The organism is Streptomyces sp. PTL18 (assembly GCF_059510295.1).
Map to the genome: position 1 here is coordinate 1 of NZ_JCAJZO010000018.1, position 57418 is coordinate 57418.

A 57418-nucleotide genomic window follows, 5' to 3' on the forward strand; every position below is an offset into this window, starting at 1 on the left:
GAGATCGCATCGACCAGCCGGATCCCGCGCCCCGATTCGCCGTCGGGTCCGGCTTCCCTGAGCACAGCGGGCGCCGGGTTGTGGTCGGTTACCGAGACACGCACCACGTCGACGGCCACCGTGATGCGGAGCACGACTTCGCCCTCACCGTGGACCACGGCGTTGGTGACCAGCTCCGAAACGGCCAGTACGACGCGCTCCGCCACCGGCTCCGAAACACGGCACCGCCGCAGGAACGCCCTGGCTATGCGCCGCATCTCCCCGACCTTCGCGAGGTCGGGGAGAAGGGCCGCCTGACAGGCATGGGATGCCGCCGGTACCTCTGCCCTCTCCCATGCGCCGGGCTCGTCTTCCTGAACTGGCCTGACGCATGACGCGCCTGCTGTAGCCGCACAGCTACGGATGCCCCCGCCGGGCGGGGCCGCCTCTTGGAGCCTGGTCATGTGGGCTATGGCACCGTGCTGCGACGCCGTCGACCAGGGGAATCCAGAGGGGGAAAATTATGTCAAGGGGGAAACCAGAGGGGGGAATTGAGGCCATGATTGGATTCCCCCACCAATAGAGGTCACACTCATGCCAGACCCGTTCGCCGACCTGCTCCTCCGGCTTCGGCAGGAGGCGGGCCGGACACAGGAGGAGCAGGCGGAGGCGATCAACGCTGTCTCCGGCCGGGACACCATGACCCGCCGAGAGATCAGCCGTTATGAGAACTTCGAGAACATTCCTACCAACCACACAATCGGCCACATCGCGGCGGCCTGCGGTGTCCCCTTCGAGGAACTACAGCGAGAGGCCAAGGCCGCCCGCGCTCGGAAGAGAAAGGGGCATGCCGATGCAGGGGAGGACCAAGACGCCGTGAAGCGTCGCACGCTCCTGGGTAGCGCCACTATCGGCGTGAGCGTGGCCGCCGAGCCCTGGGGGCGCCTCGCCTTCGCCCTCAGCAAGGGGACCAAGATCGATTCGCCCGCTGCCTCTGCGCTCATCGACCGAGCCGCTGAACTGCACGTCCAGGAACTCAACCTCAGCGCGCGGCGGCTACAAAAAACGGTCGAGTCGCATCTTGACGCGATCACTACGGCCCTGCCTCGTGCAGGCGAACACGAAGGCGCTCTCACCATCGCCGCCGGGGAAACCGCCGCTCTGGCCGGTTGGGTGGCCTGGGACCTGGGGGAGCACGATAAAGCCAACGCCTACTACAAAGTCACGTCGCAGTGCGCGGCGGCTGCCGGGCATCCTCCACTCCGAGCCCTGGCCCTGACCTACAGCAGCTACGGCGCTTTGACGCCAAAGGCGAAGATGGAGTTCCTCTCCCAAGCCGCCAACGACGTGCGAGGCCACGGTAACGCTACTGCTGCCGCCTGGGTTCTCGGTAGGCACGCGGAAGAAGCTGCGGCGGCCGGCGACGAGGTGGGGGCGCTCCAGGCGTTAGACCGAGCGCGCTTCGCCTACGATTTCGCGGACCACACCAGCGAGCAGGCATGGGTCAGGTTCGTGACCCCATACCGCATGGACTCGTTGGCCCTGTCCGTGTACGGCCAGCTGAGGCGCCCCGAGCTCACGTCCACAGCTGATACCGCGGTCGACCGCCTCGGAGACGGGCTACCGGACGGAGGCGTCGTAGTCCTCGGTGATCTGGCGTCGGCCCTACTGCGTGGGGGTGACGTCGACCAAGGCGTCTACGTGGCCCGCCAGTTCGCTGCGGCGGCACAGGCCAAGCCCAACACCATGGGCAAGGAGCGGGCGGCGGCTATTGCAGCGTTGCTCCCTGACAGCGAGCACGAACTTGCCGTTCATTTCCGGCGGTTCGCATCCTGATCCACCTCGGGTGGCACGCGGCAAGCCCAGGGCACCAACGTCACCGACGCCCGGCCCGTGGCTCCTCAGTCGGATTCCGTCTCCTCGAAGACCCAGGACAGGTACGCCTCCGACCCGCCGGTTACGGGCAGTGTGATCCATTGGGGGACGTCGTACGAGTGCTTCTCGTGCACCCACGCTTCTAGCGCGGGAAGGCGGTCCGTCGTAGTCATATACGAGATGCGCCACTCCCGCGCCGCCTCGACCTTCCCCTTCCACCAGTAGAAGGCGGTGATTGGCGCATCGATGTGAACTCCCGCTGCCAGCTTGCTCTCGACCGCACCTCGGGCCAGCATCGTCGCCTGCCCCTCGTCGTCGCTGGTTGTCTGAGCAATCACAATATCGTGGGCCATGCAACTACCTCTCCAGCTCGGGTACCGCGACCCTACCCAGCCGTCCAGGGCACACCGAGAGCCGGTCGCCACCTCTCAAGGCGAGTGAGGGCTCGACCACGACCTGTACCAGTCAAGTGACGGCGGGCCATGCGGGGTGGCGCGTCGCTTCGGCACCGCGGTGGCAGGTTCTCATCAACGAGGTTGTGCGGCTGCATTATGCAGGCGCCGGGACCGTGCGCTTCACAAGCCCGCGACAGGAGGACTTGCTGGCTGTCGGCGGGCATTCGCTCACGGCAGACGAGAAATAGGACCACAGGACTGGATACCTCCGTCCGGACCATGTCAACGTACAACGTCCCGGAAAACACCAGGCCAGGATGTGCAGATGCTCCACTGCGGCCCAGGTTGCGAAATGCCTTGGAATCCTGCACCCGTGTGACTGCCTTGCTGGCAGGGCTCCTACTTGGGGAGGTCCGCCTGTCTGACCCCGCTATTCGATCCGCTCGCTTCACTGCACCCGCTCTTTATACCCGCGGCACGTCTGAACGCCTGGTACAGCCAGGCAGCCGGCGACTACGGGACCCTTTCCGTCGGGCTGTACGTCTGCCTTTGCGTGGCTGGCCTGTTCGGCGAGGACCTGTTGCAACCCGGCTATCGCAGCGTCAGTGCCGCCCTCGCATACTGTGCGGCACCTCTTGGCGCCGCAACACGGCAAGTGGCACTCGCCATCAGGACGAGCGACTCGCTGCCCGGAATCTCGACCGCCTCACCGATGACGGTCTGCTGGTGCTCGCCACGGACGGCGCGCACCTGGTTGCGCGTCGGCTGGCCCTGGCTGCGGCGGGCCTAAGCAGATGCCGCCTTCGTGATGCGGTGCGCAACATAGACGACGATCGCCGGTTAGCAAAACCGGCGATCGTGAGGTTCCTTGAGGACGTTCGCATGCGCGGCTGTGCTTGGCGGCGGAGCTGCAGCGAACTCAGCAGCCCGTGAAACGGAATGGCACTGGTCTGGTGCCAGCCAGATGATCCGGCGCCCTGCTGGTGCAGGTCCCCTTGAAGGAGAGTGAGTACCCCCTGTCCGTTCCGATCAAGAAGCTTCCGCCCAACTCCAAGGGGCAGGTGCGCTACCGGTTCGTAGTCGACGTGGGTGTCGACCCTGCCACCGGGAGGCGGAAGCAGCTGACGCGTACGTTCGCCACTCTCAAGGAGGCAAAGGCTGAGTACGCGCGCATTACCAACCGCCGCGAGGAAGGGACATTCGTACCTCCCAACCAGATAACTGTTAATGAGTGGCTTGATCAGTGGCTGGCCATGAAAGCAGAGGATCTGGAAGAGACCACTGTCTACAACTATCGGGTCACCCTCGACCGGGTTCGGGGGAGGCTGGGGCGCATCCGGCTTCAGGAACTCACCGAGGAAGATGTAGAAGAGTGGATGCACTGGGCGTTGAAGCACGGGCGTGTACGTGGTGGTAAAGCAGGTACACCGCTGGGAGTGACCAGCGTGGAAATGAGTCTCGCCCGATTGAAGGACGCCCTGAATCGAGCCGTTACGCGTCGGCTAGTAACCATGAATGTAGCCCAACATGTGACCATCCCACGTAGGGCACGTAAAGAAGAGCGAAAGAAGAAGCAGGAGGTGAAGCCGTGGAACGTGCAGGAGATTCAGGCGTTCATTCACGGTGTCCGGACAGAACGGCTTTACGCTGCCCTCTTGCTGTCCCTCATGGGTCTACGTCCGGCTGAAGTCTGCGGACTCCGATGGGAAGACGTGGACTTGGAAGCCGCCGCGATCACCATAGCCAACACGCGGACGATGATGGGAAATCGGTACGTTGTGGAGAAGGACACCAAGTCCCTGGCTGGGGAACGGGATCTTCCTTTGCCGGCACCGGTGCTGGCTGCCCTCAAGTCGTTCAGCGCTCTCCAAGCCAAGGAGAAGCTCGTCCTCGGTGAGGCTTACTCGGATTCCGGATACGTCGTGGTGCACGAGACCGGGGCAGCCTTCACGATCAAGCAGCTCCGCAGACGCGCTTACCGGCTCATGGAGATCCTTGAACTCCGCAGAGTGCGCCTCTACGACGCTCGCTCCTCCTGCCTCACATACCTCGCCAACAAAGGCGTGCCGGATCACATCCTTGCCCGGTGGGCCGGACACACGAACGTCAAGACCACCAAGAAGTGGTACGTGAAGCCGGACGTGGAGGACCTCCGCGGAGCCGCCACAACGTGGGACGGCCTGCACGGTGCTGCGACGGAGGGGCAAGCGTGAATCAGGCGGCCTGCCGATTGAGGGACCTGCCCAGCGGTATGGCAGTCAAATCGAGGTGACCCGGAGGCCGGCTGCTGGTTGTGGGCCAGCGACGGCAACGGGGGAGGGGCGGCCAAGCTGCGGCCAACGTCTCCCCTCCTGCGAGGCAAGGCAGAGCTTGCCCGCCGTGTGGCGTTCGGGCTGTTCGTCGGTGAATCCCGGAAGGTTTTCAGGTGCGTCATGCCGACCTTGGGGACGGCACTACACGCTTTGCTGCAAACCAGACCGTCTGGAAGCCGTGCCGAGGGTGGGAAGCTGGGCGGCGCAGGGATTGGGAGGGTGCGCGAGCCGGGAGGACGCACTGTCCCCACGGTCAGGCGTGCACATCGAAGAACCCGTACGTGGACCCATGAGGGTCTCGGCGGTGCCGGGCGTGCCGCGCCGCGAGGGTCACGAGCCGCCGGGTTCACCTGGCCGTGTGAGATTTCGTGAGACGTGAGAGGGTCTGGGGCGTGAGTGAGACACCCCCGAACACCCTGCAATACCGCTTTGACGGGCCAGAAGACGCTCCGGTCCTGATCTTGGGTCCCTCACTGGGTACCACATGGCACATGTGGGACCGCCAGGTCCCGGAGCTCGCCAAGCAGTGGCGGGTCTTCCGCTTCGACCTGCCCGGCCACGGGGGCGCACCCGCCCATCCTGCGGGCGCCGTCGCCGACCTCACCGTCCGCCTGCTCGCCACCCTCGACGCGCTCGGGGTGCAGCGCTTCGGCTTCGCCGGATGCGCCCTCGGCGGCGCGGTGGGCATCGAACTGGCGCTGCGCCACCCCGAGCGTCTGGCCTCGCTCGCGCTGATCGCCGCCTCGCCCCGCTTCGGTACGGCCGACGAGTTCCGCCAGCGCGGCGTGATCGTGCGGACGAACGGACTGGACCCGATCGCCCGCACGTCTCCGGAGCGCTGGTTCACCTCGGGGTTCGCCGCCGCGCAGCCCGCGATCACCGAGTGGGCCGTGCAGATGGTCCGCACCACCGACCCCGGCTGCTACATCGCGGCCTGCGAGGCGCTGGCCGCCTTCGACGTACGGGCCGAGCTGGGCTGTATCGGCGTACCGACCCTGGTCCTCGTCGGCTCCGAGGACCGGATCACCGGACCTGCCGAGGCACGCACCCTGGTCGCCGGCATCCCGGACGCCCGGCTCGCGGTCGTGCCCGGCGCCTCCCACCTGGTGCCCGTGGAGCAGCCCGCGGCGGTCACCGACCTGCTCGTCCACCACTTCTCGACCGCGTGGCAGCCCGCGTTCGACGCGACCACCGGCCAGATGACGGCCATCACGGCGCCCCCGGCGAAGCCGGTGCCGGCCGCGCCTCCGCCGGTGGCCCCCATAGCCGAGATCGCACCGCCCGCGGCCCCGCCCCAGCCCGCGGCCCGGTCCGATCCGTACGGCACCGGGATGAGGATCCGCCGCGAGGTGCTCGGCGACGCGCACGTCGACCGGGAGCTTGCATCGGCGGACGACTTCTCCGGGGACTTCCAGGAGTTCCTCACCCGCTACACCTGGGGCGAGATCTGGGACCGGCCCGGCCTCGACCGGCGCACCCGCAGCTGTGTGACCCTCACCGCGCTGGTCGCGGGCGGCCACCTGGACGACCTCGCCGCGCACACCCGGGCAGCCCTGCGCAACGGCCTCACTCCCGCCGAGATCGGGGAAGTGCTGCTCCAGGCGGCGGTCTACTGCGGCGTACCGGCCGCCAACCGGGCGTTCAAGGTGGCACAGCAGGTCATCCGGGAGGAAACGACCCCGCAGGGGTGATCGTCTGCCGGGTGGCAGGAGCACCACGCTGCGCGGGGCTCCGGCCGCCCATGTGGAGGGAGGATGGACCCATGAGGCTCACGAAGAAGTCGCACGCCTGCATCCGGCTGGAGAAGGACGGGCGGACGCTCGTCATCGATCCCGGCACGTTCAGCGAGGAGGACGCCGCGGTGGGCGCGGACGCCGTCCTGGTCACGCACGAGCACCTCGACCACTTCAACGAGGACCGGCTGCGGGCCGGCATGGAGGCCAACCCGGGCGCGGAGATCTGGACACTGAAATCGGTCGCCGAGCAGATCCAGGCGGCGTTCCCGGGCCGTGTGCACACCGTCGGCCACGGTGACACCTTCACCGCCGCCGGCTTCGACGTCCAGGTGCACGGCGAACTCCACGCCGTGATCCACCCGGACATCCCGCGCGTCACGAACGTCGGCTATCTGATCGACGGCGGCAAGGTCTTCCACCCCGGCGACGCCCTCACGGTCCCCGACCACCCCGTCGAGACGCTGATGCTCCCGGTGATGGCGCCCTGGAACAAGATCGCCGAGGTGATCGACTACGTCCGGGAGGTCAAGCCGCAGCGCGCGTACGACATCCACGACGCCCTGCTGACGGACCTGGCCCGCCCGATCTACGACAGCCAGATCGGCGCCCTGGGCGGAGCCGAGCACCTGAGGCTGACGCCGGGCGCGTCGGCGCAGGTCTGAGCGCCGGAGGCAGCCCGGGAGACAGGGCGGGGGCCGGTTGTCGTACCCGCCGGGTAGGTTGTGAGGCATGCGCATCGCGACCTGGAACGTGAACTCGATCACCGCCCGCCTCCCCAGGCTCCTGGCCTGGCTGGAGAGCAGCGGCACGGACGTGCTCTGCCTCCAGGAAGCCAAGATCGCCGAGGACCAGTTCCCGTACGACCAGCTGCGCGAGCTGGGCTACGAGGCCGCGGTCCACGCGGACGGCCGGTGGAACGGGGTCGCGGTGCTCTCCCGCGTCGGCCTGGCGGACGTGGTCAAGGGCCTGCCCGGCGACCCCGGCTACGACGGCGTCGAGGAGCCCCGCGCCGTCTCGGCGACGTGCGGTCCGGTCCGCGTCTGGTCGGTCTACGTGCCGAACGGGCGTGAGGTGGACCACCCGCACTACGCGTACAAGCTGCGGTGGTTCGAGGCGCTGAAGTCGGCCGTCGCGGGCGACGCCGCGGGCAGCCGCCCGTTCGCGGTGCTGGGCGACTACAACGTGGCACCGACGGACGACGACGTCTACGACATCACGGCCTTCGAGGGCTCGACCCATGTCACCCCGGCCGAGCGCGCCGCCCTGGCCTCCCTGCGCGAGGCCGGTCTCCAGGACGTGGTGCCGCGCCCGCTGAAGTACGACCACCCCTTCACCTACTGGGACTACCGCCAGCTCTGCTTCCCCAAGAACCGCGGTATGCGGATCGACCTGGTGTACGGCAACAAGGCGTTCGCCAAGGCGGTCAAGGACGCCTACGTGGACCGCGAGGAGCGCAAGGGCAAGGGCGCCTCGGACCACGCGCCCGTCGTGGTGGACCTGGAACCGTAACGGCTGGGATGCGACGGCAGGGCTGCGTCGTCGTCCCGGGCGGTCACTCGCCACGCGTGGACCCGTTCGGGGAAGTCCCGCGCCGCCGTCCGGCCGTCGGGCGGCCACCGCCCGGGACCGACGGTCCGGCCGGTCACGCCGCACCCTGCCCGCGGCGGAGGCGTTCCGGGCTCGTGGTCTGCTGAGCCCGGGACCCACCGAGGCAGGCTCCGTGCCGGTGGCCCGCTACCTGGTCGCCGCCACCGGTGCCGTGCACGGCGAGGACGACACCCCGGGGCCTGCCCCTTGGCTGTCGGCCTTCTCGTGGAACGGAAGCCGGTGGCAGCGCGCGGCCCACGCGAACTTAAATCCGCTCACCGGATGATCGCGTACCGAGGAGACACAGGTGATGACGGAATCGCCCCTCCGGCGACGCCACGGGGCAGCGCCGAATGGGTTGGCCGAACGGCGCGGTCCTGGGCGCAGTCGCCTCTGCGCGCCTGTGGTGTCCCGGAGCGCGCCGGTGTCACGCTGGGCGTATGAACATCTCCTTCCTGGGCAACTGGCGCAAGAAACGCGACCCCGCCTTGGGCGTCGCGGTGTTCTCCGACGGTGACGCCGACGCGTCCGCCGTCACCGGACTGCTGTCCGAATGTGAGCTGCTGCGTTCCCACGCCGAGCGGGCGGGCGTCGAACTCGACGACTCCTGCGCCTCGTTGGAGGCGCTCGACCAGCTCCTGCCGCGCTGGCGCGACGACGAGGAGATCCTGCCCTGGCTCGGTAACGACGCGGGCCTCTACCTGGGCACGGTCATCGTGCGCACGGTCCCTGGCGCGGCGTGGGAGATCTGGCCGAACGGCCACCCCGTGGTCCGGCTGGCCTCCGGCCGTGAGATCGACGTGGTCACCGACGGCCACACCTGGGCCTCCACGGGCGCCCCCGAGCTGTCCCACGTGTACGCCGAAGTGGCCGAGACCTAGCCGCGGACGTCCGCGGCCACCTGGGCGCCCACCGTGGCCAGCAGCGCCCGGGGCGCGGGCTCGGCCTGGAGGCCTGGAAGGAGCAGCAGCCACAGGGCGGTCAGACGGTCCTCGATCAGCAGCCGGTCGTCGAGGGCGTCGGAGAGCGTGTGCAGCCCGAAGAACGCCGCGACCAGAGTGGGCGCGTCGCGGCTGGGCTCCGCCCCGGACGCGAGATCCCCGTCGGCGCGCGCCTGGGTGAGCATCCGTTCGACCGTGGCGATCCAGTCCACGAACGGCGGGGGCATCTCGACGTCGATGGACTTCCGCTCGGACCACAGCCGCGCACCCGCGCGGACGAGGACGTCGTCCCTGAACGCCCGTGCGACCGCGAAGCTCAGCCGGACGAGCTTGTGCAGGGCCGGCTCGGGAACGGCGTCATGGCGCGCGATCACGGCGGGCCAGGCTGCGAAATGGGCCCGCACCACGGCAAGGGCGAGCTGTTCCTTGTTGCCGTAGTGGAAATAGATGGCCCCGCTGGTGCGGCCGGACCGTTCACCGATGTCGTTGATACTGGTGCCCGCGTACCCCCGTTCGAAGAACAGGTGAGCCGCTGCCAGCAGTACCGCTCTCCGCGTTTCTTCTGCCCGATCCTGCACGCGATGTCCCTCGTCCGTCGATGCGGTGGCGAGGAGGAATGTAGCCGTGTCGCAGGAAGGGCAGGAGAGCCGGGCATGCGAAAGCAGCAATGGTCTTATTAGCTTTTTTTCATGGATTCCCGTGTCTGCTGTTCGTCCCTGAGCCGGTCCAGAACCGTCGAACGTGAGACGGTCCACCGGACCTCGGTGGCCGAGGTGCTGCTGACGGACGTCCGCCCCTGCGGGCCGCTCACCTTCTGTGCCGCCGTCGCGTGGACGCGTTCGCATCCCACGTTCCCCCGCGGCCGGGACGACCGGCACAGCCCCTGGATGCTCGTCGAGACACTGCGCCAGCTCGGAATCTGCGTTCCGCTGCGCCACTTCGGCGTGCCCGCCACGGCGCACTTCCTGATCGATGACGTCTCCTTCCGGCTCGACCCGGCCGCGGAACCCACCGCGCCGCACGGCGCCACCGAGGTCACCTGCCGGGCCTCCGTGGGAGACCTCCGCACCGACCGGAGCGGGACCAAGGTGACCGCGCTGCGCATGCGGGCCGAATTCCGCGCCGACGGTCGCACGTTCGGGCACGCGGCGGGCGGGGCCCGCATCCTCGGCGCCCGGCGGTACGCGCAACTCCGCGCGCGGTCCGCGGCGGCGGCCCCGGAGCCGAGCCGGCGCCCCCGGCCGCAACCCGCCGTCCTGGGGCTCGAGTCGAGAGCCGACGTACTGGTCTCGCGGCAGGACGACGGCGTTCTGATGGACCCGGCCGATCCACGCCACCCCTACTACTTCGACCACGGCACCGACCATGTGCCCGGGATGGCCCTGCTGGAGGCGGCGCGACAGGCGATCGCCCTGCGCAGCGGGGGACTTCTTCTCCGGCCGGTTTCCGGCCGTATGACAGCCTTGAAGTTCACCGAACACGCACCGCCCGCGGTCCTTCACTGCTCCCCGTACGGCGGTACCGGATTCTTCCGCATCCGGCAGAACGGCGAGCGTACGGCCGAAGGTGTGCTGCGTTATCGATGAGACGTCACCCACACGTGGGTATTGCGGTGGCAAATCTTCACGACTGCTCCGAATGAGCGTAACGTTCATTATGTTTCTGGTTCCGGATGCGGTCAGGACCACCGCAGACCGCGATGTGTGACCCATGCGTACGTGAACCAGTCATCTCCGCCTGCGATGTCACGCTTTCCTGAAGTGAAGAAAGCCCAGCAGGCGCAACCGGCATCCCCACCGGCGGATCGTGCCGCCTTCCGGCCGTTCCGTCCTGCGCCAGAGAACGGCACGCACATGACGACCCATCGAATTTTCGACTGGACTCCACAGGCAGTCGTCTTCGACTGCGACGGCACCCTGGTGGACTCCGAGCGGCACTGGCAGCAAGCGCGCGACACCGTCCTGCGCGACCACGGAGTCGTACCCGACGCGCAGTTCGCGCACCACAGCAAAGGCCTGCACTACACCGAGTGCGGTGCCCTCATGGCCCGCCTCGCGGGCAGACCGGAGCGAGCAGAGGAGATGACCCGGCAACTCCTTGCGGCGTTCCGTGTTCTCGTCGCCGGGGATCCCGTGCCGATGCCCGGAGCGCGGGCCCTGGTGACGGCCCTGAGCCGGGTGGCACCTCTGGCCGTGGCCAGCAACTGCCCCGCAGACGTGGTGGAGCACTCCCTGGAGGCCGTGGGACTGCGGCACCACTTCCGGCACATCGTCGTGCCCGGCGCGCGCGTACGCCCCAAACCGCACCCCGGCGTCTACGCCGAGGCCGTCCGGCGCCTGGGTGTCGAGGGCGGCCGGGCCCTGGCCGTCGAGGACTCGGTCAACGGGCTGAGGGCCGCCGGTGCGGCGGGCCTGCGGGCCATCGGAGTGGGGCGGCGGCCCGGCGGCGAGGCCGCGGCCCTGGCGGACCTCTGGGTGGACTCGCTGGACGACGCCCGGCTGCTGGCCTGGGTGCGCAGCAGGGGCACCGCGCTGCGCGACGAGGCCGGCACCGCACGTCCTGCCCCGCCCCGGCCGACGGTCCCCAGGCAGGGCGGCCCGGCCCAGTCCGGCACCTGGGCCGCTCCCTGACGACGGGTCCCGCCGTCCGCCCTGACGGCGGGACCCGTCGCATGCCACCGGCGGTGGCGGCGCCCCGGCAACAGGCCGGCGCTACCAGTAGTGCCGTCGCCCGAAGACCGCGTGTCCGAGGGAACCGAGGAGCCACAGCACGGCCCCGATGACGGCCAGGATGATCCCGATCGTCCAGAGAATGGCGATGTTCGCGACGAACCCGATGATGAGGAGAATGATCCCCAGGATGACCATGACGCCTCCCGACGCTGGCTGCCGCCGGGCCGAGACTCCTTGAGCTGTGCCCGATAAATCCTATTTATCGGATTCCCGGCGCGCCATGCCCCAAACCAGACCGCGGGAGCCGACCCGGTGCCACGGCTCAGGCGGGCGAAGAGCCACACGTCCGCCCCACATGTCGAGCCGGGTCTCGACTACGATGTGCCGTTCATCCCCGTGGTGTTGGTGGCCGTGGGGATCCCTCGCGGTCCGTCGACCGCGAGGGGAATGGGGAGCAGCAGCTCAGAGGGCCGGGCCCGGGCGGCGGCAGCCGAAGATCACTGCTCGCGCAGCGGAATCGACACGTAGGACGGGTCGTTCGCGGGCGAGGAGAAGGTCAGCTGTGCGCCGGACGGGTTGTGCTCGATGTACAGCGGGTCCACCGTGTCGATGACCAGAGCGAGGCGGTGCCCGGCCGGGACGTCGTAGGCCGTGGAGAAGAGCTCCAGGTCGACGCCGAACGGCGTGCCGGGCGTCCGCCCGTGCCAGGTGTACGGCGCGTTGCTGACCAGCTTGCCGAGGCCGAGCGGGCCCACGTCGTACAGGTATGCGACGAGGGTTCCGCTCTCCTCGGTGGGCGTGAGTGTGGTGTGCAGTTTCGCCGTACCCCGGACGTGCTGGGCGCTTGCGTACTTCTCCGACTTCCATACGGCGGCCCAGCGGCGCGGCAGCAGCGGGATCGACGCGACCGGCGGGAGGTGGGCCACCTGGTCGATGATGCTGGAGAGGAAGACGATCCCGCCGTCCGCGCCGGAGTCCACGTTCGCGTGGATCGTGGTGGTGCCCGCGAGGCCGATCTTCTTCCGCGTCGCGCCCACCGACTTCCAGTCCGGGTAGCCCTCGTAGCCGCCGGTGGAGCGGGATTTCAGCTCGACCGGCTGCTCGCGGTCGATCCCGTTGTCCGCGCCCTTGAGGTAGTGGTCGAACCAGCGCCCGGTGTCGGTCCACACGTCGTTGGGCAGCCCGAACAGGCCGGTCAGTTCCGGGGTGGCGTGGTCGCCGGGGCGCAGCTCCAGTCTCTTCGGGACCGTCAGCTTCTCGTAGAAGTCGGCGTACTGGTTGGGCGGGAAGACCGTGTCGCCCCAGGCGTTGGTGAGCAGCACCGCGGGGCCGTTCCTGTTGAGCTGGTCGACGTAGGTCGCCGGAGAGCGCTTCTTGCCCCAGGCGATCAGCTCCGGCTCCTTGGCGAGGTTGGAGGCGTAGAAGTCGTCGAACGTCTGCCGCAGCTCCGGACTCTCGCGGCCGGTGAGCGTGGCCGCGCCGTCCAGCACGGCGGCCGCCTGGACGTGCTGGGTGCGGCCCGAGTAGATCGAGTCGATCAGGTCGGCCCAGCCGCTGAGCGAGGCGACCGCCCTGATGCGCTTGTCGTGCGCGGCGGCGAGCAGACTGATGCCGGCGCCGTAGGAGACGCCCGCCATGCCGATGTGCCGTGCGTCGGACGGGGTGTGGACGAGCGCCCAGTCGATCACCCTGGAGGCGTCGGCTGTGTCGGGTGGCCCCGCGACTTCTATCGTGCCGCCGGACTGCCAGAAGCCGCGCACGTTGTAGGTGACCACCACATAACCGGAGTCCGCGAGCTTCCGCGCCTGCACCAGGTACTCGGCCTGCGGCAGGCCCCAGCTGGTCGGGAGGACGATGAGCGGGTAGCGGCGCGCACCGTCCGCGTCCGCCGGCGTGACGACGTTCGCCTTGAGGACCGTGCCCCCGTCACCGGCGATGTCGACGAACCGGACGCCGTTCCCGGCGGCCTGCGCGGTGGGGGCGAGTCCGAGTCCGCCGCCGGCGATCAGTGTCGCCGAGACGGCACCCACGGCGGTCGTGCGCAGGGCCTTGCGGGATGTTCCCACGGGTCACTCCTCACTCGTGTCAGTGCAAAGTGACCCGACGGTAACCGTGGAGCCTTACCAGAGGTAACCCGCCGGTAAGTTACGTGCCAGTAAAGATTTTTTAGATGTGCGTGAACCTAGGAGGCGCGGTGTGAGCTGCGTGGGGCCGGAGTCGGCGCCGGAGCCTGCGCGGCGCGCGTGACGTCTCCCACCAGCTCCACCACATCGGGGCCGTACGCCTGCGAGTTGACGACCTTCAGGAGCAGCACGAAGGAGTTGTTGCCGTACTTGCGGTGCAGTCGTTCGTGGTTGCGGGCGAGATAACGGGTCGCGGCCTGGTTGGTGATCGCGCGCTGGCCGCTGAAGAGGAACACCGGCCTCGACAGGCCCGCCGTGATCCGGGCCAGCAGGACGTACTCGGTGACGCCGCGTTCCATGCGGTAGCGCTCGCCGCCGATCTCGAACGCGCCCTGGTCCGGACCCCGTTCCGGGTCGAGATTGACCCGCACGCCCGGCAGCATGGCCGACAGATGGGCCAGCATCCGGCGGTTCGACCCCGGCCCGCCCACACAGAACTCGGTCCGCTCACCGAAGCCCTGTTGTGCCTCATCCTGGGTGACGACCTGGACGTTCGCCCCGCAGTCCTTGATGAGGGCGGACAGTTCCAGGAGGGCGAACACGTCGTGGCGGTGCACCGCCAGATCCGGGCTCCCGGCGTCGCGGTTGACCACCAGCAGCGATTCGGAGTTGTCGGGCAGCCCGAAGAACGCCTGCTTGCGCCGAAGCCTGCGCTTCCACAGAGAGGTTCGGGCCACCCAGCCGATGGCGGCACTGATGCCGGCCGCGACCACGCCCAGGACGATGTTGCGCACGTCGTCGTTCATGGCCGCGCATGCTAGTCCCCCGTCCGGCCCACCCCTCCAGGCGGTGCTGACGGGGCCATGGCAATGTGGTTACCCTGCGTGGACGCACGTCACTGGAGGTACGGATGCGTCGCCCTGTCGCGCGGAAACTGGCGGTTTCGGCGGTCTCGGCCGCCCTGGTGTCGGTGGGGGCGGCGGCACCGCCGCACGCCGCCCCGGCACCGCGGGAATCGATCCCGCAGAAGGTGCCCGTGGCCGTCGGCTACGGCGGTGCCGTGGCGAGCGTCGACGCGGACGCGTCCGCCGCCGGGATCGAAGTCCTGAAGAAGGGCGGCAACGCCGTCGACGCGGCCGTCGCCACCGCCGCCGCGCTCGGCGTCACCGAGCCGTACTCCGCGGGCATCGGCGGAGGCGGCTACTTCGTCTACTACGACGCCAAGTCCCGCACCGTGCACACGATCGACGGCCGCGAGACGGCACCGCTCAGGGCCGACGCGAACCTGTTCGTGGAGAACGGCAAACCGCTCGCCTTCGCCGACGCCGTCAGCAGCGGCCTGAGCGTCGGCACCCCGGGCACGCCTGCCACCTGGCAGAAGGCGCTGGACCGGTGGGGCACCGAGCGGCTCGGCACGGTGCTGAAGCCGGCCGAGCGGTTGGCCCGGGAAGGCTTCACCGTCGACGGCACCTTCCGCTCGCAGACCGCCTCCAACGAGACCCGCTTCCGGTACTTCCCGGACACGGCCAAGCTGTTCCTGCCGGGCGGACGGCTCCCCGTGGTGGGCTCCACCTTCACCAACCCCGACCTCGCCCGCACCTACGAGGAACTGGGCCGCAAGGGCATGGGCGTCCTCTACCACGGCGACCTCGGCAAGGACATCGTCGCCACCGTCGACAAGCCGCCGGTGGACCCGGCCTCCGGCTGGAACGCCCGCCCGGGCAAGCTGTCCGAGAAGGACCTCGCGGCCTACCGGGCGAAACTCCAGGCGCCCACGAAGACCTCCTACCGCGGCCTCGGCGTCTACTCCATCGCGCCCTCCTCCTCCGGCGGCACGACCGTCGGCGAGGCGCTCAACATCCTGGAGCGGACCGACCTCTCCAAGGCGAGCGAGGTGCAGTACCTGCACCACTACATCGAGGCGAGCCGTATCGCGTTCGCGGACCGCGGTCGCTGGGTCGGCGACCCCGCCTTCGAGGACGTGCCGACGAAGGAACTCCTCTCCCAGACGTACGCCGACTCGCGCGCGTGCCTCATCAAGGACGACGCGGTGCTCAGCAGCCCGCTCGCGCCCGGCGACCCGCGCCACCCGGCTCCCTGCGCGACCGGCGGCACGGCGGCCCCGACGACGTACGAGGGTGAGAACACCACGCACCTCACGGTCGCCGACAAGTGGGGCGACGTCGTCTCCTACACCCTCACCATCGAGCAGACCGGCGGCAGCGGCATCACCGTTCCGCACCGCGGCTTCCTGCTCAACAACGAGCTGACGGACTTCTCCTTCACGCCCGCCGACCCGGCCGTGCACGACCCGAACCTGCCCGGTCCGGGCAAGCGCCCGCGCTCCTCGATCTCCCCGACGATCGTCCTCGACCAGCAGGGCCGCCCGGTCGTCGCGCTCGGCTCGCCGGGCGGCGCGACCATCATCACGACCGTGCTGCAGACCCTGACCGGGTTCCTGGACCGTCACCTGCCCCTCGTCGACGCGATCGCCGCGCCCCGCGCGAGCCAGCGCAACGCCGCGAGGACGGAACTCGAACCCGCCCTCTACAACAACAGCGACCTGCGCGCCCGGTTGGAGGCCATCGGTCACTCCTTCACGCTGAACCCGGAGATCGGGGCGGCGACGGGCGTCCAGCGCCTGCCGGGCGGCAAGTGGCTGGCCGCCGCGGAGAAGGTGCGACGCGGCGGCGGCTCGGCGATGGTGGTCGACCCGGCGCCGTGACCCACGGTCGCCGGGCCGCCGGGCGGTTCACCGGGATGCGGTCCCGCCCCCCGGGGCGCGGGCCGCACCGCCGCCCGGTTCCCGGTCGGCGGAAGCCCTCGCCGAGGCGCGCGGCCGTGGATGGAACGCCAGTTGGCCGTTCTCGACGTCGACCTCGATCCGGCTGCCGCGTTCGATCCGGCCGTCCAGGAGCAGCCGGGAGAGCCGGTTGTCCAGCTCGCGCTGGATCGTGCGGCGCAGCGGGCGCGCGCCGTACTCCGGCTGGTAGCCTCGCTGCGCCAGCCACTGAACGGCCCGCTCGCTGAACGTCACGTCGATGTCCTGCGCCTCGAGCCGACGCCGGGTCCTGTCGAGCAACAGGTCGGTGATACGCCGTAGTTGTTCGGCCGTCAGCTGGCGGAAGACGACGATCTCGTCGATGCGGTTGAGGAACTCCGGCCGGAAGTGCTCGCGCAGCGGGCGCAGGATCTGTTCGCGCCGTGCCTCCTCGTCCGCCTCGGCGCCACCCGCACCGAACCCGATGCCCGCACCCCGCCGGGTGATGGCCTCCGAGCCCAGGTTGCTCGTCATCACGATGACCGTGTTGGCGAAGTCCACCGTCCGGCCCTGGGAGTCGGTCAGCCGGCCGTCGTCGAGGACCTGCAGCAGGATGTTGAAGACGTCCGGGTGCGCCTTCTCCACCTCGTCGAGCAGCAGCAGCGAGTACGGGTGCCGCCGTACCACCTCGGTGAGCTGCCCGGCCTCCTCGTGGCCCACGTAACCGGGCGGTGCGCCCACCAGTCGGCTGACGGTGTGCCGCTCCTGATACTCGCTCATGTCGAGCCGGACCATGCGCTCCTCGCTGCCGAACAGCGCCTCCGCGAGTGCCCGGGCCAGCTCCGTCTTGCCGACACCGGTCGGGCCGAGGAACAGGAAGCTGCCGATCGGCCGGTCCGGGCTGGCGAGCCCGGCCCGCGAGCGCAGCACCGCGTCGGCGACCACGGCCACCGCCTCGTCCTGCCCGACGACCCGCTGGTGCAGGTGCTCCTCCAGGCCGAGCAGCCGTTCCTTCTCCTCCTCGGTGAGCCGGCTCACCGGGACGCCGGTCTGCCGCGACACCACCTCGGCGATGGCCTCGGTGGTGACCTGCAGGTGCTGCCCCTCGTCGGCCTCGGGTTCGCCGCTCGCCTCACCGATCCGCTGCTTCAGCTCGGTGATGCGGTCACGCAGCCGCGTGGCCTGCTCGTACTGCTCGTCGGCCACCGCCTGGTCCTTGTCGCGTGTGAGCCGCTCGACCTCGCGCTCCAGGGCCCGCACATCCGTGCCCTTCGTCTTGGCGCGCAGCCGGACCCGGGCACCGGCCTGGTCGATCAGGTCGATCGCCTTGTCCGGCAGATGCCGGTCGGTGAGATACCGGTCGGACAGCTCCACCGCCGCCACCAGCGCCTCGTCGGTGTAGCGGACCTGGTGGTGGGCCTCGTAGCGGTCGCGCAATCCGCGCAGGATCTCGATGGCGTCGGCGGCGGACGGTTCGGGCACCAGGATCGGCTGGAACCGGCGGGCCAGCGCCGCGTCCTTCTCGATCCTGCGGTACTCCTCCAGCGTGGTGGCGCCCACCACGTGCAGCTCCCCGCGGGCCAGGGCCGGCTTGAGGATGTTGCCCGCGTCCATCGAGCCGCCTTCCGTTCCGCCGCCACCGGCGCCGACCACGGTGTGCAGCTCGTCGATGAAGACGATCAACTCGTCCGAGTGCGTGCGGATCTCGCCGACGATGTTGTTCAGCCGCTCCTCGAAGTCGCCCCGGTACCGGGTGCCGGCCACCACACCGGTCAGATCCAGGGCGATGACCCGGCGGCTGAGCAGGACGTCGGGCACGTCGCCGTCCGCGATGCGCTGCGCGAGCCCCTCCACGATGGCCGTCTTGCCGACGCCCGCGTCACCGATGAGCACCGGGTTGTTCTTGCCGCGGCGGGAGAGCACCTCGATGGTCTGCTCGATCTCCTCCTCCCGCCCGATCACCGGGTCGATACGGCCCTGCCGCGCGAGGTCGGTGAGATCGCGGCCGTACTTGTCCAGGGTCGGCGTCGAGGTGGGGCGCGGCCGTTCGGGGCGCTGCGCCGCGTGGTCCGCCGCCTCCGGGGGCAGGGGAGAGGGGGTGACGCGGTGGGAGTGGAGGATGTGCCCGGCGGCCGAGTCCGGATTCGCGGCGAGCGCGCTGAGCACATGCTCGGGGCCGATGTAGCCGGTGCCGCTGGCCCGGGCCAGTTCGTGCGCGTCCAGCAGGGCGCGCTTGACGGCGGGCGTCAGGGAGAGCGAGGTGGGCGGCGGCGGCGCGTCGCCCGAGCCCTGCTGGGCCGGGCCGGAGCGTTCGTCGATCTCCGAGGCCAGCGAGTCGGGGTCCGCCCCGGCGCGGCTGAGCAGACTCCGGGTCGGTTCGGTGGCGAGCGCGGCGCGCAGCAGGTGCTGGGTGTCCAGATCGCGGCTGCCGTGCTCGGCGGCGTAGCGCGCGGCGCCGGCGACCAGTTGCCGGGCCGGCTCGCTCAGCAGCCGTCCGAGATCGATCTGCCGGGGACCGGGACGCTGTCCACCGAAGATGCGTGCGAAGAACTCTGCGAAGGGGTCCGAGCCGTAGCCCTGCGGACCCGTGAATCCGCTGGTCATGGCCTTCCGTTCCGCTGATGTACATGCCGGTCCGTCGCGGGTGCCCTGGGTTGTCCGGTTTACACCTGACGTGGGTGTGCCGGGCCGCGCTTAGAACACCATCCCACGATCGTTGTGCAGGGGCATGTCCAGAGTGCGGCGGGGAACGTGAGCCGCCTGCGGTCGGCCGGCTCGCGGTCGCGTGCCGCCGGCCGGCGCCCGCGCGGCGGAGTCGTACGCGGCCCTCGAGCGCGGCGCCCCTGGAGCCGGCGGGGCGCGCACAGGGTGCGGATGCCTCCGCGGAGCGCACTGCGCCCGCTCCGAAAACCGCCTGTAGCCCTTTCGTAACACGGCTGGTGTTTTCTACCGGATCGGAGTACTCCACTCGGGCGGGAGCTGAGCGATGGCGGTGGGTCGACTCCCGCAAGCGGTGCGGGAGTTCGCGAGCTACCTGAACGGGCTGCTGGCGCGGCTCGACCAGGGCGGCGGTTGGTGCGGAGTCTTCTGGCAGCGTGACCCCGACGGAATGCGGGCCTGCCTGGACGGCCGGGAGGTGCCGCCCTGGGACGTCGTGGAGGCGCTGTTGCAGGACCTCGCCGCCGCGTTCGGGCCGGCGGCCACCGCGCGGGAGGCCGAGCGGGCGCGGACGCTGCACGGTGCCTCGCTCACCGCGTACGACGCCCGGCCGGGGGCCCGGGAGGCGCTCGGGGACCGGCTCGACGTGATGCTGCGCGAGAAGCGCTTCGCGGCGGAGCGCAAGGCGGACCTGGAACGCCGGCTGGAGTCGGCCGCCACCCGCGAGGAGGCCGCCTCGCTCCACCTCGACCTGACCTGGGCCCGGGACGACCACCACCGCGCCACGGCCCGCTGCGCGGAGCTGCGTCGCCGTATGGAGGCCCTCGACCACCGCGCCCTGCCCGCCCGCGGCACGCGGCCCTCCGGGGCGGCAGGGGCGCGGAAGGTGTTCCGGCTGGAGGAGGAGACGGCCACGGAACACCGCCCGCTGGGGGACCCGGGCGGCAGGGCAGCACCGGCACCCTCGGACGCCCGCGCGGAGAGCCGGTGGGCCGGGGCGGCCCGGACGCGCCGGGACGAGGCGCCGCAGGGCCCGGACGCGGCGTCCGAACGCCCGCACGACGGCCCCCGGGGCCCGCACGCGGGACCGGCCCACGACGTTTCCGCTCCCGACCCGCCGGGCGGCCCGTCCGAGGACTCCGCCACCGTCCCGTCCGGGGACTCCGCCACCGGCGAGTCGGGCCCGGACCCCGTCGCCGTGGAGGCCCCCGCCGAGCAGCGCTCCAAGCGCCGCCCGCGCGGCAGTGCCCGTTTCGCCGGAGTGATGGACGCGCCGGAGCCGCCCGCGAGTGCCGTCGCGCCCATGGCCGTACCCGCGCAGGGACGCCGGGGTCTCAGGGGCGCCCGGTTCGCCGGGGCCGCCGGTGCCGCGACACCCGAGACCCACCAGCCGCGCACCAGGCACCTCGACGAAGCCGACCGGCAGCTCGCCGCCGACACCGCCGCCGCGCTCGTCCGGCTGCGCGCCGAGGGCCGCAGCGGCGAGGCGCACGCGCTGCTCGTCGAGGCCGCCCATTGGCCCGCCGCCCGCTACCCCCTGCTCGCCGCCGAACTGCACCGCGCGGGCCTCACCGCCGACTGGACCACCCTGTTGTGGGAGGCCGCCTCGCTGCCCGCCGACCGCCTCGTCGCCGCCGCGGACGCCCTCACCGAGGCCGGACGCGGGGCGGACGGCGAGGAGATGCTGCGGCAGGGCGTCGCCCGGCCCGCGAAGGAGATCGGCGAGGCCGTCCTCGGACTCCACGCCGACGGCCGGCACCGCGAGGTCGGCGCGCTCCTCGACGCGTACGTACGCGTCCGCACCCCCGAGGAGGCCGCCCGCAGTGTCGCCGCCGACCCCCAACTGCTCGTACCGTTGCTCCTGGAGGCCGCACGGGGTGCCTCCGCCGAGCGTCACTGGGACCTCGTCCACGCTCTGAGGGTCGCCGGATTCACCGCCTGACCGGCCCGCCGACAATCCGACCACTCACCCGCGGGGGTGCGAAACATGATCGATACCGCGGGTTGACGACGATGGTCTTGGCAAGGTCGCCGCGGAGGCTTACGTTCGAGCCTCTACAGCCTGGCTCTACGGGCGTAGAGGCTCTCTGACGTCCCTCGCGGACCATCAGGCAAAGGAGCGGCACCATGGCCCACGTCGTACGCGCCGCACTGGTCCAGGCGACCTGGACCGGTGACACCGAATCCATGATCGCCAAGCATGTGGAGCACGCCCGTCGGGCCGCCCGGCAGGGCGCGAACGTCATCGGCTTCCAGGAGGTCTTCAACGCCCCCTACTTCTGCCAGGTCCAGGAGCCCGAGCACTACCGCTGGGCCGAGCCGGTGCCCGACGGGCCGACGGTGCGCCGTGTGCAGGACCTCGCCCGCGAGACCGGCATGGTGGTCGTGGCCCCCGTCTTCGAGGTCGAGCAGTCCGGCTTCTATTACAACACCGCAGCCGTGATCGACGCGGACGGCACCTACCTCGGCAAGTACCGCAAGCACCACATCCCCCAGGTCAAGGGCTTCTGGGAGAAGTACTACTTCAAACCCGGCAACCTCGGCTGGCCCGTCTTCGACACCGCCGTCGGCAGGGTCGGCGTCTACATCTGCTACGACCGCCACTTCCCGGAGGGCTGGCGGCAGCTCGGTCTGAACGGCGCCCAGCTCGTCTACAACCCGTCCGCGACCCACCGCGGCCTGTCCTCCCACCTCTGGCAGCTCGAACAGCCCGCGGCGGCCGTCGCCAACGAGTACTTCGTCGCCGCGATCAACCGCGTGGGCCGCGAGGAGTACGGCGACAACGACTTCTACGGGACGAGCTACTTCGTCGATCCCCGTGGGCAGTTCGTGGGGGAGGTCGCGAGTGACAAGGAGGAGGAGCTCGTCGTGCGCGACCTCGACTTCGACCTCATCGAAGAAGTGCGGCAGCAGTGGGCGTTCTACCGCGACCGCCGCCCCGACGCGTACGAAGGACTGGTGACGCCGTGAGTGACCTGTACGACCGCCACAGGGCCGTCCTGCCCGAGTGGCTGGCCCTCTACTACAAGGACCCCCTGGAGATCACCCACGGCGAGGGCCGTCACGTCTGGGACGCCGACGGGAAGAAGTACCTGGACTTCTTCGGCGGCATCCTGACCACGATGACCGCGCACGCCCTGCCCGAGGTGACCAAGGCGGTGAGCGAGCAGGCCGGGCGGATCATCCACTCGTCCACGCTCTACCTCAACCGGCCCATGGTCGAACTCGCCGAGCGCGTCGCCCAGCTCAGCGGCATCCCGGACGCCCGCGTCTTCTTCACCACTTCCGGCACGGAGGCCAACGACGCCGCGCTGCTGCTGGCGACGACGTACCGGCGCAGCAACCAGATCCTCGCGATGCGCAACAGCTACCACGGCCGCTCGTTCAGCGCGATCGGCATCACCGGAAACCGCGGCTGGTCCCCGACCTCCCTCTCCCCGCTCCAGACCCTCTACGTCCACGGCGGCGTCCGCACCCGCGGCCCGTTCGCGCACCTGGGCGACGCCGAGTTCATCGCGGCCTGCGTCGAGGACCTGAAGGACCTTCTCGGCCACATCCGCCCGCCCGCCGCCCTGATCGCCGAGCCGATCCAGGGCGTCGGCGGCTTCACCTCGCCACCCGACGGGCTGTACGCGGCGTTCCGTGACGTGCTCCAGGAGCACGGCATCCTGTGGATCGCGGACGAGGTGCAGACCGGCTGGGGCCGCACCGGCGACCACTTCTGGGGCTGGCAGGCGCACGGCCGGAGCGGCCCTCCGGACATCCTCACCTTCGCCAAGGGCATCGGCAACGGCATGTCCATCGGCGGGGTCGTGGCCCGCGCCGAGATCATGAACTGCCTCGACGCCAACTCGATCTCGACGTTCGGCGGCACGCAGATCACCATGGCCGCCGGACTCGCCAACCTCACGTACCTGCTGGAGCACGACCTCCAGGGCAACGCCCGGCGCGTCGGCGGACTGCTCATCGAGCGGCTGCGCGGCGTCGCCGCCCAGCTGCCCCACGTACGGGAGGTACGCGGGCGCGGCCTGATGATCGGCGTCGAGCTGGTGCGGCCCGGCACCGACCAGGCCGACCCGGACGCGGCGGCCGCCGTGCTGGAGGCGGCCCGTGAGGGCGGCCTGCTGATCGGCAAGGGCGGCGGGCACAACACCAGCGTGCTGCGCGTGGCCCCGCCGCTCTCGCTCACCGTCGCGGAGGCCGGAGAGGGCGCCGCGATCCTCGAGCAGGCCCTGAGGAGCGTGCACTGATGGCCCGTCCCCTCGACAGCGCCCTCACGAGGTCTCTCCCGTAGGACCGGAGCAAGGGAACACAGCCATGCCCACCGCCTTGGAACCCGCCCTGTCGGTACGCCGGGTCCTCGCCCTGGACCGGGTGCTCGCCGGCGAGCCCGAGGTGGTGGCCGGCGCCGGGTACCTGGACCGGCCGGTGCGCTGGGTGCACGTCGCCGAGGCGCCCGACGTCGGCGTGATGCTCAGCGGCGGCGAGATGGTCCTCACCACCGGGGTGCTGCTCGCCGGCGACCTGGAGAAGCAGGCCGAGTACGTCCGGTCCCTGCACCGCGCGGAGGCCGCGGCCGTCGTCCTCGGACTCGGCCGCGCCTTCCCGGCGCCCCCGGAGGTGATGCGCCGGGCCGCCGAACGCTGCGGGCTGCCCATGGTGGTGCTGCACCGGCCCTTCCCGTTCGCCGAACTGACCGAGGAGGTCCAGTCCCGGCTGGTGCGGCGCAAGTTCGCGGCGGTGAGCCTGTCGGAGTCCGTCCGCACGGCCCTGACCGGGCTCATCACCGCCGGCGCCCCGCTGCAGCGGCTGCTCGACGAGGTCGCCGTGCACGCCGGCTGTCCCGTCGTCCTCACCAACCTCGCGCACCGCGTGCTTGCCACGGCGGGGGAGCGGCCCGCGGTCGACGACGTGCTGCGCGACTGGGAACGCATCGCCCGGCAGGCCGGCGGCAGCGAGGGCGACGGCTGGGTCCGCGCCGAACTCGGCGGACAAGGCGAGCGCTGGGGCCGGATCGTGCTGTGCGGTTACCGCGGGGACAGCCCCATCGGGCGCCTGCTCGCCGAACGCGCCGCCGAGGCCCTCGTCCTGCACCGGATGCTCCACGGCTCGGTGCACACCTGGGAGGAGCAGTCCGCCCAGAGCCTGCTCACCGACCTCGTCTCCGGGGCCGTCCCGCCCGGCCGGTTGCTGCCCCGGGCCCGGGCGGCCGGCCTGCCGGTCAACCGCCGTACCTTCGTGCCCCTCGTCGTACGCGACGGCGATCCCGCCCAACTCGACCGCGTTCTGCGGCTGCTGGGTCTGCCCGGACTCGTGGCCGAGCTGGTCGAGGGGGTCACCGCCGTACTGCTCAGCCTCGCCCGCGACCAGGACGCGGAGGCGCTGACCGCGCACTTCGCCACCCGGCTGCACACGGAGTCCCCGGAGGTGCGCGGATCGGCCGTCGCAGCCGCCGCCCCGCGCACCGCCTGGGAGGACGTGCCCGCCGGGCTGCGCGAGGCCCAGCACGTCGCGGACGCCGTGGCCGGCCACTCCGCGGCGCAGGACCTCCCGGCCGTCGTACGCCTCAGGGACGTCCATCTGCGCGGCCTGATCCGGCTGCTGCGCGACGACCCGGACGTGCAGGCCTTCGCCGAGCGGGAGCTGGACGGGCTGCTGTGCGGGCGCGACGCCGAGCAGGAGCTGCTGCCGGTGCTGCGCACCTACCTGGCCACCGGCCGCAACAAGTCCCGCACCGCCCAGCTCCACCACGTCAGCCGACCGGCCCTCTACCGCAGGCTGGAGGCCATCCAGGCCCGCCTCGGAGTCGACCTCGACGACTTCGAACAGGCCGCCTCGGTGCACATCGCGCTGCTCGCGCATGACGCCCAACAAGGGTGAAGGCCATGGAAGAGCGCGGGAAACAGACGTGTACGGGCAGGTGTGACACGGTGCAACGCCGGACGCCCGCAGACGTGACACGGTGCAACTCAAACCGCATCCCCGGACTTCCTAGCCTTGCCGCACACCGAGCGACCGGAGGTCCCGATGAGCAGAGTGATCCGTGCCGCCGTCTTCCAGACCGCCTGGACGGGCGACAAGGAATCGATGATCCAGGTCCACGAGCAGGCGGCCCGCGACGCCGCCGCGCAGGGGGCCCAGGTCCTGTGCTTCCAGGAGCTGTTCTACGGGCCGTACTTCTGCCAGGTCCAGGACCCCGCGTTCTACGAGTACGCCGAGCGGATCCCGGACGGCCCGATCGTCAAGCGCTTCCAGGCCCTCGCCGAGGAGCTGGGAATCGTCCTCGTCCTGCCGATGTACGAGGAGGAGCAGCCCGGCGTCCTGTACAACACCGCCGCGGTGATCGACGCGGACGGCTCCTACCTCGGCAAGTACCGCAAGACCCACATCCCGCAGGTGAGGGGCTTCTGGGAGAAGTTCTACTTCCGCCCCGGCAACTCCGGCTGGCCCGTCTTCGACACCGCCGTCGGCAGGGTCGGCGTCTACATCTGCTACGACCGCCACTTCCCGGAGGGCTGGCGGGCCCTCGGTCTCGCGGGCGCCGAGATCGTGTTCAACCCGTCGGCCACCTCACGCGGCCTGTCCGGCTACCTGTGGCAGCTGGAGCAGCCGGCGGCGGCCGTGGCCAACGAGTACTTCGTGGGCGCGATCAACCGGGTGGGCGTCGAGGAGTACGGCGACAACGACTTCTACGGGACCTCGTACTTCGTGGACCCGGAGGCGCAGTTCGTCGGCGAGGTGGCGAGCGACAAGGAGACCGAGCTGGTCGTCCGCGACCTGGACCTCGCGAAGCTGCGGGAGGTCCGCGACCGCTGGCAGTTCTACCGGGACAGGGCCCCGGGCGCCTACGGCCCGCTGACCACGCCGTAACGGGCGGAGGCACCCGCGCCCCGCAAGGGGCGCGGGGCCGTGCCCGACATGCGGCTACCGCCGCGATGGGGGTCCCCTGTTCGAGCGAAGCCGAGAACTTGGGAGCGACCAGCCGCACACAACCCGCACTGCCCGATCGCATCCCAGTGGAGCACTACGCAGGAGAGGGAGCATGAGCAGCCGCAGCCGTACCGTCATCCGCGGTGGCCTCGTCATCACCGCGTCCGACGAGATCCACGCCGACGTCCTGATCGAGGACGGCCGCATCGCCGCCCTCGCCGCGTCCGGCACCCCGGTCGCCGAGGCCTTCACGGCCGAGCTCAGCGAGACCGGGGCACCCCCGCCCGAAGGATGGGGGAGGATCATCGACGCCACCGGCAAGTACGTGATCCCGGGCGGTGTCGACGCGCACACCCACATGGAGCTGCCGTTCGGCGGCACCTTCGCCTCCGACACCTTCGAGACCGGCACCCGGGCCGCCGCCTGGGGAGGCACCACCACCGTCATCGACTTCGCGGTGCAGAGCGTGGGCCACTCGCTGCGCGAGGGCCTGGACGCCTGGCACGCCAAGGCCGAGGGCAACTGCGCCGTCGACTACGGCTTCCACATGATCGTCTCCGATGTGAACCAGGAGACGCTCAAGGAGATGGATCTCCTGGTCGAGGAAGGCGTGACCTCGTTCAAGCAGTTCATGGCCTACCCCGGGGTCTTCTACTCCGACGACGGCCAGATCCTGCGCGCCATGCAGCGCTCCGCCGAGAACGGCGGCCTGATCATGATGCACGCCGAGAACGGCATCGCGATCGACGTACTCGTGGAACAGGCCCTCGCCCGCGGCGAGACCGACCCTCGCTACCACGGAGAGGTCCGCAAGGCCCTGCTCGAGGCCGAGGCCACCCACCGCGCCATCAAGCTGGCCCAGGTCGCGGGAGCCCCGCTGTACGTGGTGCACGTCTCGGCGATGGAGGCGGTCGCCGAGCTGGCCAGGGCACGCGACGAGGGGCTCAACGTCTTCGGCGAGACCTGTCCGCAGTACCTGTTCCTGTCCACCGACAACCTCGCCGAACCCGGTTTCGAGGGCGCGAAGTACGTGTGCAGCACGCCTCTTCGCCCCAAGGAACACCAGGCCAAGCTGTGGCAGGGGCTGCGCACCAACGACCTCCAGGTGGTCTCCACCGACCACTGCCCCTTCTGTTTCGCGGGCCAGAAGGAGCTGGGCCGGGGCGACTTCTCCAAGATCCCCAACGGTCTGCCGGGCGTCGAGAACCGCATGGACCTGCTCCACCAGGCCGTCGTCGACGGGCACATCTCGCGCCGCCGCTGGATCGAGATCGCCTGCGCCACCCCGGCTCGCATGTTCGGCCTCTACCCGAAGAAGGGCACCATCGCCCCCGGCGCCGACGCCGACGTCGTCATCTACGACCCGCACGCCGAGCAGGTCATGTCGGCCCGGACGCACCACATGAACGTGGACTACTCGGCGTACGAGGGCAAGCGCACCACCGGCCGGGTCGAGACGGTCCTCTCGCGCGGCGAACCCGTCATCAGCGAGCGGGAGTTCACCGGACGCGCGGGACACGGCGTCTACACCCCCCGCTCCACCTGTCAGTACCTCACCTAGGAGTGGCGCCCCATGGACTTCGGACTCGTCCTGCAGACCGACCCGCCGGCCTCGCGGGTCGTCAGCCTGATGAAGAGAGCGGAGCGCAACGGCTTCCGCTACGGCTGGACCTTCGACTCGGCCGTGCTGTGGCAGGAACCGTTCGTGATCTACAGCCAGATCCTCGCGAACACCCGGAAGCTGACGGTCGGCCCGATGGTCACGAACCCCGGCACCCGCACCTGGGAGGTCACGGCCTCCACGTTCGCCACCCTCAACGACATGTTCGGCAACCGCACCGTCTGCGGCATCGGCCGCGGCGACTCGGCGATGCGCGTGGCGGGCCGCAAGCCCAACACGCTGGCCCGCATCAGCGAGGCCATGAAGGTCATCCGGGCGCTGGGCAGCGGCCAGGAGGCCGACCTCGGCGGCGGCACGGTCGTCAAGTTCCCCTGGATCAAGCCGGGGGCCCGGCTGCCCGTGTGGATGGCGGCGTACGGTCCCAAGGCGCTGAAGATGACCGGAGAGGAGGCCGACGGGTTCATCCTCCAGCTCGCCGACCTGTATCTGACCGAGTACATGGTCAAGGCGGTGAAGGACGCGGCCGTGGCCGCCGGGCGCGACCCGTCCGAGGTGACGATCTGCGTCGCCGCCCCCGCCTACGTCACCGAGGACGACTCGCCCGAGGCGCTGGCGCACGCCCGTGAGCAGTGCCGCTGGTTCGGTGGCATGGTCGGCAACCACGTCGCCGACCTGGTCGCCAAGTACGGCGAGCACTCCTCCGCCGTCCCCGAGGAGCTGACCGAGTACATCAAGGCCCGTCAGAGTTACGACTACGCCCACCACGGGCGCAGCGGAAACCCCGACACCCAGTTCGTGCCCGACGAGATCGTCGACCGGTTCTGCCTCGTCGGCCCGGCCGAGAAGCACATCGAGAAACTGAAGGCACTGCGCGAGCTGGGCGTCGACCAGTTCGCCGTGTACGACATGCACGACGCTCAGGAAGCCGTCATCGACGCGTACGGGAGCCAGGTCATCCCGGCCGTCAACGGCTGAACCGCCACCGGGCCCCGGACCCTTCCCTCTCCCCGCTCGTCCCCTTCCCGCTCTCCCGGGAAGGGGACCCAGGACGCTCCGGTCGCACCGTCCACCGGGCGCACCCCCCCATCGGCGCCGCCACCCGCACGGCCTTTCCCGTCCCACCTCCTGATTGGCCTGCCCCATGACCGACACCGCTCCCACGGCCATACCGCCGTCCGCCCAAGTCACCCTCCCCGACGGGCGCGTGGAGATCGCCCCGGGCTCCCCGCCGCCGAGCGGTGCGTACGCCAACGAGGACCTGCTGCCGGTCCCCGTCGCCAAGCGCACCTGGACCACGTACAACTTCTCCGCGCTGTGGGTCGGCATGGCCCACAACACGGCGTCCTGGACCCTGGCCTCCGGTCTGATCGCGGTCGGCATGGACTGGAAGCAGGCGGTGTTCACCATCGCCCTGGCCAATGTGATCGTGCTGGTCCCGATGCTGCTCACCGGGCACGCGGGACCCAAGTACGGCATCCCCTTCCCGGTCTTCGCGCGGGCCTCCTTCGGCGTGCGCGGCGCCAATCTCCCCGCGGTCGTACGGGCGTTGGTGGCGTGCGGCTGGTTCGGCATCCAGACCTGGATCGGCGGGGAGGCGATCTACTTCCTCGCCGGGAAGCTCATCGGCGACAGCTGGGCGAACGCGTCCAAGGCCGGCGGCTACGCCTGGACCATGTGGCTGTCGTTCGCGATCTTCTGGGTGCTCCAGGTCGCCATCATCCACCGGGGCATGGAGACCATCCGGCGGTTCGAGAACTGGGCGGCGCCCTTCGTGATCGTCGGCGCCCTGGTGATGCTGTGGTGGATGAGCAGCAAGGCCGGCGGCTTCGGCCCCCTGTTCGACCAGCCCTCCAGGCTGGGCTGGGGAGCGGACTTCTGGAAGCTGTTCGCGCCCTCCCTCATGGGCATGATCGGTTTCTGGTCCACGCTGTCGCTGAACATCCCGGACTTCACCCGGTACGGGAAGAGCCAGAAGGCCCAGACGTGGGGCCAGGCGCTCGGCCTGCCGACCACGATGACCCTGTTCGCGTTCCTGTCGGTGCTCGTCACCTCCGGTTCGCAGGCCGTGTACGGCAAGCCGGTCTGGGACCCGGTGCAACTGGCCGCGAAGACGGACAACGTGGTCGGGCTGCTGTACGCCCTGGTGACCGTACTGGTGGCGACCCTGTCGGTGAACATCGCGGCCAACCTGGTCTCCCCGGCGTTCGACTTCTCCAACGTCGCGCCGCGGAAGGTGAGTTTCCGCACCGGCGCCCTGATCACCTCGGTCCTCGCGGTGCTGATCTTCCCGTGGAAGCTGTACTCCGACCCGCAGGGCTACATCTTCACCTGGCTCGGCCTGGTCGGCGGTCTGCTTGGCACGGTGGCCGGAATCCTCATCGCCGACTACTGGATCCTGCGCCGCACCCGGCTCGACCTCGCGGACCTGTACCGCTCCGGTGGCCGCTACTGGTACCGGGGCGGCTGGAACTGGCGGGCCGTGCTGGCCTTCGCCGTCGGCGGGGTGCTGGCGATCGGCGGCGCGGACTTCCATCCGCTGATCGACGGCCGCCCCGTCCCGGCACTGAAGCCCCTCGCCGACTACGGCTGGGCGGTCGGCCTCGGCACGTCGATGGTGCTGTACCTGCTGCTGATGCTCGCGCGAGGCCGGGACGACGCCACGGTCTGACCGTCGGACGGGCCACGGGGGCGGTCAGCTCTTCTGCTGACCGCCCCCCAGCGCGGCCACCGCCTCCCTGGCGGCCTTGATGGCGCCCTTGTTGATCTCGTCCGTATCGGGCGCCTTCTTGGTCTCGAAGTCACTGCCGTTGTAGTCGACGGACACCAGAGCGTTGGACGCGCGTACCAGCACCAGGCCCTCGCGGGTCTGCTGCTTGTCCTCGGTGGTGAGGTTCACGACCGAGTAGGCGGTGTCGCCGAGACCGGGAACCGCGCCGCCGCCGCTCTTGTCCGTGGTCCGCTCGCTGTACGACTTCTGCGCCTGCGCCGACGAGTCCATGATCTCGAAGGTGACGTCGAGCCAGCGGTAGTCGTAGCCCTTGAGCGCGTTCCAGGAGCACGTGCGGCGCACCGAACGGTCCGTGGAGGGGATCTCCTTGCCGGCCGGCTTGGCACCCGGGACCAGAGACGTGACCGTCTTCCCGCTCAGGGCCGTGCACGGTGCGGGCGCGGAGGCGTACGTCTTCGCCGCGGCCGACGGCCCGGCATCGGAGGTGCTCCCCGAGTCCTGGGGACTCTGGGCGTTTCGGCTGCCCTGCGACGACCTGTGCTCGGTGGCCGAGGAGGCGCCCGGACCGGAGGTCAGCGCCCAGCCCGCACAGGCGAGCACGAGGACCGGGCTCAGCCGCGCGGTGAGGGCGAGCGGCAGGGGAAGATCACGCACGGCGCACTTCTCGTGGGGGACGGACGGCGAGGTCCACACTGCGGACGGGACGACAGTTTCACATGACTGCCCATGAGGCGGAAGGGCCAACTCGCTCTGTACCCAAGCGATGACGCAAGCCGACCACCCATGGGGCGTGTGTCCCGTTATGTGCGTGCGCCGCCGTTGTTGCCGGGGCGAGCCCGTGCGGGCGCCTGAGCCTTTCTGCTTCCGCCGCGTGTGCGCCGCGCGGCGGGCGTCACCGTTCCCGGCCCCAACGACCGCCCGGCCGTCCGGGAGCGCTCACCGCATCACACCATCAGCGATATCGCGTACGCCAGGAAGAACCCGGCCACCAGTACCACCAGCGCGATGATGACGATCAGTGGGCCCTTCGCCCAGCCCCGCGTCCGGTCGTAGTCGTCCCGGTGCGTGACCTCCGACGTGCTGCTCTCGCCGGGTGGCGTCTCGCCCGGGGGCACTCCGCCCGGCTCCACCCCGGGGGTCTGCGACGGCTCGGGGCCGGAGGCTCCGTACCGGCGGTTCCGCGTCCCCCCTGCTCCGCTGTCCCGGTTCATCTGGTTCATGGCCGCCGAGTACCCGTACGACCGGGCGTCACGCGGACCCCGGGGGCGTACGGGCGGCGGCGGGCGCTCAGTGGGCCGTGGGAGGCGGCGGCAGCGGGCGGCAGGCGCCCATTCGCGCGTCGCGGCTGGCCCGAGGACCGTGTCACAAGGTGGTCACCGGACCGGCGCCGGCAGCCGTCGTGCTGATCGCCCGTCCTGGTGAACCGGCGCAGCACGAGCCCCAGCCGGAGCCGGCGGTGTTCTGCGGCGCGGCCTCCATGGCGACGATGCCGAGGAATGTGGGGGAGGGGAGCGGTGAGAGGATGCGAGGGTGATGGCAAGAACCAGTGACATCGAGAAGGCGGCCGGTGTGCTGCGCGCCGGAGGGCTGGTGGCCTTCCCGACCGAAACCGTCTACGGTCTGGGCGCCGACGCCGAGGACCCCGCCGCTGTCGCGCGCATCTTCCACGTCAAGGGGCGCCCGCCCTCCCACCCGCTGATCGTCCACATCGGCGGCGCGGGGCTGCTGGGCGACTGGGTCGAGGACGTGCCCGCCACGGCGCGCCTGCTGGCAGAACACTTCTGGCCGGGGCCCCTCACCCTGGTCCTGCGGCGCGGCCGCCGGGTACCCCTCGAAGCAACCGGCGGCCTGCAGACGGTGGCCGTGCGCGTGCCCGACCACCCCGTCGCGCTGGCGCTGCTGTCGGCCTTCGGCGGCGGTGTCACGGCCCCGTCCGCCAACCGCTTCGGCCAGGTCAGCCCCACGACGGCGGACCACGTCCGTGCGGAACTCGGTGACGGCGTCGATTTCGTACTGGACGGCGGCCCCTGCGAGGTCGGCGTCGAGTCGACCATCGTCGACGCCACGGGAGAGATCCCGGCCATCCTGAGGCCCGGCGGGGTGACGCGTGAGGACCTCGAAGCGGTGCTGGGGTGCCCGCTCGCGGTCCACTCGGCCGGCCGCGTCCGGGTGCCGGGCCAGCATCCGTCCCACTATGCGCCGCGTGCGCGGGTCGTCCTCGTCGAGCCCGAGAAGGTCGTCGCCGAAGCGGAGCTCGCGCAGGAGGTGGGGCACCGGGTGGGCGTTCTGCTTCCCCCCTCCCTCGCCGACGCTCCGGTGAAGGCGCACACCGTGCTGACGGTCCCCGGGTCGATGGCCGCCTACGCGCGCGGGCTGTACGGATTCCTGCGCGAGCTCGACCAGCGAGGGTGCGACCTCATCATCGCCTCCCTGCCGGGGGAGGAGGGGCTGGGACTGGCCATCGCCAACCGGCTCCGCCGCGCCGCGGGGCCCCGGCCCGCCGTGTGACCGGCGCCGATGTCGTTCCCAGGGTGCAAGGCGGTGCCCGCCCTGAAGGACATCCTGGAGAACCGTCCTGACCAGGCCCGCCGGGGAGCGGTCGTCCTGACCAGGCCCGCCGGGGATCGGCGGCCGCCCGCCCTCACCGCCGGCTGACGGCCGTTCCCCGTCCCGGCCCGCGAGCCTTCGTCAGGACGCGGTGCCGGCCGGGACGTCGAGGCCGCGGGCTGCGACGAGCTGTGCGCTGCCGTCAGCCAGGCGGTAGCACAGACCCACCACGGCCGCCTGGCCGGCGGCGACCTTTTCGGCAAGCACCCGGGAGCGGTCCAGCAGCAGGTCGACGGTGTGCCTTATGTGCTCGGCGAGGACCTCCTCCGGCTCGACCCGTCCGGCGGCCCGCGCCGCCAGAACACTGGGGGTCACCCGCTCGACGACGTCCCGGACGTAGCCGGCCGGTGCCATGCCGTCCTCCAGCGCGGCGCACGCCGCGCCGACCGCACCGCACGAGTCGTGACCGAGCACCACCACCAGCGGGGAGCCCAGCACGTCCACGCCGTACTCGATGCTGCCCAGCACTTCCGCGCCCAGGACGTGGCCGGCGGTGCGCACCACGAACAGGTCGCCCAGGCCGCGGTCGAAGATGATCTCGGCGGCCAGCCGGGAGTCCGAGCACCCGAACAGCACGGCGAAGGGCTGCTGGCCCGGTGCGATCTCGGCACGGCGGGTGGCGTCCTGGTTCGGGTGTTCGGGGGTGCCGGCGACGAAGCGCTGGTTACCGGACAGCAGCAGCTCGAAGGCGTCGCGGGGTGCAGGGGTCTTGAGCTCGGTCATGGCCGCAGCTTAGTCCCGACCTCAGCCGTCGCACCGCCTGGCCCCGCCGGAGCGCCCAGGGACCGGCTCCGGCGGCTGCCGAAAGAGGAACAGGGCGGGTGCGGCGATTCTCGTTTCCCCTGTGAAGGGCACAGGGAAACCTCTTCCTCAGCCGCGCGGAGACGGCCGCCGGTACCCCAGGACCGGTCCGGAGTGCCCTCAAGCCGGGCCGATGCACATAAAAAGGCGAGGCGAGAGGCCCTGTGTTCACGACCCGCCCCACCCTCCAGGGCACCTTCGGCATGGTGTCCTCCACCCACTGGCTGGCCTCCCAGTCCGCCATGGCCGTACTGGAGGGCGGCGGCAACGCGTTCGACGCGGCCGTGGCGGGCGCGTTCGTGCTGCACGTCGTGGAACCCCACCTCAACGGTCCCGCCGGCGAGGTCCCGATCCTGCTGGCCCCGGCGGGCGGCGACGTGCGGGTGCTGTGCGGGCAGGGTGTCGCGCCCGCGGGAGCCGGCATCCCCCACTACCGGGGGCTCGGTCTCGATCTCGTCCCCGGCACCGGACCCCTCGCCGCGGCCGTCCCGGGAGCCTTCGACGCCTGGATGCTCCTGCTGCGCGACCACGGCACCTGGTCCCTCGAGGACGTCCTGACGTACGCCATCGGCTACGCCGAGCACGGGCACCCGCCCGTGGAGCATGTCGGCTGGACCGTCGAGACCGTGCGCGAGCTGTTCGCGACCGAGTGGACCTCCTCGGCCGAGGTGTACCTCCCCGGCGGCAGGCCGCCGCGCCCCGGCGAACCGCTGCGCAACCCCGCGCTGGCCGCCACCTGGAAGCGTCTGCTCGCCGAGGTCGCCGGGGCCGGGGACCGGGAGGCGCAGATCGAGGCGGCCCGGCGGGTGTGGCGGTCCGGGTTCATCGCCGAGGCCCTGGTCCGGCAGGCTGGGCGGCCCACCCTGGACACCAGCGGCGAACGCCACCGCGGCACCCTGACGGCAGACGACCTGGCCTCCTGGTCGGCCGGCTACGAGACCCCGGCGACCTACGACTGGAACGGCTGGACGGTGTGCAAGGCGGGTCCCTGGAGCCAGGGTCCCGTCCTCCTCCAGCAGCTCGCCCTGCTCCCGCCCGAGCTGCCCCGGTACGGTTCTGCGGACTACGTCCACCTGCTGGTCGAGGGCTGCAAGCTCGCCATGGCCGACCGAGAGGCCTGGTACGGAGACGCGGCCGGGGTCCCGCTCGACGAACTGCTGTCGGACGCCTACAACGCCGAGCGGCGCGCCCTGATCGGCGACAAGGCGTCGTACGAGCTGCGTCCCGGCGCCCCCGGTGGCCGCGTCCCGCGCCTGAGTGCGTACGCGCACGTGGTGGCCACCGGCGATCCGGGCTTCAACCCCATGGGCGTCGGCGAACCGACCATGGCCAAGGGGCCGGCGTCGCCCGTGCCCGGCGAACCGGACGTCGCCGCCGGCGGCGCCACCCGCGGCGACACCTGCCACCTCGACGTCGTCGACCGCTGGGGCAACATGATCGCGGCCACGCCCAGCGGCGGCTGGCTCCAGTCCAACCCGGTGGTTCCCGAACTGGGCTTCCCGCTCGGGACCCGGCTCCAGATGACCTGGCTCGACGAAGGCCTGCCGAACTCCCTGACGCCCGGGCGCCGCCCCCGTACCACCCTCACCCCCTCCATCGCGTTGCGCGACGGGGTTCCGGTGCTGGCGTTCGGCACGCCCGGCGGTGACCAGCAGGACCAGTGGCAACTCCACTTCTTCCTGGCGGCCGCCCTGCTCCCGCAGGTCCGCGGCGGCCTCGACCTGCAGGGCGCCATCGACGCCCCGAACTGGCACAACGACAGCTTCCCCGGCTCGTTCCACCCGCGCGGCATGCGCCCCGGCAGTGTCACCGTCGAGTCCCGTACGGCCCCGGAGGTCGTCGCGGAACTGCGCCGGCGCGGTCATGACGTCACCGTCGGCGAGGCCTGGTCGGAGGGGCGGCTGTGCGCGGTCGCCCGCGACCCGGCGACGGGCGTGCTGTCGGCCGCGGCCAATCCGCGGGGCATGCAGGGCTACGCGGTGGGCCGCTGAACCCGCCCGCCGGGGAGAAGCGCCGAATTCATGCCGATTCCACCCGGAGTACACCGAGCCGGCGGGGGCTGTCAGTGACGCGTGCTCTCATGGAGGGCATGATCGACGACTACGAAACCATCGACGGGTTTCTCGCGCACGGCACGGCAGACGTCGAGGAGGCCGTGCGCAAGGCGGCCGCCACCGAGATCATGCCGCGCTTCCGGCGGCTCGCCGCGCACGAGATCGACGAGAAGAGCGGACCGCACGACCTGGTCACGGACGCCGACCGCAACGCCGAGGCCCACCTCACCGAGGTGCTTTCGAACCTGCTGCCCGGCTCGGTCGTGGTCGGCGAGGAGGCGGTGCACGCCGACCCGGTGACGTACGAGGCCGTCCGGGGCGAGGCCCCCGTCTGGATCGTCGACCCGGTCGACGGCACCCGTCAGTTCGTCCACGGCGACCCCGGGTTCTGCACACTGGTCGCGCTCGCCCAGGGCGGTGTCGTGCGCGCCTCGTGGACCTACGCCCCGGCTCTGGACCAGATGGCCACGGCGATACGGGGCAAGGGCGCGTTCCTCGACGGCGAGCGCCTGCGAGCGGGCTCTCCCGGGGCCGGCCGCGATCTGGAGGTGGCCACCTCACACCCGGACTACACGACGGACGAGCAGAAGCGCGCGCTGCTCGGTCTGTGGACGGACGGCGTCCGGCCGCGCTCCTGCGGTTCGGCGGGCCTGGAGTACCTCCACATCGCCCAGGGCGTCCTGGACGGCACGGCCTTCAGCTGGGAGGCGGCCTGGGATCACGCGGCCGGCCTGCTGCTGGTCGAGGAGGCGGGTGGCGCTCACCTCACCCTGACGGGCGAGCCGTTCCGGATCACCGGTGGCAACGCGCTGCCGTTCACCGCGGCCCGGGACGAGGCCACGGCGCGCCGGGTGGTGCAACTGCTGTCGGGCGCCGTCTGAGATTTCCGCGCGCCCTGGGCGTGTCGGACCCCCGGCATATCCTGATTGCCTGTGGCCGTCGGCTGACGAAGGAGTCCGAAGGTGCCGTCGATGCTCGATGCGGTCGTGGTGGGGGCGGGGCCCAACGGGCTGACGGCTGCCGTGGAGCTGGCCCGCCGCGGGTTCTCCGTGGCCGTTTTCGAAGCGCGCGACACCGTCGGCGGCGGCGCCCGCACCGAGGAGCTGACGCTGCCCGGTTTCCGGCACGACCCGTGCTCGGCGGCGCATCCCCTCGGTATCAACTCGCCCGCGTTCCGGGCGATGCCCCTGGAGCGGTACGGCCTCCGGTGGCTGCACGCAGAGCTGCCGATGGCGCACCCCTTCGCCGACGGCACCGCCGCCGTGCTGTCCCGGTCCGTGGCCGAGACGGCCGCCTCGTTCGGTCCGCGCGACGCGGGGACGTACCGCCGCCTGGTCGCGCCGTTCCTCAGCCGTTGGGACACCCTGGCCCGGGACTTCATGTCGCTGCCCCTGACCGCGCTGCCCCGCGACCCGGTCACCCTCGCCCGCTTCGGCCTCGTCGGCCTGCCCCCGTCCACCTGGCTGATGCGCCGCTTCCACGACGAGCGCGCCAAGGCACTGTTCGCCGGGCTCGTCGCCCATGTGATCTCCCCGCTCGGCGGCTTCGCCACCGGCGCGATCGGCCTGGTCTTCGCGCTCGCGGCGCACGCCCGCGGCTGGCCGGTGGCCCGCGGCGGCTCCCAGTCCATCTCCGACGCCCTCGCCGCGTACCTGAAGGACCTGGGCGGCACCGTCCACACCGACTACGAGGTCAAGCGCCTGGACGACCTGCCCCCGGCGCGCGCGTACGTCTTCGACACCTCGCCCACCGCCCTGGCCCGTATCGCCGGTCTCGGACGCCACTACGACGGCTACCGCTACGGCGCCGGCGTCTTCAAGATCGACTACGCGCTGGACGGCCCGGTCCCGTGGACCGCGCAGGAGCCGCGCGTAGCCGGCACCGTGCAGATCGGCGCCGACAGCGCGGAGATCGGCACCGCGCTGCGCGCCGCGTCCCGCGAGGGCCGCGCACCCGACCGGCCGTTCCTCATCACCGTGCAGCCCGGCACCGCCGACCCCACCCGAGCCCCGGCGGGCAAGCAGGTCTTCTGGGTGTACGGCCATGTGCCGAACGGCTGGCGCGGAGACCTCACCGACGCCATGGAACGCCAACTGGAGCGCTTCGCCCCGGGGTTCCGCGACCGCGTCCTCGCCCGCGCCACCGCGGGCCCGCCCGAGCTGGCCGCCCGCAACGCCAACTACGTCGGCGGCGACATCGCCACCGGCGCCGCGTCCGGCCTCCAGCTCCTGCTGCGCCCCAAGGTGTCCCTGTTCCCGTACAGCACCCCGCACCCGGCCGTCTTCATTTGCTCCTCGGCCACCCCACCGGGCCCGGGCGTGCACGGCATGTCGGGGCACAACGCGGCGAAGGCGGTCTGGCGGAGGCTGAGGCAGCGATGACCACCATCACGCTGGTCCAGGGCGACATCACCCGTCAGAGCGCCGACGCGATCGTCAACGCGGCCAACTCCTCGCTGCTCGGCGGAGGAGGAGTGGACGGCGCGATCCACCGGCGCGGCGGTCCGGCGATCCTCGAGGAGTGCCGCGCGCTGCGCGCCTCCCGGTACGGCAAGGGCCTCCGCACGGGCCGCGCGGTCGCCACCACGGCCGGCGAACTGGACGCACGCTGGGTGATCCACACGGTCGGCCCCCGCTACAGCCCCGAGGAGGACCGGTCCGAGCTGCTGGCTTCCTGCTACCGGGAGTCGCTGCGCGTCGCCGACGAACTCGGCGCCCGGACGGTGGCGTTCCCGGCCGTGTCCGCCGGCATCTACGGGTGGCCGGTCGACGACGCCGCACGCATCGCGGTGGCGACGGTCAGTGCCACTCGGACAGCCGTCGCGGAGGTCAGGTTCGTGCTCTTCGACGAGCGGGCGTACGAGGCGTTCGCCGCGCAGTTCGCCTGAGCGATCGCTCATGCCGCCGCGCCCGCCCCCCGGCAAGGCAGCCCCCGCTGAACACGGTGATCGAAGGAGGGGCAGGTCGCCCGAACCACATGTCGGATTTCCGCCAGCCCGGCACGCTCCCGTGCCCGATGCTTGAGGCATGCGGAACGCGATGCACGCCGACTGGGAACGCTGTGTGCGCGCCGTCCGGTCCAAGGACGCGCGCTTCGACGGCTGGTTCTACACAGCGGTCCTGACCACGCGGATCTACTGCCGCCCCAGCTGCCCGGCGGTGCCGCCCAAGCCGGAGAACATGACGTTCTACCCGAGCGCCGCCGCCTGTCAGCAGGCCGGGTTCCGGGCCTGCAAGCGGTGCCGCCCGGACACCAGCCCCGGCTCCCCCGAGTGGAACCAGCGCGCCGACCTCGTCGCCCGCGCCATGCGGCTGATCGCCGACGGCGTCGTGGACCGCGAGGGCGTGCCCGGCCTCGCCGCCCGCCTCGGCTACAGCACCCGCCAGGTCGAGCGCCAGCTCCTCGCCGAACTGGGCGCCGGGCCCCTCGCGCTCGCCCGGGCGCAGCGTGCCCAGACCGCCCGGCTGCTCATCGAGACGACCGGGCTGCCGATGGCGGACGTCGCGTTCGCGGCCGGGTTCTCCTCGATCCGCACCTTCAACGAGACCGTCCGCGAGGTCTTCGCGCTCGCCCCGAGCGAGCTGCGCGCCCGCCGGCCCCGGCAGACGGTGACCGCACCGGGCGTCCTCAGCCTCAGGCTGCCGTTCCGTGCCCCCCTCAACCCCGACAACCTCTTCGGCCACCTCGCCGCCACCGCCGTACCCGGCGTGGAGGAGTGGCGCGACGGGGCCCACCGACGCACCCTCCGCCTGCCGTACGGCCACGGCATCGTGGCACTGGCCCCGCGGCCCGACCACATCGCGTGCCGTCTCAGCCTCACCGACCCGCGCGACCTGGCCGTCGCCATCAGCCGCTGCCGCCGCATGCTCGACCTGGACGCCGACCCGGTCGCCGTCGACGACCAGTTGCGCACGGACCCCGTGCTGGCAGCCCTCGTCGACAAGGCCCCCGGCCGCCGGGTGCCACGCACCGTCGACGAGGCCGAGTTCGCCGTACGGGCGGTCCTCGGCCAGCAGGTCTCCACGGCCGCCGCCCGCACCCATGCGTCCCGCCTGGTCGCCGCACACGGCGAGGCCGTCGAGGACCCCGAAGGCGGCCTCACCCACCTCTTCCCGGCACCGGAGGCCCTCGCCGCCCTCGACCCGGAGTCGCTGGCGATGCCCCGCGCCCGCCGGACGACCTTCACCACCCTCGTCCGTCGACTCGCCGACGGATCCATCCATCTCGGCGTCGAGAGCGACTGGCAGGAAACCCGTGCCCGACTGCTCGCCCTGCCCGGCTTCGGCCCCTGGACGGTCGACGTGATCGCGATGCGCGCCCTCGGCGACCCCGACGCATTCCTGCCCACCGACCTCGGCATCCGACGCGCCGCCCGGGAACTGGGCCTGCCCTCCACCCCGGCCGCGCTCACCGCCCGCGCGGCGGCCTGGCGGCCGTGGCGGGCGTACGCGGTCCAGTACCTGTGGGCGACCGACAGCCATCCCATCAACTTCCTTCCGGTGTGAGGACACACGATGAAACAGCACACGACCGTCGACAGCCCCTACGGCCCGCTCACCCTGGTCGCCGACGACGGCGTCCTGTGCGGCCTCTACATGACCGACCAGCGCCACCGCCCCCCGGAGGAGACCTTCGGGCAGCCGGACGACGCGCCGTTCGGCGAGGCCGTCGAGCAGCTCGAGGCCTACTTCGCGGGCGACTTGAAGGAGTTCACCCTCGAACTGCGCCTGAACGGCACCCCGTTCCAGCGCAGCGTCTGGGACCAGCTGCGCCGCATCCCCTACGGCCAGACGCGCTCGTACGGCCAACTGGCCGACGCTCTCGGCAATCCCGCCGCCTGCCGCGCCGTGGGCCTGGCCAACGGCAGGAACCCCATCGGCATCATCGTCCCCTGTCACCGCGTCATCGGCTCGGGCGGCGGCCTGACGGGCTACGGCGGCGGACTGGACCGCAAGCGGCGACTGCTGGAGTTCGAAAGGGGATCGGCGTTGTTCTAGAGGAGCGGTGAGCGGAAGCCTTCACCGGACACGGTCGGCGTGCTGCACCGCACCACCGAAGACGGACCCGGCCGCGCCTACCTCGCCGGAATGACCGGCGCGCTGGACGAGCGTGCCGAGAACGCGTGGCAGGGGCGCCGGAGACGAGCCCCGGTGTACGACTCGAAGCCGCAGCCACTGGATGGAAGCCGCGCGTCGGCGGGCGGAACCGTCACTGACCGTGAGCGGCTTTCTGCCTACGGCGACTTGGACGGCACGGTCGCACCGGGCGGGACACGCGTACGCGGAAGCAGTGGCCGCGCATCACGGGGACACGGGTTCTGCCTCAGCTGTGATGGCCTCATCCCACCGTCGACCCCGAGCCGCGACACCGACAACGCGTGACGCACCGTGTCCTTCCCGCGCCCCGCGTATGATCTACCGTCTTCACACACTTGGCATGCTCCGGGCGAGACATGCCTCGGCTCACTTCCTGGAAGGGTGCGCGTGGCGTCCATACGAAGATTCAGGCCGCTGGCCGTGGTCGCGGCCGCGGCCGCCCTGTTCGCCGGGCTGACGGGACAGCCGGCGACGGCGGCGGACACCCCCACGGTGACGCAGCTGACGCTGAGCGGCGACCAGTTCAAGATGACGGACACCAGTTACGGCGCCGCCACGGACAACCTCTACAACAACTACCTGACGGACCACGCCGGCCTGACGGACGTCATCACGACGGACTACACCAAGAACTCGTCGGGCGCCACGGACTCCTGGCTGAACCTGCGCTCGATGCGTGCCTGTTCGGGCAACGAGACCAAGGCGCTGCCGCCCGCGACCACCAAGGTGGCCTGGTGCTGGTCGTCGACGCACGGCGACGACACCACCCAGCACTGGTACCCGCAGGGCCTGAGCACCACCGGCACGGCCGACGGCGGCGACGGCGCGATCCAGGGCGACCGCGTCGCCGCGGTCTCCTGGCACTACGAGACGCTGTCCGGGGAGACCTCCAGCGGCTGCAAGACCAACAATCTGCTGAAGCTCACCTTCATCGACCGCGACACCGGCAAGTACCGCCACGTCCTGCTCGCCGAGCCGACCAGCACCTCGTCGAGCGCGTCGAACTTCAAGTTCGTCACGGGCCACGGCGGTGGCATCGTCTGGTACTCCAACTACATCTACGTCACGGACACCGCGCACGGCATCCGGGTGTTCGACATCAACAAGCTCGCCAAGGTCGACGACTACGGCTCCGGCGTCGAGACCTACGGCATCAACGGCGGCCGCTCCAGCGCGTGCGGCTACCCGTACGTGCTGCCCGAGGTGCACTACTACCAGCAGTCGGGCACGCCCACCGCGTGCGACTCGGACGCGAACGCCGGCACCCTCGACCCCGACCACCTCTGCTACTCCTGGCTCTCCCTCGACAAGACCGGCGGCAGCCCGTACAAGCTGGTCACCGGCGAGTGGTACGGCGGGGTCGACGGCGGTCGCGTGGTGCGCTACCAGCTCAACCCCGCGAGCTCCTCGACGTATCCCGGGCTCCTCAACATGTCCAGCGGCAAGACCGTCATCCAGGACGCCTACGCCGCCTCCCGCTACCGGGGGCTGCAGGGCGGCATGACCTGGACCGACGACCAGGGCGTGCTGAACTTCGCCTTCCACAAGGGTTGCGGCACCCAGCCCGGCGTGTACTCCCACACGTGGATCGGCGACACCAGAGCCGCGACGACCTGCGCGGCCGGCGGCGACTGGGCGGCCGGGCCGCCGCAGGCCCTGAGCTACTGGCCGAAGCTCGGCACCGCCCAGGTCGACGAACTGTGGGGGCTGACCGAGGGCATCTGCTTCAGCCCGAGCGACCCGCGGTACAGCGAGCACACGCCGACGAGCACGCTGGACGCCTGCTACGGCTACAACGGCTCGACGACCTCGTCCCTGCGCACGGTCTTCGCCGTCGGCTTCACCGACCCGGCGGTCCAGAACCTGCACTGACCCGGCACACGTCGGGCGGCGCCCGTGCCCGGAGCCACGCGGCTCCGGGAACGGGCGACCAGCCACCGCGAGCAGGCGGCGGCGCGGTGTGGTGCGACGACGCCATCGACATGCCGGTGGACGTGCTCTTCGCCGGACGGCCGTCCGGGAACCGGTTGGAAGAGTTCTGGATGACGCGACCTCGCGGCCGGAGAGGTCGTTCTCGACCGCAGGACCGCAGGACCGCAGGACCGCAGGACCGCAGGACCGCAGGACCGCATGCTCCGTGACGATGTGACGCGGCGTCAGCCGACCCGGTGGCCGTTCTCCAGCTCCGCCGTACCCGCGCCGTCCTCCAGCACGTCGAGGGCGGCGAGCACGCGGCGGCCGAGGGCGCCCGGCAGGTAGTCGGTGAGCTCCTCGCGCGGCACCAGCCGCCAGGACAGCAACTCCTCCTCCTGCAACCTGATCGCCTTGAGGTCCTCCTCACCGAGGACCCCGCCGTCGTACAGGTAGGCGACCAGGGGCGGTCGTCCCGTCCCGTGCACCCAGTCGACCGCGAGCAGCCGGCCCAGCTCGCGGTCGAGACCGATCTCCTCCAGCGTCTCGCGCCGCGCGCCCTGACGCGGGGTCTCGCCGTCGTCCGACTCGATCGTGCCGCCCGGGAGCGCCCAGCCCTCACGGTAGTCGGGCTCGACGAGCAGCACCCGGCCGTCGGCATCGCGGAAGAGGGCGGCCGCGCCGGACAGGACGCGGGGGAGCGACGCGATGTACGCGGCGAAGTCTGGAGTGGTCATTCAGGAAGCGTAACCAGTGCCCGTCAGGAGGCGGCGGACGTCAGGTACACACCCCAGTCGGGCATCTTCCGAAGGGTCCAGCGGCCTTGCACGACCCGGGAGGAGAAGTTCGACTCGGCGTCGTCCTTCTCCGCCTCGCCCTCCCTCCGCGCGTGTCCGGTCTCGGGCAGTCGCTTCCGGCAGGAAGGACAGCGCGGAGTCGAAGCCGCCGCCTACGACGGTGGCACGACCAGCCGGTCGCCGGTGCGGTGCTCGACCGAGGGGGGAGTCGCGGCGCCGGCCGACACACCGGGCGGGGCGCCGTCGCCGACACCGGAGTCCCCGGTCCAGCCGTGGAACTGCTCGGGCAATGCCAACCGGGATCAGCTCCGACGGTGGGTTCGGCGAAGCGCTCCTGGGCGCGGTCGGCGCGGCGCCGCAGGTCCCGTGTCTGCCGGCCGGATCAGGTGCCCTCGGCCTCCACCAGCCGCACCGTCCGTTCCGCCAGCTCGGTGATGCGGACGCCGTCGAAGCCGAAGACCGCGCTGCGGACCGTGTCCCGAAGCGGGTCCTTCCACGGTGCGGGGATCGCCTCCGCTCCGGTGAGGACGCCCGCGACCGAGCCTGCGGTCGCACCGTTGGAGTCGGTGTCCAGGCCGCCGCGGACGGTCAGGGTGATCGTGCGGGTGAAGTCGCCGTCGCCGTACAGCAGCCCGGCCGTGAGGACCGCGGCGTTCGGCACGGTGTGGATCCAGCCGAGTCCCGCGGTCTCCCCCAGCACCGCGTCCAGCGTCTCCTCCCAGCTCAGCCCGGTCTCGTGGAGCGAGATCACCCGGCGTACGGTGCGGGCGAGACGGCAGCTCGCGGGGATCACCGTCAGTGCCGTGTCGAGGGCGTCACGGACCGCGGCCGCGGTGAACGCCGCCGAGATCAGCGCGGCCGCCCACATCGCCCCGTACACCCCGTTCCCGGTGTGGGACAGGACCGCGTCCCGGCGGGCCAGCAACGCGGCGCGGCGCGGGACTCCCGGGCAGGTCCAGCCGTAGACGTCGGCGCGGATCAGGGCGCCGATCCACTCCTGGTAGGGGTTGCCGTAGGTGGCCGTCAGCGGGGGTCTGAGGCCTTGGACGAGATTGCGGTACGCGGCCCGCTCGGCCGTGTACGTCTGCAGATACGGCAGCCTGAGCAGCCACAGGTCGCCGACCTGCTCGGTGGTGAAGCCGAAGCCGTGTGTCTCCAGCAGGTGCAGGCCCAGGACGGCGTAGTCGACGTCGTCGTCGCGGCAGCTGCCGTGGATCCGGCCGCGTACGCACTGACGCCACTCGGGGCGCAGGTCGAGGGCGTCGCTGTCGGTGGCGGGCTCGGGCAGGTAGTCGGTGAGCGGCAGTGCCGAGGCCTGCCGCAGATAGCGGTCGATGCGCTCCCGCGTCCACACATCGCCCCGCTCGACCGGCTTGCCGAGCATGTTGCCGGCGATCCGGCCCAGCCAGCCGCCGAAGACGCGGTCCGCGAGATCGGTGCCCACAGGGGTCATGGCTGAAGGTCTACCCGATTCCGGGGGCTCTCGTGCGGATTCCGGGGGCCGGACGGAGCATGACGGGGCAGGTGCGCTGCGGTTAGGGTCACAGCGGCGCGGCTGCCCCGGCGTGCTCGACGCGTCCGGGGCTCGGAGAGCGAGGGGATGGCAGGTGGCGGACGCTGCGGGGCACGACCCGCGAACGGCACAGCGGGTGCTCATCGCCGCGGACAAGTTCAAGGGGTCGCTGACGGCCGTCCAGGTCGCCGAGCGGGTGACCGCGGGGCTGCGCAGGGTCGTTCCGGACCTCGAGGTGGAGGCGCTGCCCGTGGCCGACGGCGGCGACGGGACGGTGGACGCGGCGGTCGCGGCCGGGTTCGAACGGCGTGCGGTGCGGGTCGCGGGGCCGCTCGGGCACGAGGTGACGGCGGCGTTCGCGCTGCGCGGCGACACGGCGGTCGTGGAGATGGCGGAGGCGAGCGGGCTGCAACGGCTGCCGGCCGGGGTCTTCGCGCCGCTGACGGCGTCCACCTACGGGGCCGGTGAGCTGCTGCGGGCCGCACTGGACGCGGGAGCGCGGACGATCGTGTTCGGGGTCGGCGGGAGCGCGACGACGGACGGGGGCGCGGGGATGCTGACCGCGCTCGGGGCGCGGTTCCTGGACGCGGAGGGGGAGCCCGTGACGCCGGGCGGCGGGGGCCTGACGGAGCTGGCCCGGGCGGATCTGTCGGGTCTGGATCCGCGACTGGCCTCGGTCGACCTGATCCTCGCGAGCGATGTGGACAACCCGCTGACCGGCCCGAAGGGGGCTCCGGCGGTCTACGGCCCGCAGAAGGGGGCCTCGCCGGACGACGTGGAGACGCTGGACGCGGCGCTCGCGCACTACGCGAGGGTGCTGGAGGAGTCGATCGGTCCCCGCGCCGCACAGTACGCGCTCGAGCCGGGCGCCGGGGCCGCCGGCGGCATCGGGTACGGGGCCCTGTTGCTCGGCGCGCGCTTCCGGCCCGGGATCGAGGTCGTGCTCGATGTGCTGGGCTTCGCGCCCGCGCTGGAACGGGCGACGCTCGTCATCACCGGCGAGGGGTCCCTGGACGAGCAGACGCTGCACGGCAAGGCGCCGGCCGGGGTCGCCGCGGCGGCGCGTGCGGCCGGCAAGGAGGTCGTCGCCGTGTGCGGTCGGCTGGTGCTGCCGCCGGAGGCGCTGGAAAGGGCGGGCATCGGGCGGGCCTACCCCCTGACGGAGGTGGAGCCGGACCTGGCGCGGTGCGTCGCGGAGGCCGGGCTCCTCCTGGAGCAGGTGGCGGAACGGATCGCGCGGGACTCCCTGGGCTGAGGCACACGGTCCCTCGCCCGCCGCCCCGCCCGTCCCCTCCTGGCAGGGGTTCCGGCAGGGGCTCCGCCCCGGCCCCGATTCCGGGGGCCCGGCCCCAGACCTCCGCTCCTCGAACTCCCCCTCTTCGAAGAGCTCGGGGAGTTCGAGGACGAGGCCGTTCGGGCGGGAGCGGGGTCTGGGGGCGGCAGCCCCCGGGGACGGGAAGGGCAGGGGCCGGCGGGGTGGGACACCTGCAGGCCCGGCCCGGGCACCGAAAGGGGAAGGGCCCCGAACCCGACCTCGGGTTCGGGGCCCTTCCCCGGCTTGCGTATTGCGACCGCTACGGCAGCTGTGCCGCCCGCGCCTCGCGGCGGTTGCCGCGGAAGTTGTTCACCCGGCGTGCCGTCGCGAACAGCGGGATCACCGCGCCCATGACCAGCTGCAGCGCACAGCCCGTCTGCAGGAGCAGCTGGCCGCTTGGGGCGTCGAAGGCCCACGCCGCGAGGAGTCCCATCGACAGGACGATCCAGGACAGCATCGCCACCGCCAGCCGGCCCCGGGGCTTCGGGTACTCCACCCGGCTCACCATCAGCCACGCCGTCCCCAGGATGGCCAGCAGCGTGGCGAAGAACGGCAGCTCGAGCAGCACGATCGAGACCACCGTCAGCGCGCCGAACGGCGACGGCATCCCCTGGAACATGCCGTCCTTCATCGTCACGCACGAGAAGCGGGCCAGTCTCAGCACCACCGCCAGCAGCACCACGATCGCTCCGACCGCCGCCACCCTCTGGTGCGCGTCGTCCGCCACCATGCCGTAGACCAGCACGAAGTACGCCGGCGCCAGACCGAAGCTGATCAGGTCCGAGAGGTTGTCCAGCTCGGCGCCCATCGGCGACGACCGCAGCTTCCTCGCCACCAGGCCGTCGAAGAGGTCGAAGACCGCCGCGCAGAGCATGAGGATGACGGCCGTGGCGGCGCTGTGGCGCGCCATGCCGGCCGACTCGTCGTTCCCCGTCAGGTGCGGGATGAGGATCCCGGTGGTGGTGAAGTACACCGCCATGAACCCGCACGTGGCGTTGCCCAGGGTGAGCGTGTCCGCTATCGAGAGGCGGAGCGAGAGGGGCATCTCCTCCTCGTCGTCCACCGCGTCGGCCTCCGGCACCCAGCCGGACTGGGTGTCGGGATCAATCACGGTCAAGGCGCGTCACCCCAGCCACGGTCTTCTGACCGACCTCCACCGCGACCTCCACACCCTCGGGCAGGTACAGGTCGACGCGCGAGCCGAAGCGGATCAGACCGATACGGTCGCCCTGCTCCACCTTCGTGCCCCGCGGGACGTAGGGAACGATGCGGCGGGCCACCGCGCCGGCGATCTGGATCATCTCGATGTCGCCGAGCTCGGTGTCGAAGTGCCAGACGACGCGCTCGTTGTTCTCGCTCTCCTTGTTGAAAGCGGGAACGAAACCGCCCGGGATGTGCTCGACCGACGTGACCGTGCCGGCCAGCGGCGCACGGTTGACGTGGACGTTCAGCGGGCTCATGAAGATCGCGACGCGGGTGCGGCCGTCCTTCCACGGCATGATGCTCTGCACCACACCGTCGGCGGGCGAGATGACCCGGCCCTGGGTGATCTCGCGCTCGGGGTCGCGGAAGAACCACAGCATGCCCGCCGCGAGCGCGGTGGCGGGCACGGCCACGGCCTTGGCGGCGCCGGAGCGGCGCGCGCGGGCCAGGCTGAGTGCTGCGGTGGCAACGGTCGGGAGAAGCCACGGCGATGCTCCGCGCGCGAGGCGGACCCGGCCGCGTGGTGCAGAGGTTTGGCTGTGGGGCATGGATGACCTTCGTAGCGGATGATGCCGCGCTTCAACGGGGGACGGCGGCTTTCCGGCGATCGTACCGGGCGCGGGCCACAACTGGGCAAGCCAGAAGCCCGAGTCGACGGCCGAAGAGTGTTGACGGGGTGTGATCTTCTTCGCGAAGAAAACACCCCGTACCGGGACATCTAGCCCTGGAGTCGATACTCTTCGAGCAATCGGCGCCCGATGATCATTTTCTGGATTTCGGCGGTACCTTCACCGATCAGCAGCATCGGGGCCTCACGGTAGAGGCGCTCGATCTCGTACTCCTTGGAGAAGCCGTAGCCGCCGTGGATCCGGAAGGCATCCTCCACGACCTCCTTGCAGTACTCGGAGGCGAGGTACTTCGCCATCCCTGCCTCGAGGTCGTTTCGTTCGCCGGAGTCCTTTTTGCGTGCCGCGTTCACCATCATGGCATGCGCCGCCTCGACCTTGGTGGCCATTTCCGCCAGTTTGAACTGGATGGCCTGGTGCTGGGCGATCGGCTTGCCGAAGGTGTGCCGCTGCTGGGCGTACGACACGCCGAGTTCGAAGGCGCGCTGAGCGACACCGCAGCCACGCGCCGCGACGTTCACCCGGCCGACCTCGACGCCGTCCATCATCTGGTAGAAGCCCCGGCCGGTGACCCCGCCGAGCACCCGATCGGCGGGAACGCGCAGGCCGTCCATGATGAGCTCGGTGGTGTCGACCCCCTTGTAGCCCATCTTGTCGATCTTCCCGGGGATGGTGAGACCGGGACGGACCTCGCCGAAACCGGGCTCCTTCTCGACCAGGAAGGTCGTCATGGACCTGTGCGGCGCCGTGCCCTCGGGGTGGCCTTCGTCACTCTTGACGAGGACGGCGACCAGCGAGGACGTGCCGCCGTTCGTCAGCCACATCTTCTGACCGGTCAGGACGTACTCGTCGCCGTCCTTGACCGCCTTCGACGTGATCGCCGACACATCGGAACCGAGGCCCGGCTCCGACATCGAGAAGGCGCCGCGGATCTCACCGAGGGCCATCTTCGGCAGGAAGTGGTCCTTCTGCTCCTGTGTGCCGTGCTGCTTGAGCATGTACGCCACGATGAAGTGGGTGTTGATGATGCCGGACACCGACATCCAGCCCCGGGCGATCTCCTCCACGCACAGCGCGTAGGTCAGGAGCGACTCGCCCAGACCTCCGTACTCCTCGGGGATCATCAGACCGAACAGGCCCAGCTCCTTCAGGCCGTCGACGATCTGCTGCGGGTACTCGTCGCGGTGCTCCAGATCGGTCGCGACCGGGATGATCTCTTTGTCCACAAAGTCCCGGACGGTGGAGATGATCTCCTGCTGGACGTCCGTCAGACCGGCGGTCTGGGCGAGTCGTGCCATGGCTACTTCTCCTGCGACTTGAGCTCCGGGCGGCCCGGCTGCTCGCCGCCGCGCTCCTTGATGTACGTCTCGGTCGGCACCATCACCTTGCGGCGGAACACGCACACCAGCGTGCCGTCCTGCTTGTAGCCCCTGGTCTCGACGTGGACGATGCCGCGGTCGTTCTTCGACTTCGACGGCCACTTGTCGAGCACGGTCGTCTCGCCGTAGAGGGTGTCGCCGTGGAAGGTCGGCGCCACGTGCTTGAGCGACTCGATCTCCAGGTTGGCGATCGCCTTGCCGGAGATGTCCGGGACGGACATGCCGAGCAGCAGCGAGTAGATGTAGTTGCCCACGACGACGTTCCTGCCGAAGTCCGTCGTCTTCTCCGCATAGTTCGTGTCCATGTGGAGCGGGTGGTGGTTCATGGTGAGGAGACAGAACAGGTGGTCGTCGTACTCGGTGACCGTCTTGCCCGGCCAATGCTTGTACGTCGCCCCGACCTCGAACTCCTCGTAGGTCCGTCCGAACTGCATGCCGCTCACGCCTCCGGGATCTCGAACTTGCTGGTGCGCTGCATGCCGGCGGCGCGCCCCTTGCCCGCGACGACCAGCGCCATCTTGCGGCTGGCCTCGTCGATCATCTCGTCGCCGAGCATCGCGGAGCCCTTCTTGCCGCCCGCCTCCGACGTGTAGTACTCGTACGCGTCCAGGATCAGCTCGGCGTGGTCGTAGTCCTCCTGGGACGGCGAGAAGACCTCGTTGGCGGCGTCCACCTGACCCGGGTGGAGCACCCACTTGCCGTCGAAGCCGAGCGCGGCGGCGCGGCCGGCGACCTCGCGGAACCCGTCGACGTTGCGGATCTGCAGGTAGGGGCCGTCGATCGCCTGGAGGTTGTTGGCGCGGGCGGCCATCAGGATCTTCATCAGGATGTAGTGGTAGGCGTCCGCCGGGTAGCCGGGCGGCTGCTCGCCCACGACCAGCGACTTCATGTTGATCGACGCCATGAAGTCGGCCGGGCCGAAGATGATCGTCTCGATGCGCGGGGACGCCTGCGCGATCGCGTTGACGTTGTTGAGGCCCTGGGCGTTCTCGATCTGCGCCTCGATGCCGATCCGGCCGACCTCGAAGCCCATCGTCTTCTCGATCTGGGTGAGCAGCAGGTCCAGGGCGACGACCTGCTCGGCGTTCTGCACCTTGGGCAGCATGATGCAGTCGAGGTTGGGGCCCGCGCCCTCGACCACCGTCACGACGTCCCGGTACGTCCACTCCGTCGTCCAGTCGTTGACCCGGACCACCCTGGTCTTGCCCGTCCAGTCGCCCTCGTTGAGGAACTTGACGATGGTGTGCCGCGCCTCCGGCTTGGCGAGCGGCGCGCACGCGTCCTCCAGGTCCAGGAAGACCTGGTCGGCGGGGAGGCCCTGCGCCTTCTCCAGGAAGCGGGGGTTCGAGCCCGGTACGGCCAGGCAGGAGCGCCGCGGACGAAGGCGGTTGACCTGCGGGGCGGGCGTGGTCATGCGGGGACCTCCAAGGGGTCGAGCTTGTTCGCTGTCCGGATCTCGTCGACGATACGGCCGATGATCCCGGTGATGTCGAAGTCCTTCGGGGTGAAGACCGCGGCCACTCCAGCGGCCCTGAGCTGCTCGGCGTCGCCGTTCGGGATGATCCCGCCGGCGATCACCGGGATGTCGGCCGCGCCGGCCTCGCGCAGCCGCTCCAGCACGTCCGGCACCAATTGGGCGTGCGAGCCGGAGAGGATGGACAGGCCCACCGCGTGGACGTCCTCGGCGAGAGCCGCGTCCACGATCTGTTCCGGGGTGAGCCGGATGCCCTGGTAGACCACCTCGAACCCGGCGTCACGGGCCCGGACGGCGATCTGCTCGGCGCCGTTGGAGTGCCCGTCCAGGCCCGGCTTGCCGACCAGGAAGCGCAGCTTGCCGACGCCCAGGTCGCGGGCGGTGGCGTCCACCCTGCGACGCACCTCGGCCAGCTTGGTGCCGTCCTCGGCGGCCACCGCGACGGGCGCGGACGACACGCCGGTGGGAGCGCGGAACTCGCCGAACACCTCGCGCAGGGCCCCGGCCCACTCGCCCGTGGTGACCCCGGCGCGGGCGCACTCCAGGGTGGCCTCCATGAGGTTCTCGGTGCCCTTCGCGGCCTCCTTCAACCGCTCCAGTGCCTTGCAGGGGCGCGGGTGGTTGAACGGCGGCTGGTAGCGGGTGTCGCGCCAGCGCTGGAGCGACTCGATGACGCGGGCCTCCACCGCCGGGTCGACCGACTGGATCGCGGTGTCCAGGTCGGCCGTCAGGGGGTTCGGCTCGGTGCCCTCGAATATGTTGACGCCGACGATCTTCTCCTGACCCGATTCGATACGGGCCCGGCGTGCCGCGTGCGAGGCGACGAGCTGTGACTTGAGGTAGCCGGACTCGACGGCCGCCATCGCGCCGCCCATCTCCTGGATGTGGTCGATCTCGGCGAACGCCGCCTCGACCAGTTCGTCCACCTTCGCCTCGACCACCTTCGATCCCTCGAAGATGTCGGCGTACTCCAGCAGGTCGCTCTCGTAGGCGAGCACCTGCTGGATGCGCAGCGACCACTGCTGGTCCCAGGGGCGGGGCAGACCGAGGGCCTCGTTCCAGGCCGGAAGCTGCACGGCACGCGCGCGTGCGTCCTTGGAGAGGGTGACGGCCAGCATCTCCAGCACGATCCGCTGGACGTTGTTCTCGGGCTGCGCCTCGGTCAGTCCGAGCGAGTTGACCTGGACGCCGTAACGGAAGCGCCGGTGCTTGGGGTCCTGGATGCCGTACCGCTCCCGTGTGACGCGGTCCCAGATGCGTCCGAAGGCCCGCATCTTGCACATCTCCTCGATGAAGCGGACGCCCGCGTTCACGAAGAAGGAGATACGGCCGACGACATCGCCCATGCGCTCCTGCGGCACCTGGCCGGAGTCGCGGACGGCGTCGAGGACGGCGATCGCGGTGGACATCGCGTACGCGATCTCCTGGACCGGCGTGGCGCCCGCCTCCTGCAGGTGGTAGCTGCAGATGTTGATCGGGTTCCACTTCGGGATGTGGGAGACCGTGTACGCGATCATGTCCGTCGTCAGGCGGAGGGACGGTCCCGGCGGGAAGACGTGCGTCCCGCGGGACAGGTACTCCTTGACGATGTCGTTCTGGGTCGTGCCCTGGAGCTTGGTGATGTCCGCGCCCTGCTCCTCGGCGACGACCTGGTAGAGCGCCAGCAGCCACATGGCCGTGGCGTTGATGGTCATCGAGGTGTTCATCTGCTCCAGGGGGATGTCCTGGAACAGCCGGCGCATGTCACCGAGGTGCGAGACGGGGACCCCGACCCGACCGACCTCGCCGCGGGCGAGGATGTGGTCGGGGTCGTAGCCGGTCTGCGTCGGCAGGTCGAACGCCACCGACAGACCCGTCTGCCCCTTGGCGAGGTTGCGCCGGTACAGCTCGTTGGACGCCTCGGCCGTGGAGTGACCGGCGTAGGTCCGCATGAGCCACGGCCGGTCCTTCTCCCGCCTTCCTTCGGCGGGCTGACGCTCAGTCATCTATGGCCTCCGCTCGCCTCAGACGTTCCGGAAGCGGTTGATGGCGTCGATGTGCTTCGCGCGCATCTCCTGGTCGCGCACGCCCAGGCCCTCCTCGGGCGCCAGGCACAGCACGCCGACCTTGCCCTGGTGCGCGTTGCGGTGGACGTCGTGGGCGGCCTGGCCGGTCTCCTCCAGCGGGTAGACCTTGGACAGCGTCGGGTGGATCTTGCCCTTGGCGATGAGCCGGTTGGCCTCGTACGCCTCGCGGTAGTTCGCGAAGTGCGAGCCGACGATCCGCTTCAGCGACATCCACAGGTAGCGGTTGTCGTACTGGTGCATGTAGCCGGAGGTGGAGGCACAGGTGACGATCGTGCCGCCCTTGCGCGTGACGTACACCGAAGCGCCGAAGGTCTCGCGGCCGGGGTGCTCGAAGACGATGTCGACGTCCTCGCCGCCGGTGAGCTCACGGATGCGCTTTCCGAAGCGCTTCCACTCCCTGGGGTCCTGGGTGTTCTCGTCCTTCCAGAACCGGTAGTCCTCGGCGTTGCGGTCGATGATCAGCTCCGCGCCCATCTTCCGGCAGATCTCCGCCTTCTGCGGCGAGGAGACCACGCAGACCGGGGTGGCGCCGCCCGCGAGCGCGAACTGCGTGGCGTAGGAGCCGAGACCGCCGCTCGCGCCCCAGATCAGGACGTTGTCGCCCTGCTTCATCTGGGCGCCGTTGCGGGAGACGAGCTGCCGGTAGGCGGTGGAGTTCACCAGGCCGGGGGCCGCGGCCTCCTCCCAGCTCAGGTGGTCCGGCTTGGGCATGAGCTGGTTGGACTTCACCAGGGCGATCTCCGCGAGACCGCCGAAGTTGGTCTCGAAGCCCCAGATGCGCTGCTCGGGGTCGAGCATGGTGTCGTCGTGGCCGTCGGGCGACTCCAGCTCCACGCTCAGGCAGTGCGCGACGACCTCGTCGCCGGGCTTCCAGGCGTTGACGCCGGGACCGGTGCGCAGCACGACGCCGGCGAGGTCCGAGCCGATGATGTGGTACGGCAGGTCGTGCCGCTTGGTCAGCGGGGACAGCTTGCCGTAGCGCTCCAGGAAGCCGAACGTCGACAGCGGCTCGAAGATCGAGGTCCACACCGAGTTGTAGTTGACCGAGGAGGCCATGACGGCCACCAGGGCCTCGCCCGGGCCGAGCTCGGGCAGGGGGACCTCGTCCACGTGCAGTGACTTGCGGGGGTCCTTCTCGCGGGTCGGCATGCCCGCGAACATCTCCGTCTCGTCCTTGTGCACGGTGACCGCGCGGTACGACTCGGGGAGAGGGAGGGCGGCGAAGTCGGCGGACGTTGCGGTCCCCGACTGAATGGCGTCCAGGATGTCCTTCACGGTGTGCCTCCGGCGAATGGCGTCTTGAGGGGAGACGCTGAGGGTTACGTCGGTGCTGCTGCTGGTGGGAAGGGGTGCCGTCGGTTCGGCGAAGGTGGTGCCGGCAGCGCTTTGTGGCGCGGAAATTGCCTGTGACGCAGGCGTCCGGGCGCGCTCGCCGAAGGGCTTGCGGGGACAGCCGACGTACGAAAGGTCTCTGCACGCCGGCCGCCCGGACACCTTCACCGTATGGCACGGTGTGTCACGCCGCAAGGCACTGGGTGCCAGAAGCTCGCCTCAGATGAAATCTTTACGTAACAAATGAGCGATGATCGATCAAAGCTACTGTTCAGTAGCGCGAACGAACGGGCCGACGGCGGCACCCAGTGCCGCCGTCGGCCCGTCGTGGGGTGACAGAGGGTTACGAGGTTACGAGCGCTCCTTGAGGGCCTGCTCGATGGTGCGCATGACCTCCTCCAGGGGCGCATCCGTCCTGGCCACCGTCACCAGCACCTCGCCCTGCGTGGTCGCCGAGGCCTTCGCCGTGCGCGGGGCGGCCTCCCGTCCCGCCCCGATCCCCGTCCCGAACGTCTTGCGGACGATCGCGAAGGCGTGGTCCAGCTGGGCCTCGACGTCACCCTGGCCGTCCGCCCGCAGCCAGCGACGCAGCACGTGGTTGTGCGCGGTGACGACCGCCGAGGCGGCGACCTCCGCGAGCAGCGGGTCGTCGTTGGCGTCGTCGGCGTGCGCGTGCTCGTCGAAGTGGCCGAGCAGATAGCGGGTGAAGAGGCGCTCGTAGCGGGCGACCGAGGCGATCTCCGCCTCGCGCAGCGTCGGCACCTCGCGGGTCAGCTTGTAGCGCTGCACGGAGATCTCCGGCCGGGCCGCGTACATCTTCATGACTTCCTTGATGCCGCGGCACACGGTGTCGAGCGGATGCTCGTGGGCGGGCGCGGCGTTGAGCACCGCCTCCGCCCGGATCAGGGTGTCGTCGTGGTCCGGGAAGATCGCCTCTTCCTTGGAGCGGAAGTGGCGGAAGAAGGTGCGCCGGGCGACCCCCGCGGCTGCCGCGATCTCGTCGACGGTGGTCGCTTCATACCCTTTGGTGGCGAACAGCTCCATCGCCGCGGCCGCCAGTTCCCGGCGCATCTTGAGCCGCTGGGCGGCGGCGCGAGAGCCTGCGGCACTCTCCGGTGCGTCGGGCGCGGCTGGTGTACGTGAGGACTTGGCGGGCTGGGACATGACCCGAACGTACTGCATCTGCGCAGGATGGTGCGCATGTCCCGGGTTCCCCCCGCCCCGCGCGGGCGGGGGGTGGCCGTTCGGGTCGAGCAGTCCGCCCCAGTCGGCGCCGCCGTGGAGCCGGTCGCCGCGCCGGTCAGCGCTTGGCATATTCGCGGAAGCCGCGGCCGGTCTTGCGGCCGAGGCAGCCCGCGGCCACCAGGTGTTCCAGAAGCGGAGCGGGGGCCAGCCCGGGGTCGCGGAACTCCCGGTGCAGCACCTTCTCGATGGCGAGCGAGACGTCGAGGCCGACCACGTCGAGCAGCTCGAACGGACCCATGGGGTAGCCGCCGCCCAGCTTCATCGCCGCGTCGATCTCGTCGAGGGACGCGTAGTGCTCCTGCACCATCTTGACCGCGTTGTTCAGGTACGGGAACAGCAGCGCGTTGACGATGAACCCGGCCCGGTCGCCGCAGTCGACCGGGTGCTTCCTGATCGAACCGCACAGCTCGCGGACCGTGGCGTGCACGTCGTCCGCCGTCAGCACGGTACGGACGACCTCGACCAGCTTCATGGCCGGCGCCGGGTTGAAGAAGTGCATGCCGATCACGTCCTGCGGGCGCGAGGTGGCGCGGGCACAGGCGACGACGGGCAGCGAGGAGGTGGTGGTCGCGAGGATCGCGCCGGACTTGCAGACCTTGTCGAACGTGGCGAACAGTTGCCGCTTGACCTCCAGGTCCTCGGCGACCGCCTCCAGCGCCAGGTCGACGTCGGCGAAGTCGTCGTAGGAGCCCGTGGGCCGGATCCGGTCCAGCGTCTGGGCGGCCGCCTCCGTGGTCATCCGGCCCTTGTCGACCGAGCGCGCCAGCGACTTGCCGATGCGGGCCTTCGCCGCCTGCGCCTTCTCCTCGGTGCGGGCCGCCAGCACGACCTCGTACCCGGCCTTGGCGAAGACCTCGGCGATCCCGGACGCCATGGTGCCGGAGCCCGCGACCCCGACCGAGCGGACCTCCCGGCCCGGAACGAGCGACCCGCCCTCCAGCGGCGTCAGGGCGTCACGCACCACGACCGGGCTGTTGGGCGCCTCGTACGTGTAGAAGCCGCGTCCCGCCTTGCGGCCGGTCAGACCCGCCTCGCTGAGCTGCTTGAGGATCGGCGCGGGCGCGTGCAGACGGTCGTGGGAGGCGGCGTACATGGCCTCCAGGACCGTGCGGGCCGTGTCGACGCCGATCAGGTCGAGCAGGGCGAGCGGGCCCATGGGCAGCCCGCAGCCCAGCCTCATCGCGGCGTCGATGTCCTCGCGCGAGGCGTACTTGGACTCGTACATCGCGGCCGCCTGGTTCAGGTAGCCGAACAGCAGCCCGTCGGCGACGAAGCCGGGCCGGTCACCCACCGCGACGGGCTCCTTGCCCAGATCGAGGGCGAGATCGGTGACCGCGGTGACGGCCGCCGGCGCGGTCAGGACGGAGGAGACGATCTCCACCAGCCGCATCGCCGGCGCCGGGTTGAAGAAGTGCAGCCCGAGGACGCGCTCGGGGTGGGCCGAGTCGGCGGCGAGCCGGGTCACCGAGAGGGCGTTGGTGCCGGTGGCGAGGATGGTGTCCGGGCGCACGACGCCGTCGAGCGCGCGGAGGACCTGCTGCTTGATCTCGTACGACTCCGGAACCACCTCGATCACCAGGTCGGCGTCGGCGGCGGCCCGCAGGTCGGTGAAGGTGCGGAAGCGGGCGAGGGCGTCGTCCCGTTCCGGCTCGGTCAGGCGGCCGCGGCTGACGGCGCGGGC

Annotated in this window: 49 protein-coding genes (1 of these 49 cut by a window edge); 27 read left to right on the forward strand and 22 right to left on the reverse strand. The window is 70.9% G+C overall.

Annotated elements, in window-relative coordinates; all coding sequences use genetic code 11:
- A partial coding sequence (locus AC5WS8_RS27635; protein ID WP_496106200.1) for an ATP-binding protein occupies positions 1–443 on the reverse strand: 443 nt, incomplete at its 3' end.
- Between the two features lie 130 nt (positions 444–573).
- On the opposite strand from AC5WS8_RS27635, the gene AC5WS8_RS27640 reads away from it, so the two are divergent.
- Positions 574–1815: a helix-turn-helix transcriptional regulator gene (locus tag AC5WS8_RS27640; RefSeq protein ID WP_496106201.1), complete on the forward strand. Its 1242-nt coding sequence runs from the start codon at positions 574–576 to the stop codon at positions 1813–1815.
- 65 nt (positions 1816–1880) lie between these two features.
- Here AC5WS8_RS27640 and cutA read toward each other — a convergent pair whose 3' ends face one another.
- Positions 1881–2207 (reverse strand): divalent-cation tolerance protein CutA, encoded by a 327-nt coding sequence (cutA, locus tag AC5WS8_RS27645; protein WP_006143010.1) that lies wholly within the window; start codon positions 2205–2207, stop codon positions 1881–1883.
- A 1037-nt stretch (positions 2208–3244) separates the two neighbouring features.
- Between cutA and AC5WS8_RS27650 the strand changes: the two genes are divergently transcribed.
- The 6 genes from AC5WS8_RS27650 (at position 3245) to AC5WS8_RS27675 (ending at position 8765) form a co-directional block, all read left to right on the forward strand.
- On the forward strand, positions 3245–4462 hold the full coding sequence (locus AC5WS8_RS27650; protein ID WP_496106202.1) for a site-specific integrase: 1218 nt from the start codon (positions 3245–3247) through the stop codon (positions 4460–4462).
- A gap of 491 nt (positions 4463–4953) precedes the next feature.
- The gene (gene pcaDC / locus AC5WS8_RS27655) at positions 4954–6252 is read left to right on the forward strand and encodes a bifunctional 3-oxoadipate enol-lactonase/4-carboxymuconolactone decarboxylase PcaDC (protein ID WP_496106203.1); all 1299 of its coding nucleotides are present in this window, start codon (positions 4954–4956) and stop codon (positions 6250–6252) included.
- A 71-nt stretch (positions 6253–6323) separates the two neighbouring features.
- Positions 6324–6959, forward strand: coding sequence for an MBL fold metallo-hydrolase (locus AC5WS8_RS27660; protein ID WP_496106204.1), 636 nt, complete (start codon positions 6324–6326; stop codon positions 6957–6959).
- A gap of 67 nt (positions 6960–7026) precedes the next feature.
- Complete coding sequence (locus AC5WS8_RS27665; RefSeq protein ID WP_496106205.1) at positions 7027–7806, forward strand: exodeoxyribonuclease III; 780 nt, start codon at positions 7027–7029, stop codon at positions 7804–7806.
- A gap of 217 nt (positions 7807–8023) precedes the next feature.
- The gene (locus AC5WS8_RS27670; protein WP_496106206.1) at positions 8024–8170 is read left to right on the forward strand and encodes a hypothetical protein; all 147 of its coding nucleotides are present in this window, start codon (positions 8024–8026) and stop codon (positions 8168–8170) included.
- A gap of 154 nt (positions 8171–8324) precedes the next feature.
- A complete protein-coding gene (locus AC5WS8_RS27675) occupies positions 8325–8765 on the forward strand; it encodes a DUF6278 family protein (protein WP_496106207.1) in 441 nt (146 codons plus the stop codon).
- Here the strand turns inward: AC5WS8_RS27675 and AC5WS8_RS27680 are convergent.
- Positions 8762–9403, reverse strand: a complete 642-nt coding sequence (locus AC5WS8_RS27680; protein ID WP_496106208.1) for a ScbR family autoregulator-binding transcription factor — start codon at positions 9401–9403, stop codon at positions 8762–8764. The genes AC5WS8_RS27675 and AC5WS8_RS27680 overlap by 4 nt on opposite strands.
- Positions 9404–9514: 111 nt before the next feature.
- Between AC5WS8_RS27680 and AC5WS8_RS27685 the strand changes: the two genes are divergently transcribed.
- Positions 9515–10411: a ScbA/BarX family gamma-butyrolactone biosynthesis protein gene (locus AC5WS8_RS27685; RefSeq protein ID WP_496106209.1), complete on the forward strand. Its 897-nt coding sequence runs from the start codon at positions 9515–9517 to the stop codon at positions 10409–10411.
- Positions 10412–10678: 267 nt separating this feature from the next.
- The gene (locus AC5WS8_RS27690; RefSeq protein ID WP_496106210.1) at positions 10679–11455 is read left to right on the forward strand and encodes an HAD family hydrolase; all 777 of its coding nucleotides are present in this window, start codon (positions 10679–10681) and stop codon (positions 11453–11455) included.
- A gap of 81 nt (positions 11456–11536) precedes the next feature.
- On the opposite strand, the gene AC5WS8_RS27695 is transcribed toward AC5WS8_RS27690, so the two are convergent.
- The 3 genes from AC5WS8_RS27695 to AC5WS8_RS27705 form a co-directional block, all read right to left on the reverse strand.
- Positions 11537–11692, reverse strand: a complete 156-nt coding sequence (locus tag AC5WS8_RS27695) for a DUF6131 family protein (RefSeq protein ID WP_496106211.1) — start codon at positions 11690–11692, stop codon at positions 11537–11539.
- Positions 11693–11994: 302 nt separating this feature from the next.
- Complete coding sequence (locus AC5WS8_RS27700) at positions 11995–13563, reverse strand: CocE/NonD family hydrolase (protein WP_496106212.1); 1569 nt, start codon at positions 13561–13563, stop codon at positions 11995–11997.
- Positions 13564–13679: 116 nt separating this feature from the next.
- Positions 13680–14426, reverse strand: coding sequence for a hypothetical protein (locus AC5WS8_RS27705; RefSeq protein WP_496106213.1), 747 nt, complete (start codon positions 14424–14426; stop codon positions 13680–13682).
- 104 nt (positions 14427–14530) lie between these two features.
- On the opposite strand from AC5WS8_RS27705, the gene ggt reads away from it, so the two are divergent.
- The gene (gene ggt / locus AC5WS8_RS27710; protein ID WP_496106214.1) at positions 14531–16345 is read left to right on the forward strand and encodes a gamma-glutamyltransferase; all 1815 of its coding nucleotides are present in this window, start codon (positions 14531–14533) and stop codon (positions 16343–16345) included.
- Positions 16346–16372: 27 nt separating this feature from the next.
- Here ggt and AC5WS8_RS27715 read toward each other — a convergent pair whose 3' ends face one another.
- Positions 16373–18985 (reverse strand): ATP-dependent Clp protease ATP-binding subunit, encoded by a 2613-nt coding sequence (locus tag AC5WS8_RS27715; protein ID WP_496106215.1) that lies wholly within the window; start codon positions 18983–18985, stop codon positions 16373–16375.
- A 382-nt stretch (positions 18986–19367) separates the two neighbouring features.
- On the opposite strand from AC5WS8_RS27715, the gene AC5WS8_RS27720 reads away from it, so the two are divergent.
- From AC5WS8_RS27720 to AC5WS8_RS27755, 8 genes are all read left to right on the forward strand, one after another.
- Positions 19368–20981, forward strand: a complete 1614-nt coding sequence (locus tag AC5WS8_RS27720; protein WP_496106216.1) for a hypothetical protein — start codon at positions 19368–19370, stop codon at positions 20979–20981.
- 185 nt (positions 20982–21166) lie between these two features.
- The gene (locus tag AC5WS8_RS27725) at positions 21167–22009 is read left to right on the forward strand and encodes a nitrilase-related carbon-nitrogen hydrolase (RefSeq protein WP_496106217.1); all 843 of its coding nucleotides are present in this window, start codon (positions 21167–21169) and stop codon (positions 22007–22009) included.
- Entirely contained in the window at positions 22006–23289 is a 1284-nt protein-coding gene (locus AC5WS8_RS27730; protein ID WP_496106218.1) for an aspartate aminotransferase family protein, read from the forward strand. The genes AC5WS8_RS27725 and AC5WS8_RS27730 overlap by 4 nt, the downstream gene beginning before the upstream one ends.
- Positions 23290–23356: 67 nt before the next feature.
- On the forward strand, positions 23357–24919 hold the full coding sequence (locus tag AC5WS8_RS27735; protein ID WP_496106219.1) for a PucR family transcriptional regulator: 1563 nt from the start codon (positions 23357–23359) through the stop codon (positions 24917–24919).
- A 147-nt stretch (positions 24920–25066) separates the two neighbouring features.
- Positions 25067–25909 carry a nitrilase-related carbon-nitrogen hydrolase gene (locus AC5WS8_RS27740; protein ID WP_496106220.1) on the forward strand — a complete coding sequence of 281 codons (843 nt, stop codon included), beginning with the start codon at positions 25067–25069 and terminating at the stop codon, positions 25907–25909.
- A gap of 172 nt (positions 25910–26081) precedes the next feature.
- On the forward strand, positions 26082–27530 hold the full coding sequence (gene hydA / locus AC5WS8_RS27745) for a dihydropyrimidinase (protein ID WP_496106221.1): 1449 nt from the start codon (positions 26082–26084) through the stop codon (positions 27528–27530).
- Positions 27531–27542: 12 nt separating this feature from the next.
- Positions 27543–28565, forward strand: coding sequence for a TIGR03842 family LLM class F420-dependent oxidoreductase (locus AC5WS8_RS27750; protein ID WP_496106222.1), 1023 nt, complete (start codon positions 27543–27545; stop codon positions 28563–28565).
- A gap of 166 nt (positions 28566–28731) precedes the next feature.
- Positions 28732–30258: an NCS1 family nucleobase:cation symporter-1 gene (locus AC5WS8_RS27755; protein ID WP_496106223.1), complete on the forward strand. Its 1527-nt coding sequence runs from the start codon at positions 28732–28734 to the stop codon at positions 30256–30258.
- A 24-nt stretch (positions 30259–30282) separates the two neighbouring features.
- On the opposite strand, the gene AC5WS8_RS27760 is transcribed toward AC5WS8_RS27755, so the two are convergent.
- Positions 30283–30972 (reverse strand): hypothetical protein, encoded by a 690-nt coding sequence (locus AC5WS8_RS27760; RefSeq protein ID WP_496106224.1) that lies wholly within the window; start codon positions 30970–30972, stop codon positions 30283–30285.
- Positions 30973–31262: 290 nt separating this feature from the next.
- Entirely contained in the window at positions 31263–31529 is a 267-nt protein-coding gene (locus AC5WS8_RS27765; protein WP_496106329.1) for a DUF6480 family protein, read from the reverse strand.
- Positions 31530–31851: 322 nt separating this feature from the next.
- Between AC5WS8_RS27765 and AC5WS8_RS27770 the strand changes: the two genes are divergently transcribed.
- The gene (locus AC5WS8_RS27770) at positions 31852–32826 is read left to right on the forward strand and encodes an L-threonylcarbamoyladenylate synthase (protein ID WP_496106225.1); all 975 of its coding nucleotides are present in this window, start codon (positions 31852–31854) and stop codon (positions 32824–32826) included.
- A gap of 180 nt (positions 32827–33006) precedes the next feature.
- On the opposite strand, the gene AC5WS8_RS27775 is transcribed toward AC5WS8_RS27770, so the two are convergent.
- Positions 33007–33648, reverse strand: coding sequence for a carbonic anhydrase (locus tag AC5WS8_RS27775; RefSeq protein WP_496106226.1), 642 nt, complete (start codon positions 33646–33648; stop codon positions 33007–33009).
- A gap of 242 nt (positions 33649–33890) precedes the next feature.
- On the opposite strand from AC5WS8_RS27775, the gene AC5WS8_RS27780 reads away from it, so the two are divergent.
- The 7 genes from AC5WS8_RS27780 (at position 33891) to AC5WS8_RS27810 (ending at position 42748) form a co-directional block, all read left to right on the forward strand.
- Positions 33891–35717: a gamma-glutamyltransferase family protein gene (locus tag AC5WS8_RS27780; protein WP_496106227.1), complete on the forward strand. Its 1827-nt coding sequence runs from the start codon at positions 33891–33893 to the stop codon at positions 35715–35717.
- 98 nt (positions 35718–35815) lie between these two features.
- Positions 35816–36661, forward strand: a complete 846-nt coding sequence (locus AC5WS8_RS27785) for an inositol monophosphatase family protein (protein WP_496106228.1) — start codon at positions 35816–35818, stop codon at positions 36659–36661.
- Positions 36662–36751: 90 nt separating this feature from the next.
- Positions 36752–38161 (forward strand): phytoene desaturase family protein, encoded by a 1410-nt coding sequence (locus AC5WS8_RS27790; RefSeq protein WP_496106229.1) that lies wholly within the window; start codon positions 36752–36754, stop codon positions 38159–38161.
- Positions 38158–38667 carry an O-acetyl-ADP-ribose deacetylase gene (locus AC5WS8_RS27795; RefSeq protein ID WP_496106230.1) on the forward strand — a complete coding sequence of 170 codons (510 nt, stop codon included), beginning with the start codon at positions 38158–38160 and terminating at the stop codon, positions 38665–38667. The genes AC5WS8_RS27790 and AC5WS8_RS27795 overlap by 4 nt, the downstream gene beginning before the upstream one ends.
- A gap of 151 nt (positions 38668–38818) precedes the next feature.
- Positions 38819–40285 carry an AlkA N-terminal domain-containing protein gene (locus AC5WS8_RS27800; protein ID WP_496106330.1) on the forward strand — a complete coding sequence of 489 codons (1467 nt, stop codon included), beginning with the start codon at positions 38819–38821 and terminating at the stop codon, positions 40283–40285.
- A gap of 9 nt (positions 40286–40294) precedes the next feature.
- A complete protein-coding gene (locus AC5WS8_RS27805; protein ID WP_496106231.1) occupies positions 40295–40777 on the forward strand; it encodes a methylated-DNA--[protein]-cysteine S-methyltransferase in 483 nt (160 codons plus the stop codon).
- Between the two features lie 486 nt (positions 40778–41263).
- Entirely contained in the window at positions 41264–42748 is a 1485-nt protein-coding gene (locus tag AC5WS8_RS27810; protein ID WP_496106232.1) for a hypothetical protein, read from the forward strand.
- Positions 42749–43032: 284 nt separating this feature from the next.
- Here AC5WS8_RS27810 and AC5WS8_RS27815 read toward each other — a convergent pair whose 3' ends face one another.
- The 3 genes from AC5WS8_RS27815 to AC5WS8_RS27825 all read right to left on the reverse strand — a co-directional run bounded on the left by AC5WS8_RS27815 (position 43033) and on the right by AC5WS8_RS27825 (position 45037).
- Entirely contained in the window at positions 43033–43524 is a 492-nt protein-coding gene (locus AC5WS8_RS27815) for an NUDIX domain-containing protein (RefSeq protein ID WP_496106233.1), read from the reverse strand.
- A gap of 212 nt (positions 43525–43736) precedes the next feature.
- Positions 43737–43880 (reverse strand): hypothetical protein, encoded by a 144-nt coding sequence (locus AC5WS8_RS27820; RefSeq protein ID WP_496106234.1) that lies wholly within the window; start codon positions 43878–43880, stop codon positions 43737–43739.
- 86 nt (positions 43881–43966) lie between these two features.
- Positions 43967–45037 (reverse strand): ADP-ribosylglycohydrolase family protein, encoded by a 1071-nt coding sequence (locus tag AC5WS8_RS27825; RefSeq protein ID WP_496106235.1) that lies wholly within the window; start codon positions 45035–45037, stop codon positions 43967–43969.
- Positions 45038–45233: 196 nt separating this feature from the next.
- On the opposite strand from AC5WS8_RS27825, the gene AC5WS8_RS27830 reads away from it, so the two are divergent.
- Positions 45234–46352 (forward strand): glycerate kinase, encoded by a 1119-nt coding sequence (locus tag AC5WS8_RS27830; protein ID WP_496106331.1) that lies wholly within the window; start codon positions 45234–45236, stop codon positions 46350–46352.
- 319 nt (positions 46353–46671) lie between these two features.
- Here the strand turns inward: AC5WS8_RS27830 and pssA are convergent, their stop codons facing one another.
- From pssA to AC5WS8_RS27875, 9 genes are all read right to left on the reverse strand, one after another.
- Positions 46672–47493: a CDP-diacylglycerol--serine O-phosphatidyltransferase gene (gene pssA, locus AC5WS8_RS27835; protein WP_496106332.1), complete on the reverse strand. Its 822-nt coding sequence runs from the start codon at positions 47491–47493 to the stop codon at positions 46672–46674.
- A gap of 22 nt (positions 47494–47515) precedes the next feature.
- Entirely contained in the window at positions 47516–48163 is a 648-nt protein-coding gene (locus tag AC5WS8_RS27840) for a phosphatidylserine decarboxylase (RefSeq protein WP_496106236.1), read from the reverse strand.
- Positions 48164–48333: 170 nt separating this feature from the next.
- Positions 48334–49539 (reverse strand): acyl-CoA dehydrogenase family protein, encoded by a 1206-nt coding sequence (locus AC5WS8_RS27845; protein ID WP_496106237.1) that lies wholly within the window; start codon positions 49537–49539, stop codon positions 48334–48336.
- Positions 49540–49541: 2 nt separating this feature from the next.
- A complete protein-coding gene (locus tag AC5WS8_RS27850) occupies positions 49542–50054 on the reverse strand; it encodes a MaoC family dehydratase (protein WP_496106333.1) in 513 nt (170 codons plus the stop codon).
- A 5-nt stretch (positions 50055–50059) separates the two neighbouring features.
- Positions 50060–51034: an HpcH/HpaI aldolase/citrate lyase family protein gene (locus AC5WS8_RS27855; protein ID WP_200418025.1), complete on the reverse strand. Its 975-nt coding sequence runs from the start codon at positions 51032–51034 to the stop codon at positions 50060–50062.
- Positions 51031–53079, reverse strand: coding sequence for a protein meaA (locus AC5WS8_RS27860; protein ID WP_496106238.1), 2049 nt, complete (start codon positions 53077–53079; stop codon positions 51031–51033). The genes AC5WS8_RS27855 and AC5WS8_RS27860 overlap by 4 nt, the downstream gene beginning before the upstream one ends.
- A gap of 18 nt (positions 53080–53097) precedes the next feature.
- Positions 53098–54435 carry a crotonyl-CoA carboxylase/reductase gene (gene ccrA, locus AC5WS8_RS27865; RefSeq protein ID WP_496106239.1) on the reverse strand — a complete coding sequence of 446 codons (1338 nt, stop codon included), beginning with the start codon at positions 54433–54435 and terminating at the stop codon, positions 53098–53100.
- A gap of 408 nt (positions 54436–54843) precedes the next feature.
- Entirely contained in the window at positions 54844–55656 is an 813-nt protein-coding gene (locus AC5WS8_RS27870; RefSeq protein ID WP_496106240.1) for a TetR family transcriptional regulator, read from the reverse strand.
- Positions 55657–55792: 136 nt separating this feature from the next.
- Positions 55793–57418, reverse strand: the 3' portion of a protein-coding gene (locus tag AC5WS8_RS27875) for a 3-hydroxyacyl-CoA dehydrogenase family protein (RefSeq protein ID WP_496106241.1). It continues 180 nt past the right edge of the window; the window shows 1626 of its 1806 coding nt (coding positions 181–1806); its start codon lies beyond the right edge, outside the window — the gene reads right to left on this strand; the stop codon is at positions 55793–55795.

Excerpts from the sequence above, each read along its gene's own strand:
- AC5WS8_RS27845 (WP_496106237.1), bottom strand. The coding sequence starts at position 49,539 with ATGGCACGACTCGCCCAGACCGCCGGTCTGACGGACGTCCAGCAGGAG.
- AC5WS8_RS27685 (WP_496106209.1), top strand. The coding sequence starts at position 9,515 with ATGGATTCCCGTGTCTGCTGTTCGTCCCTGAGCCGGTCCAGAACCGTC.
- AC5WS8_RS27815 (WP_496106233.1), bottom strand. The coding sequence starts at position 43,524 with ATGACCACTCCAGACTTCGCCGCGTACATCGCGTCGCTCCCCCGCGTC.
- AC5WS8_RS27855 (WP_200418025.1), bottom strand. The coding sequence starts at position 51,034 with ATGACCACGCCCGCCCCGCAGGTCAACCGCCTTCGTCCGCGGCGCTCC.
- AC5WS8_RS27720 (WP_496106216.1), top strand. The coding sequence starts at position 19,368 with ATGGCGGTGGGTCGACTCCCGCAAGCGGTGCGGGAGTTCGCGAGCTAC.
- AC5WS8_RS27725 (WP_496106217.1), top strand. The coding sequence starts at position 21,167 with ATGGCCCACGTCGTACGCGCCGCACTGGTCCAGGCGACCTGGACCGGT.
- AC5WS8_RS27790 (WP_496106229.1), top strand. The coding sequence starts at position 36,752 with ATGCTCGATGCGGTCGTGGTGGGGGCGGGGCCCAACGGGCTGACGGCT.
- AC5WS8_RS27690 (WP_496106210.1), top strand. The coding sequence starts at position 10,679 with ATGACGACCCATCGAATTTTCGACTGGACTCCACAGGCAGTCGTCTTC.
- AC5WS8_RS27765 (WP_496106329.1), bottom strand. The coding sequence starts at position 31,529 with ATGAACCGGGACAGCGGAGCAGGGGGGACGCGGAACCGCCGGTACGGA.
- AC5WS8_RS27840 (WP_496106236.1), bottom strand. The coding sequence starts at position 48,163 with ATGCCCCACAGCCAAACCTCTGCACCACGCGGCCGGGTCCGCCTCGCG.
- AC5WS8_RS27640 (WP_496106201.1), top strand. The coding sequence starts at position 574 with ATGCCAGACCCGTTCGCCGACCTGCTCCTCCGGCTTCGGCAGGAGGCG.
- AC5WS8_RS27735 (WP_496106219.1), top strand. The coding sequence starts at position 23,357 with ATGCCCACCGCCTTGGAACCCGCCCTGTCGGTACGCCGGGTCCTCGCC.
- AC5WS8_RS27750 (WP_496106222.1), top strand. The coding sequence starts at position 27,543 with ATGGACTTCGGACTCGTCCTGCAGACCGACCCGCCGGCCTCGCGGGTC.
- AC5WS8_RS27770 (WP_496106225.1), top strand. The coding sequence starts at position 31,852 with ATGGCAAGAACCAGTGACATCGAGAAGGCGGCCGGTGTGCTGCGCGCC.
- AC5WS8_RS27705 (WP_496106213.1), bottom strand. The coding sequence starts at position 14,426 with ATGAACGACGACGTGCGCAACATCGTCCTGGGCGTGGTCGCGGCCGGC.
- AC5WS8_RS27800 (WP_496106330.1), top strand. The coding sequence starts at position 38,819 with ATGCACGCCGACTGGGAACGCTGTGTGCGCGCCGTCCGGTCCAAGGAC.
- AC5WS8_RS27715 (WP_496106215.1), bottom strand. The coding sequence starts at position 18,985 with ATGACCAGCGGATTCACGGGTCCGCAGGGCTACGGCTCGGACCCCTTC.
- AC5WS8_RS27675 (WP_496106207.1), top strand. The coding sequence starts at position 8,325 with ATGAACATCTCCTTCCTGGGCAACTGGCGCAAGAAACGCGACCCCGCC.
- AC5WS8_RS27850 (WP_496106333.1), bottom strand. The coding sequence starts at position 50,054 with ATGCAGTTCGGACGGACCTACGAGGAGTTCGAGGTCGGGGCGACGTAC.
- AC5WS8_RS27805 (WP_496106231.1), top strand. The coding sequence starts at position 40,295 with ATGAAACAGCACACGACCGTCGACAGCCCCTACGGCCCGCTCACCCTG.
- AC5WS8_RS27870 (WP_496106240.1), bottom strand. The coding sequence starts at position 55,656 with ATGTCCCAGCCCGCCAAGTCCTCACGTACACCAGCCGCGCCCGACGCA.
- AC5WS8_RS27665 (WP_496106205.1), top strand. The coding sequence starts at position 7,027 with ATGCGCATCGCGACCTGGAACGTGAACTCGATCACCGCCCGCCTCCCC.
- AC5WS8_RS27775 (WP_496106226.1), bottom strand. The coding sequence starts at position 33,648 with ATGACCGAGCTCAAGACCCCTGCACCCCGCGACGCCTTCGAGCTGCTG.
- cutA (WP_006143010.1), bottom strand. The coding sequence starts at position 2,207 with ATGGCCCACGATATTGTGATTGCTCAGACAACCAGCGACGACGAGGGG.
- AC5WS8_RS27755 (WP_496106223.1), top strand. The coding sequence starts at position 28,732 with ATGACCGACACCGCTCCCACGGCCATACCGCCGTCCGCCCAAGTCACC.
- hydA (WP_496106221.1), top strand. The coding sequence starts at position 26,082 with ATGAGCAGCCGCAGCCGTACCGTCATCCGCGGTGGCCTCGTCATCACC.
- AC5WS8_RS27825 (WP_496106235.1), bottom strand. The coding sequence starts at position 45,037 with ATGACCCCTGTGGGCACCGATCTCGCGGACCGCGTCTTCGGCGGCTGG.
- AC5WS8_RS27660 (WP_496106204.1), top strand. The coding sequence starts at position 6,324 with ATGAGGCTCACGAAGAAGTCGCACGCCTGCATCCGGCTGGAGAAGGAC.
- ggt (WP_496106214.1), top strand. The coding sequence starts at position 14,531 with ATGCGTCGCCCTGTCGCGCGGAAACTGGCGGTTTCGGCGGTCTCGGCC.
- AC5WS8_RS27695 (WP_496106211.1), bottom strand. The coding sequence starts at position 11,692 with ATGGTCATCCTGGGGATCATTCTCCTCATCATCGGGTTCGTCGCGAAC.
- AC5WS8_RS27785 (WP_496106228.1), top strand. The coding sequence starts at position 35,816 with ATGATCGACGACTACGAAACCATCGACGGGTTTCTCGCGCACGGCACG.
- AC5WS8_RS27740 (WP_496106220.1), top strand. The coding sequence starts at position 25,067 with ATGAGCAGAGTGATCCGTGCCGCCGTCTTCCAGACCGCCTGGACGGGC.
- AC5WS8_RS27795 (WP_496106230.1), top strand. The coding sequence starts at position 38,158 with ATGACCACCATCACGCTGGTCCAGGGCGACATCACCCGTCAGAGCGCC.
- AC5WS8_RS27860 (WP_496106238.1), bottom strand. The coding sequence starts at position 53,079 with ATGACTGAGCGTCAGCCCGCCGAAGGAAGGCGGGAGAAGGACCGGCCG.